We start from the raw sequence: 57,671 nt of genomic DNA, 5'->3' as shown, positions 1-57,671 counted from the left end.
ATAATTGAGCGAAGCCTTAGATTCTATCCCGAAAACCCAGTCTTGACAAGCAAAAAGACTGGAAATAACAAATTACTGCAACTTAATTTCGACGTCCACACCTGCTGGGAGGTCTAATTTCATCAAAGCATCTACAGTTTTCTCTGTAGGATCAACAATATCCATCAAACGGAGATGGGTACGGATCTCTAACTGATCACGTGATGTCTTATTCACGTGTGGTGAACGCAAGATATCAAAACGCTCAATACGGGTTGGCAAAGGTACTGGACCCTTAACAACTGCACCAGTGCGCTTAGCTGTATCAACGATTTCAGCTGCAGACTGGTCGATCAAACGGTAATCAAATGCTTTAAGGCGAATACGAATTTTTTGGTTTTGCATATTAATTCCAAAGAGCGGTGTGGTGCTGCCACGTTATACATCTAAAGAGCACGGTGACATCAGCAGCACTGATGTCACCGGTTAGCAAACCGCTAAATATTTTTTACTACTACTTAAGCCAAAATCTTTGCAACCACGCCGGCGCCAACAGTACGGCCACCTTCACGGATCGCAAAACGTAAACCTTCTTCCATCGCGATAGGAGCGATGAGTTTTACGGTAATTGTGACGTTATCACCAGGCATCACCATTTCTTTGTCTTTTGGCAACTCGATTGAACCAGTAACGTCCGTTGTACGGAAGTAGAACTGTGGACGATAGTTGTTAAAGAATGGAGTATGACGACCACCTTCATCTTTACCCAAGATATAAACCTCGGCTGTAAAGTGAGTATGTGGGGTGATTGAACCTGGCTTAGCCAATACTTGGCCGCGCTCAACTTCTTCACGTTTTGTACCGCGCAATAAGATACCAACGTTATCGCCTGCTTGACCTTGGTCGAGCAATTTGCGGAACATTTCAACGCCAGTACAAGTTGTCTTGAGGGTTGGCTTAATACCGATAATTTCGATCTCTTCGCCGACTTTAACGATGCCACGCTCGATACGACCGGTTACAACAGTACCGCGACCGGAGATAGAGAACACGTCTTCTACTGGCATCAAGAACGCGCCATCAATTGCACGCTCTGGAGTTGGGATGTATGTATCGAGTGCTTCAGCCAATTTCATGATGGCTTCTTTACCCAATGGGCCTTCGTCGCCTTCAAGCGCTAACTTAGCAGAACCTTGAACGATTGGTGTGTCATCGCCTGGGAAGTCATATTTAGACAGAAGCTCACGAACTTCCATTTCAACTAACTCGAGCAATTCAGCGTCATCAACCATGTCGCACTTGTTCAAGAAAACAACGATGTAAGGAACGCCCACTTGGCGTGCCAAGAGGATGTGCTCACGAGTTTGTGGCATTGGGCCGTCAGCTGCAGAGCAAACTAAAATTGCGCCGTCCATCTGCGCAGCACCAGTAATCATGTTCTTAACGTAGTCAGCATGTCCTGGGCAATCCACGTGTGCGTAGTGACGATTTGCAGTCTCGTACTCAACGTGTGCAGTATTAATCGTAATACCACGTGCTTTTTCTTCTGGAGCAGCATCGATCTGATCGTATGCTTTTGCTTCGCCACCGAATGCTTTTGAGAGCACAGTTGCGATTGCTGCTGTCAATGTGGTTTTACCGTGGTCAACGTGACCGATGGTGCCTACGTTTACGTGCGGTTTTGTCCGCTCGAACTTTTCTTTTGCCATTTTTGTCTGCCTTCTTTAGCTAGTCAATATTCAAAATTAATGTGGATAAATTACTTCGCTTTAGCAGCCATAACTGCTTCAGCAACGTTCTTAGGTGCTTCGGAATAATGCTTAAATTCCATGGTGTAGGTAGCGCGACCTTGGGTCAACGAGCGCAAGCCAGTTGAGTAACCAAACATCTCTGCCAATGGCACTTCAGCGCGAACGATCTTACCGCCCCCTGGAATGTCATCCATACCTTGCAAAATACCGCGACGGGATGAGAGATCACCCATAACGTTACCCATGAAATCTTCTGGTGTTTCTACTTCAACAGCCATCATCGGCTCAAGCAACACAGGGGATGCTTTACGCATACCGTCTTTGAATGCCATAGAACCCGCCATCTTAAATGCGTTTTCGTTGGAGTCAACGTCATGGTATGAACCGAAGAACAATGTTGCTTTGATATCTACAACTGGATAGCCAGCCAAAATACCGGAGTTCAAAGTTTCGATAATGCCTTTTTCTACTGCAGGGATATATTCACGTGGAACTACACCGCCCTTAATAGCGTCGACGAATTCAAAACCTTTACCAGGTGCTTGTGGCTCTAATTTCAATACTACGTGACCATATTGACCACGACCACCAGATTGCTTAACGAATTTACCTTCGATTTCTTCGCAAACCTTACGAATGGTTTCGCGATAGGCAACTTGTGGCTTACCAACAGTTGCTTCAACGCTGAACTCACGCTTCATACGGTCAACTAAAATTTCTAAGTGAAGCTCGCCCATACCAGAAATAATGGTTTGGCCTGATTCTTCATCAGTCTTCACACGGAAAGAAGGATCTTCTTGTGCCAAGCGATTTAAAGCAAGGCCCATTTTTTCCTGGTCAGCTTTAGTCTTTGGCTCAACAGCTTGTGAGATCACTGGCTCTGGGAATACCATGCGCTCCAAAATCACGATGCTATCTGGATCACACAATGTCTCACCAGTAGTTGCGTCTTTTAGACCAACCGCTGCAGCGATATCGCCTGCGTAAACTTCTTTAATTTCTTCACGTTGGTTTGCATGCATCTGCAACAAACGGCCAACACGCTCTTTCTTACCCTTGATTGGGTTGTAGATTGTGTCACCCGACTTCATCACACCTGAGTAAACGCGGAAGAAAATGAGCTGGCCAACGAATGGGTCAGTCATGATCTTGAATGCTAATGCAGAAAACTTCGCATTATCAGATGCCTCACGAGTTGCAGGCGTGCCATCTTCTAATTCACAAGGAACCGGTGGAACATCCAATGGGGATGGCAACAACTCAACTACTGCGTCCAACATTGCTTGAACGCCTTTGTTTTTGAAGGCAGTTCCGCACAACATTGGAACGATTTCGTTAGCGATAGTACGTTGACGTAATGCTGCTTTAATTTCTTCTTCGGTCAAGCCTTCGCCGCCGAGATACTTTTCCATCAACTCTTCTGAGCTCTCTGCAGCAGCTTCGAGCATTTTCTCGCGCCACTCTTCAGCAGAAGCTTGTAACTCAGCAGGGATGTCTTCGTAGGTGAACTTAGTGCCTTGTGAAGCTTCATCCCAATAGATGGCCTTCATCTTTACCAAGTCCACAACGCCTTTGAAGTTTTCTTCGGCACCGATAGGAATTTGAATCAAGATTGGATTTGCTTTTAGGCGCATCTTCATTTGGTCATAGACCTTGAAGAAGTTCGCGCCAGTACGGTCCATCTTGTTTACGAATGCTAAACGGGGAACCTGATACTTGTTAGCTTGACGCCAAACAGTTTCGGATTGTGGCTGCACGCCACCTACCGCACAGTAAACCATGCAAGCGCCGTCCAAAACACGCATAGAGCGCTCAACTTCAATAGTGAAGTCTACGTGTCCTGGGGTATCAATAATGTTGATACGGTGCTCAGGCATATTGCCTGCCATACCCTTCCAGAAAGTGGTGGTAGCAGCAGAAGTAATCGTGATACCACGCTCTTGCTCTTGCTCCATCCAGTCCATGGTAGCTGCGCCATCATGCACTTCACCGATTTTGTGATTAACACCGGTGTAGAACAAAACGCGTTCTGTAGTTGTTGTCTTACCTGCGTCAATGTGCGCAGAAATACCGATATTGCGGTATTTGTCGATGGGGGTTTTACGTGCCACTGTTGGTGCCTTTTCTTTACTATTTGATTAGAAGCGGAAATGTGAGAAAGCTTTGTTAGCTTCTGCCATACGGTGAACTTCTTCACGCTTCTTCATTGCGCCGCCACGACCTTCAGCAGCTTCTAATAATTCGTTGGCCAAACGTTGAGCCATAGATTTCTCACCACGCTTTTTAGCGGCTTCACGCACCCAGCGCATTGCCAAAGCAGAGCGGCGTGATGGGCGAACCTCAACAGGAACCTGGTAGTTAGCACCGCCAACACGACGGCTCTTGACCTCAACCATTGGCTTAACGTTGCCCATGGCTGTTGAGAAAACTTCGAGTGGTTCTTTATTTGCTTTTTTCTCGATGTGATCAAAGGCACCGTAAACGATACGCTCTGCAACCGATTTCTTGCCGTCCAACATCAGGACGTTCATGAATTTAGCTACTTCTACATTGCCGAATTTTGGATCCGGCAAAATTTCCCGTTTGGGAACTTCACGACGACGTGGCATAACTACTCCTTCAGTTCAGTTAGGGATGATTCACATGAATCATCCGCTCCGGTTGCCCTACTATTTAAGAAATTTCTTAAACGGAACAACCACTTACTTGTCTTTTAAGTCTGACAAACGAAGACTTACTGCAAATACTTTAAGTTGCTATTAAGCAGCTTTCTTGGCGCGCTTAGCACCGTACTTGGAACGTGACTGCTTACGGTCTTTAACACCTTGCAAGTCAAGTGAGCCACGAACGATGTGGTAACGAACACCTGGCAAATCCTTTACACGACCGCCACGAATTAACACTACTGAGTGTTCCTGGAGGTTATGGCCTTCACCACCAATGTATGAAATCACTTCAAAACCATTGGTTAGGCGAACTTTGGCTACTTTACGAAGCGCAGAGTTAGGCTTTTTAGGAGTGGTTGTGTACACACGTGTACATACACCACGGCGCTGCGGACTGTTTTCCAGTGCAGGGCTCTTGCTTTTAACGATAAGCCTGGATCTTGGCTTGCGTATTAATTGATTAATTGTTGGCATAAAATAGCTCGGTTAGTACTTCTTTGTTGCTTTCTTCAAGAAAATCAATGACTTAGAGAATTTCTAGGTCAAAAAGACCCTCTTCTGAATCAGTAGAACTCAGCATTCTAGCTTGGCCAGCTCTTTCCGTCAACCTAATGGGGAAAAAACTGGCCATTTCTGGCCAGAATTACCAAATTAGCTCGGATCAGCCTCCCCAGCAGGAGCAACCACTTCAGCCTCTATTTCTACAGGGGCGTTAGCCATTGCTTCCTCTTCAGCGGCAATCATTTGAGCGCGATCACGCTCGAATTGCTCTCTGACCTTGCGTGCACGGCGGTATGACAAGCCGGTACCTGCAGGAATCAAGCGACCAATAATGACGTTTTCCTTGAGACCACGGAGTGTATCGGTCTTGCCCATAATCGCGGCTTCGGTCAATACACGGGTAGTTTCTTGGAAAGAAGCCGCTGAAATAAAGCTGTCGGTCGACAAGGATGCCTTAGTAATACCAAGCAATACGTTGTCAAACTGAGCTGGGTGCTTACCTTGGGCAATCACCGCATCGTTCGCGTCATATAACTTAGAACGCTCAACCTGCTCACCAGTGATGAAGGATGTATCGCCCGGATCAGTTACCTGAACACGACGCAACATCTGACGTACGATTACTTCGATGTGCTTGTCATTGATCTTCACACCCTGGAGACGATAAACGTCTTGCACTTCGTCAACGATGTAGATTGCCAACTCTTCGATACCTTTTAGAGTCAAGATGTCGTGTGGATCAGCAGGGCCTTCCACAATCATCTCGCCCTTATTCACAACTTGACCGTCATGAACGAGAACTTGCTTCTCTTTAGGAATCAAGAATTCATTAGCTTCGCCATCCATATCGGTAATGACCAAACGTTGTTTACCTTTGGTTTCTTTACCGAAGGAAACGGTTCCAGTAACTTTCGCCAATACAGCTGCATCTTTTGGTGAACGTGCCTCGAACAATTCTGCAACGCGTGGCAAACCACCAGTAATGTCGCGAGTCTTCTGTGATTCGATTGGAATACGTGCCAATACTTCACCAACTTCGACCTTCTGACCATCTTTAACAGTAATCAAGGCACCCACTTGGAGGCCAATGTTTACTGGATGATCAGTACCAGCGATCATGACTTCGTTACCCTTTTCATCAACTAAGTTGATCATTGGGCGAACGCCTTTGCTTGCTGCAGAACGACGCTTACCGTCAATTACCACCAAAGTAGAAAGACCAGTAACTTCGTCAACCTGTTTAGCAACGGTTACACCTTCTTCAACGTTGTCGAAGCGAGCGATACCAGCGTACTCAGAAATAATCGGACGTGTTAATGGATCCCATGTCGCCAAGCTTGCGCCAGCCTTCACTGCTGCATCTTCTTTTAACAAGAGAGTTGCACCGTAAGGCACTTTATGACGCTCACGCTCACGACCATTCTCGTCAACGATCAAGGCTTCGCCAGAACGTGAAATCACGATCTGCTCACCCTTTGCGTTCTTCACAACACGCATCGTGCCGGAGAACTTCAATGCACCGTTAGACTTGGCTTCAATATTGCTTGCAACCAATGCACGTGACGCTGCACCACCGATATGGAAGGTACGCATAGTCAACTGTGTGCCTGGCTCACCGATGGACTGAGCAGCGATAACGCCAACTGCTTCACCAACGTTGACCAAACCACCGCGACCTAAATCACGTCCGTAGCACTTAGCGCACAAGCCAAAGCGAGTTAAGCATGACAATACTGTGCGAACTTTAACTTCGTCGATGCCCAAGGCAACGATTTGATCAACATGATCTTCGTCGAGCAATGTGTCGTTAGGAACAATGACTTCTTGTGTGTCAGGATGAACGATGTCACCGATACATACGCGACCCAAAATACGATCACGCAATGCTTCGATAATTTCGCCGCCCTCTACAAGCGCTTTCATTGTTACGCCTGAAGTTGCACCGCAATCATCTTCAATCACTACGAGGTCTTGTGTTACGTCGCACAAACGACGTGTCAAGTAACCAGAGTTCGCTGTCTTCAACGCTGTATCAGCCAAACCTTTGCGAGCACCGTGTGTAGAGATGAAGTACTGCAGCACGTTCAAACCTTCACGGAAGTTCGCAGTAATTGGGGTCTCAATGATCGATCCATCAGGCTTGGCCATCAAACCACGCATACCAGCCAACTGGCGAATCTGCGCTGCAGATCCACGCGCACCAGAGTCCGCCATCATGTAGATGGAATTGAAGGATTCTTGACGCACAGTTTTACCGTTACGGTCGAGTACGTCAACGTGCGACAACTCGTCCATCATCGCCTTACCAACCTGATCACCTGCAGCACCCCAAATATCAACCACGTTGTTGTAACGCTCTTGATTGGTTACGAGACCTGACATGAACTGCTTGTCATACTCCTTAACCTTGGCAGAAGCCTCAGTGATGATGCGCTCTTTAGATGTTGGGATCAGCATATCGTCGATCGCAACAGAGATGCCTGCATTGGTTGCCAAGCGGAAACCAGACTGCAAGAGGCGGTCAGCAAAAATCACTGTTTCACGCAAACCGCACTTACGGAATGAAGTGTTGATCAAACGTGAGATTTCTTTTTTCTTCAAAGGCTTGTTGATTTCCTCGAAAGACATGCCTTTAGGCAAAATCTCAGACAAGATAGCGCGGCCAACTGATGTGTGATAAATCTTGGTCTTCTCAGCAAAACGGGCATCGCCCTCTGCCTTCTTGTCCACGATCTCATACTCAGTAATACGCACAGCAACACGAGAAGCCAATTCAACTTGACCTGCTTCATATGCACGCACTACTTCAGTAATGTTAGCGAAGACCATGCCCTCGCCTTTACCGTTGATCTTGTCACGTGTAGCGTAGTACAGACCCAACACCACGTCCTGTGAAGGAACGATTGATGGCTCGCCGTTAGCTGGGAACAATACGTTGTTCGAAGCCAACATCAATGTACGCGCTTCCATTTGCGCTTCTAGTGACAAAGGAACGTGAACCGCCATTTGGTCACCGTCAAAGTCCGCGTTAAATGCCGCGCAGACTAATGGGTGCAATTGGATTGCTTTACCTTCAATCAGCATTGGCTCGAAAGCCTGAATACCGAGACGGTGCAATGTAGGCGCACGGTTCAACATGATTGGATGTTCGCGAATCACTTCTTCGAGAATGTCCCAAACGATTGGAGTCTGGCTCTCAACTTCTTTCTTCGCAGCCTTAATGGTGGTTGCAATTCCTAAAGTCTCAAGCTTGTTGAAAATAAATGGCTTGAATAATTCCAATGCCATCAATTTTGGTAAGCCGCACTGATGTAATTTCAGTGTAGGGCCAACCACGATGACTGAACGACCTGAGTAGTCAACACGTTTACCCAACAAGTTTTGACGGAAACGACCGCTCTTACCTTTAATCATCTCAGCCAAGGACTTGAGAGGACGCTTATTAGCGCCAGTCATAGCCTTACCGCGACGACCGTTGTCGAGCAATGAGTCAACCGCTTCTTGCAACATACGCTTTTCGTTGCGAACGATGATCTCTGGAGCGCGCAACTCTAACAAACGCTTAAGACGATTGTTTCGGTTAATAACGCGACGGTAGAGGTCGTTCAAATCAGAAGTAGCAAAGCGACCGCCATCCAATGGCACCAATGGGCGCAACTCTGGTGGCAATACTGGCAGCACTTCCATGATCATCCAGTCAGGCTTGATACCTGAAGTCTGGAACGCCTCGAGTACTTTTAAGCGCTTGGCGTATTTCTTGATCTTGGCATCGCTACCAGTTGCTTTTAAATCTGCACGGATCGTCTCTACTTCACGATCGATATCAATCGAACGCAAGAGATCACGAATACCTTCCGCGCCCATGATGGCAGTAAATGCACCGTCACCATACTCTTCAGTCTTGGCAATGTACTCGTCTTCAGACATGATCTGACCGCGCTTCATTGCGCCTTCAGGAGTCATGCCAGGATCAACAACTACATATGCTTCAAAGTAGAGAACGCGCTCGATATCACGCAATGTCATATCGAGAACCATGCCCAAACGGGATGGCAGTGATTTCAAGAACCAAATGTGCGCTACAGGGGCTGCCAACTCAATGTGGCCCATGCGCTCACGACGTACCTTAGCGAGGGTAACCTCAACGCCGCACTTCTCGCAGATAACACCACGGAACTTTAAACGCTTGTACTTGCCGCATAAGCACTCGTAGTCTTTGGTTGGTCCAAAAATCTTGGCGCAGAACAGACCATCACGCTCGGGCTTAAAAGTCCGGTAGTTGATGGTTTCTGGTTTGCGTACTTCACCAAAAGACCATGAGCGAATTTTCTCAGGAGATGCGAGACCAATTTTGATGACATCAAACTGCTCTTCGCCCTGCGTTTGCTTAAATAAATCGAGCAATGCTTTCATATCAGTTGCGCTCCATGTCAATGTCAATACCCAACGAACGGATTTCTTTTACCAGCACGTTGAAGGATTCGGGCATGCCAGCATCAATCGTGTGCTCGCCCTTGACGATGTTTTCATAAACCTTGGTACGGCCTGCGACGTCATCGGACTTCACTGTCAGCATTTCCTGCAAGACATATGAAGCACCGTATGCTTCGAGGGCCCAGACTTCCATCTCACCAAAGCGCTGACCACCGAACTGAGCTTTACCGCCCAATGGCTGTTGCGTTACTAAAGAGTAAGGTCCGGTTGAACGTGCGTGCATCTTGTCGTCGACCAAATGGTGGAGTTTCAAGACGTGCATTACGCCAACAGTGACTGGACGCTCGAATTGATCGCCAGTACGGCCGTCACACAAAATCATTTGCTGACGTGAAGGAGTCATCTTCAAAGATTTAGCAACATCTTCTGGATACGCCAACTCGAGCATGCGGCCGATTTCTGCTTCTGTAGCACCGTCAAACACTGGGGTTGCAAATGGCAAGCCTTGGCGGAGATTCTCAGCCAAAACATTAATCTGCTCATCAGTGAAGTTGTCGATGTCTTCAACACGACCTGTTTCGTTATAGAGCTGCTTGAAGAACTTACGTAATTCAGTTTGTTTAGCATGCTCACGAACCATCTCATCGATACGCTTACCAATACCTTGAGCTGCCCAACCTAAGTGGGTTTCCAAAATCTGGCCAACGTTCATACGGGAAGGAACGCCCAATGGGTTCAAGACAATGTCTACAGGGCGTCCGTCAGCCATAAATGGCATGTCTTCCGCTGGAGCGATTTTAGAAACCACACCCTTATTACCGTGACGACCGGCCATCTTGTCACCAGGCTGTAAGCGACGCTTAACAGCCAAGTACACCTTAACCATTTTCGTTACACCAGGTTGCAAATCATCGCCCTGGGTAAGCTTGGTGCGCTTCTCTTCAAAAGCTTCGTCAAACTGTTTACGTTTCGCTTCGATAGAAGATTTAATCGCCTCAACTTGCGAAGCAACCTCGTCATCTGCAGGACGAACGTCGAACCAATGATATTTGTCCAGGCCAGCAAGGTATTCCTTGTCGATCTTAGTGCCTTTAGCCAATTTCTGAGGACCGCCGTTGGCAACTTTGCCAATCAACAGTTTTTCTAAACGCATGAAGGCATCGCCTTCAACAATACGCAACTGGTCGTTTAAGTCCAAACGATAGCGTTGCAATTCCTCTTGAATGATTGACTGTGCACGTGCATCGCGCTCAATGCCTTCACGGGTGAAGACCTGAACATCGATAACGGTACCAATCATTCCTGAAGGAACGCGCAAAGAAGTATCTTTAACGTCAGATGCTTTTTCACCGAAGATCGCACGGAGGAGCTTCTCTTCTGGAGTGAGAGTAGTCTCACCCTTTGGAGTTACCTTGCCAACCAATACGTCGCCAGCTTCAACTTCAGCACCGATGTACACAATACCGCTCTCATCCAAACGGGAGAGTTGTGACTCTGCCAAATTGGAGATATCGCGAGTAATTTCTTCTGAACCAAGTTTGGTATCACGCGCAACCACTGACAACTCTTCAATATGAATAGAGGTGTAACGGTCGTCAGCAACAACCTTCTCAGAGATCAAGATTGAATCTTCGAAGTTGTAGCCGTTCCATGGCATAAATGCCACAGTCATGTTTTGACCCAAAGCCAATTCACCCAAATCGGTAGATGCGCCGTCAGCAACTACATCGCCGCGGACAACACGATCACCAGCTTGAACGATTGGACGTTGGTTGATGTTGGTATTTTGGTTTGAACGGGTGTACTTGATGAGGTTATAAATATCCACACCAACTTCACCAGCTGCTGTCTCGTCATCGTTTACACGAATAACTACACGGTTTGCGTCAACATAGTCAACGATACCGCCGCGGGAAGCCAAAATAACCGTACCTGAGTCAACCGCAACAATGCGCTCTAAACCGGTACCAACTAATGGCTTATCTGGACGCAAGCAAGGAACCGCTTGACGCTGCATGTTCGCACCCATCAACGCACGGTTCGCATCATCGTGCTCAAGGAATGGAACGAGTGAAGCAGCAGCAGATACGATCTGACTAGGAGCAACGTCGATGAAATCGATGCGCTCTGGGCTAACCATCATGGTCTCACCAGCTTGACGAGCAGAAACCAATTCGTCAGCCAACTTGCCGCTCTTATCGATGGTTGCATTTGCCTGAGCAATCACATACTTGGCTTCTTCAATCGCAGAGAGGTAAACCACTTCATCGCTTACCTTGCTATTGGAAACCTTACGGTATGGAGTTTCTAAGAAACCGTGCTCATTCAAACGCGCAAACAACGCGAGTGAGTTGATCAAACCAATGTTTGGCCCTTCTGGAGTTTCAATTGGGCAAACACGTCCGTAGTGGGTTGGATGCACGTCGCGCACTTCGAAGCCTGCGCGCTCGCGGGTCAAACCACCAGGTCCCAATGCAGAAATACGACGCTTGTGCGTGATCTCTGAAAGTGGGTTGGTTTGGTCCATAAACTGGGACAACTGTGAGGAACCGAAGAACTCACGAATCGCAGAAGAGATTGGCTTGCTGTTAATCAAGTCATGCGGCATGAGGTTTTCTGTTTCGGCCTGGCCGAGACGTTCTTTAACCGCACGCTCAACACGTGACAAACCAGCACGGAATTGGTTTTCAGCCAACTCACCAACGCAACGCACACGACGATTACCTAAGTGATCAATATCGTCTACTTCGCCTTTGCCGTTACGCAAATCTACGAGGGACTTAATCGTGTCAAGAATATCTTCATTCGACAGAACCATTGGCCCTTCCATTTCTGGACGGTTCAAACGGCTATTGACTTTCATACGGCCAACACGAGATAAATCGTAGGTATCTTCGCTATAGAACAAGCGCTGGAACAAGGCTTCAACAGCATCTTCTGTTGGAGGCTCGCCAGGACGCATCATGCGATAGATGGCAATACGGGCAGCCATTTGATCGGCGGTTTCATCAGTACGCAATGTCTGTGAAATGTAGGCGCCAGAATCCAAATCATTCGTGTAGATGGTTTCTAATTGCTTGATGCCAGCATCGCGCAATGTAGCTAACAACTCTTCAGTGATTTCATCATTAGCGTATGCCAAGATTTCACCAGAATCTGGATCAACAATGTTGCGCGCAACCACACGACCAATTAGATAGTCATCTGGTACAGCGATAGTTTTTGTCTTAGCAGCTTCAAGTTCGCGGATGTGCTTTGCATTGATACGCTTGTCTTTTTGAATGACTACAACGCCATTCTTATCAAGCACATCAAAGCTAGCCAATTGACCACGGAGGCGCTCTGGCACAAATTCCATTGAACCGCCGTTAGCAGTCAATGAGAAATGGTCAAAGTTAAAGAAGTTAGCAAGAATCTGTTCGTTGTTTAGACCAATTGCTTTGAGCAAAATGGTGACAGGCATCTTACGACGACGGTCAACGCGGAAATAAAGGATATCTTTTGGATCAAACTCGAAATCGAGCCATGAACCACGGTAAGGAATGATGCGTGCTGAGAACAGCAACTTACCTGAGCTGTGTGTCTTGCCCTTATCGTGTTCGAAGAACACGCCTGGGGAACGGTGCAACTGAGAAACGATCACGCGCTCAGTGCCGTTGATCACAAAAGAGCCGTTTTCTGTCATGAGCGGAATTTCACCCATGTAGACTTCGCTCTCTTTTACCTCTTTCACCTTAGTAGGCGCTTCGCGATCATAAATAATCAAGCGAACTTTTGCGCGTAAGGCTGAGTGGTATGTGTATCCACGTTGTTGACATTCTTTTACGTCAAACGGTGGTTGTGACAACTGGTAAGACACGTATTCCATACGTGCATAGCCGTTGTTAGACACAATTGGGAATGCTGAAGTAAAGGCAGCTTGAAGTCCCTCAGTAAGACGAGACATTGCTGGCTTTTCAGCCTGTAAAAATTTAGCGTAGGATTCCAGCTGCGTTGCGATCAGGTACGGAACCTGGTGGTTGTTTACTCGCTTAGCAAAGCTTTTACGGACTCGCTTGCGTTCGGTGAAGCTGTAGTTCATTTCATCTCCGAATTCAGCGACTGTACAAAGATTTGGCGATTGGCCACTACCAATCACTGGCGGACAACACTAAATCAATAGATCTAGTGTCCGACCAAACTTGCATTCTGCAGTCGTATCAGAAGGCAAACCCGATTTCAATCAGAAATGAAATCGGGTTTGACCACTAATGGTCAAACCCAACAGGACTAACGCTTCTTTTTGAGAAGCGCTAGCTGAGTTTGTATTACTTGAGTTCTGCTTTAGCGCCGGCTTCTTCAAGCTTCTTCTTAGCTTCTTCAGCTGTCTTCTTATCAACAGCTTCTTTGATTGGCTTCGGTGCACCGTCAACCAAGTCCTTAGCTTCTTTCAAGCCAAGACCAGTAATTTCGCGAACTGCCTTAATTACTGAAACCTTGTTTGCGCCAGCTTCGAGCAAGTTAACAGTGAATTCTGTTTGCTCTTCAGCAGCAGCGCCACCAGCGGCACCAGCAGGACCAGCAACAGCCATCGCTGCAGCGGAAACACCAAACTTCTCTTCGAACGCTTTAACCAAGTCGTTCAAATCCATAACGGACATGCTACCTACTGCATCAATAATTTCTTCTTTAGTAATCGCCATTTTTAGCTCCTAATACTTAAATAGTTAATCTGTCGCTTATTCAGCGGCAGGGGTTTCTTTTGCTTCTGTTCCAGCTTCTGGGGCTGCGGCTGCAGGCTCAGCGCTTGCTTCTGGAGCGGCGGCTTCAGCAACTACTTCTGCTGGGGCTGCTGCTTCAACTGCAGGTGCTGCAACAGGAGCGGGTGCTCCCTCTGCCTTTTGTGCTGCTACTGCGCCCAATACGCGAGCCATCGCAGAAACTGGGGCCAACATCACACCCAACAACTGAGATAACAACTCGTCGCGGCTTGGAATTGTTGCAAGGGCTTTAACGCCTGCAACGTCTAACAACTTGCCGTTATATAAGCCAGCTTTAATGACTAGCAAATCTTGAGTCTTAGCAAATGCCTGCAATACTTTTGCCGAAGCAATCGGATCAGCAGAGATGCCGTAAATCAAGGGGCCAACCATCGAATCAGCAAGAGGCTCAAACTGTGTGCCTTGGGCAGCACGGCGTGCCAATGTGTTCTTCAAAACGCGAAGATATACACCTTGGTCACGTGCGCTTGCACGTAGCTTTGTCAACTGCTCTACTGGAATACCACGGTATTCAGCGAGCACGACAGTTTGGGCTCCAGCCAATTGAGCGCCGACATCAGCAACAATCGCTTTTTTGTCTTGTACATTCAAAGGCACGGTTTAACTCCATAAAAACCAACTGTTTCCAGTTGGGGTTACACACCAGCGTCTGATCGTTTCATCACAAGAGATCTTGTGAATATCTTTTCAGGGTCGCCATCTGCGCTGGCTATTACTTTCGTAACGATTAAGAATTAACTCTGTACTAGCAACCAATCCACCAACGGTCTTTGATGTTCGACTCTCACTCAAAGAGCAGGAGCCGACCCAAAGTTCTTTTTTGTTACAGGCTGATTAAGCCGCTGCCTGTAACGATGCTTGGTCAATACGTACGCCTGCACCCATGGTGCTGCTTACGGCAACCTTCTTTAAATAAATACCTTTTGATGCAGGAGGCTTGGCTTTATTCAAAGCCTCAAGCAATGCGAGCAAGTTTGATTTCAATGCAGCTGGCTCGAATGAACGACGGCCAATGCTTGCATGCACGATACCGGCTTTGTCCACACGAAACTGAACTTGACCTGCTTTTGCATTCTTAACTGCAGTAGCTACATCAGGAGTCACTGTTCCTACTTTTGGATTTGGCATCAAACCACGTGGGCCCAATACTTGACCTAAAGTACCAACGATTTTCATTGTGTCTGGAGATGCGATCAAAATATCGAAATCAATTTTGCCGCCTTTAATTTGCTCAGCAAGTTCTTCCATGCCTACAATTTCTGCACCAGCAGCTTTAGCTTGTTCAGCCTTCTCGCCTTGTGCAAAAACAGCAACACGAACATGCTTGCCTGTGCCAGCTGGGAGCACTACTGCGCCACGCACAACTTGGTCAGATTTCTTTGCATCAATACCCAATTGAACAGCAACATCAATAGACTCATCAAATTTCGCAGTTGCGCACTCTTTAACGAGGTTCAATGCATCTTCTAATGGGTAGAACTTGTTGGCATCAACCTTAGATTGAATTGCCTTAACGCGTTTAGATAACTTAGTCATGATTACAGACCTTCCACAGTGATGCCCATGGAACGGGCGCTACCAGCGATTGTTCTAACAGCTGCATCCATATCGGCCGCTGTCAAATCTGGCATTTTTGCTTTAGCGATTTCTTCCGCTTGGGCACGAGTAATTTTTCCTACCTTGTCCGTATGTGGACGTGGTGATCCTTTTTCAATCTTCGCAGCTTTCTTAATCATGATGGTTGCTGGAGGAGTCTTCATAATGAATGTGAAGCTCTTATCAGCAAACGCTGTAATCACGACTGGAATTGGCAGGCCAGGTTCCATGCTCTGAGTTTGAGCATTGAACGCCTTACAGAATTCCATAATGTTAAGACCGCGTTGACCCAATGCTGGACCTACGGGTGGTGATGGATTTGCTTTACCTGCAGGGATCTGCAGCTTAATAAAGCCAATAATCTTCTTTGCCATGTGTGCTCCTTAAAGCGCGCCTTACCTCATTAGGAAAGACCGCTGTTGAGTAAACGCTTCACTAGTTTTTGGCTTTCTAGCTCCGCTCCTCGGTTATTGCTAACCACTTAAAACTATTTACTACTAACTACTGCAAAACAGGACTAAGTCCTTGTTTTTACATCTTTTCTACTTGGCCGAACTCCAGCTCAACTGGGGTACCGCGGCCAAAAATTGTAACAGAAACACGCAATCTTGACTTCTCGTAGTTCACTTCTTCGACATTTCCGTTGAAGTCTGTAAATGGCCCTTCTTTAACACGAACCATCTCACCCACCTCAAACAGGGTCTTAGGCTTCGGCTTATCTACACCAGCCTGCATTTGATCCATGATTTTGGTAACTTCTGCGGTAGAAATCGGACTTGGGCGATTACGGACACCGCCTACGAAACCAGTTACTTTTGGTGTATTTTTGACCAAATGCCAGCTTTCGTCAGTCATTTCCATCTCGATTAGGACATAACCTGGGAAGAAACGACGCTCAGTTACTGATTTAGTACCAGATTTGATCTCCACAACCTCTTCGGAAGGGACCAAAATACGGCCAAATTTCTCAGGCATACCAGAACGTGCAATACGCTCTTCGAGGCCTTTTTTAACGCTTTTTTCCATACCAGAATAGGCATGGATCACGTACCAGCGCATATTACCGGTTGCTTGTGGATTTGCAGCTACTTCAGAATCAATCATTTTTTACTCACTTCCAGCCCAAAAAGACTGAAAAAACTAGCCATTCAATCAATTTGTCTGCAATCCATAGAAACAAGGACATGATCAGAACAAAGCCAAATACGACTAGAGTCATTTGGGTAGTCTCTTTACGAGTTGGCCAAACAACCTTTTTTACTTCATACCAAGAGTCTTTTGCATAGGCAATAAAACGACGCCCATCAGGTGAAATCGCCACAATCGTCACTGCTGCTGCAATGCCGCCAAACAAAACTGCTAAACGCACCAATAAAGATTGGTCGATGAGCGTGTAGTAAAGAACTAACGCAACAACGACGATTAAAGCAGCGAGTCCTGAGACCCAGCTGCTCTTTTCTTCAGAGTGACTTGCAGTGTGTTGAGACATATAACTTTCAGTTCAAATCGTGGCAGGGGCGGAGGGCATCGAACCCCCAACCTTTGGTTTTGGAGACCAACGCTCTGCCAATTGAGCTACACCCCTTTATAAAAAACTACTACTTAAGCCAAAATCTTTGCAACCACGCCGGCGCCAACAGTACGGCCACCTTCACGGATCGCAAAACGTAAACCTTCTTCCATCGCGATAGGAGCGATGAGTTTTACGGTAATTGTGACGTTATCACCAGGCATCACCATTTCTTTGTCTTTTGGCAACTCGATTGAACCAGTAACGTCCGTTGTACGGAAGTAGAACTGTGGACGATAGTTGTTAAAGAATGGAGTATGACGACCACCTTCATCTTTACCCAAGATATAAACCTCGGCTGTAAAGTGAGTATGTGGGGTGATTGAACCTGGCTTAGCCAATACTTGGCCGCGCTCAACTTCTTCACGTTTTGTACCGCGCAATAAGATACCAACGTTATCGCCTGCTTGACCTTGGTCGAGCAATTTGCGGAACATTTCAACGCCAGTACAAGTTGTCTTGAGGGTTGGCTTAATACCGATAATTTCGATCTCTTCGCCGACTTTAACGATGCCACGCTCGATACGACCGGTTACAACAGTACCGCGACCGGAGATAGAGAACACGTCTTCTACTGGCATCAAGAACGCGCCATCAATTGCACGCTCTGGAGTTGGGATGTATGTATCGAGTGCTTCAGCCAATTTCATGATGGCTTCTTTACCCAATGGGCCTTCGTCGCCTTCAAGCGCTAACTTAGCAGAACCTTGAACGATTGGTGTGTCATCGCCTGGGAAGTCATATTTAGACAGAAGCTCACGAACTTCCATTTCAACTAACTCGAGCAATTCAGCGTCATCAACCATGTCGCACTTGTTCAAGAAAACAACGATGTAAGGAACGCCCACTTGGCGTGCCAAGAGGATGTGCTCACGAGTTTGTGGCATTGGGCCGTCAGCTGCAGAGCAAACTAAAATTGCGCCGTCCATCTGCGCAGCACCAGTAATCATGTTCTTAACGTAGTCAGCATGTCCTGGGCAATCCACGTGTGCGTAGTGACGATTTGCAGTCTCGTACTCAACGTGTGCAGTATTAATCGTAATACCACGTGCTTTTTCTTCTGGAGCAGCATCGATCTGATCGTATGCTTTTGCTTCGCCACCGAATGCTTTTGAGAGCACAGTTGCGATTGCTGCTGTCAATGTGGTTTTACCGTGGTCAACGTGACCGATGGTGCCTACGTTTACGTGCGGTTTTGTCCGCTCGAACTTTTCTTTTGCCATTTTTAATCTGCCTTTAGTTAACTCTTAAACCAAACACGAAATACACAATTAATAAATCAAACATGGTGCCCATGGGCAGGATCGAACTGCCGACCTCTCCCTTACCAAGGGAGTGCTCTACCACTGAGCCACATGGGCGAAATCTAATGCAACAAATTCTGGAGCGGGATAAGAGAATCGAACTCTTGACCGAAGATTGGAAATCTGCTGTTTTACCATTAAACTAATCCCGCACATCTGGTGGAGGGGGTAGGATTCGAACCTACGTAGGCATAGCCAACAGATTTACAGTCTGCCTCCTTTAGCCGCTCGGACACCCCTCCGCGAACCCAATATTCTGACTCCAAATGGAGTTTCTGTCAATCTCTCTAAACGCTTTGCACAAGTAAAAACGCCCAGACCTAAAAGGGTCTGGGCGTCGCATTGGTGCCCGGCAGTTACCTACTTTCACACGGGTAATCCGCACTATCATCGGCGTAAAGTCGTTTCACTGTCCTGTTCGGGATGGGAAGGAGTGGTTCCAACTTGCTATGGTCACCGGGCGTAGAGGGTCGAGTTGTTGAATTATCAACAACTCTATTTGAGTAAGCATGTAATAAGGATGCAGATTAAATCTGGCAAACATCCAACACAATAGTGCTGGTTATAGGATCAAGCCTAACGGGCAATTAGTATCGGTTAGCTTAATGCATTACTGCACTTCCACACCCGACCTATCAACGTTGTGGTCTTCAACGACCCTTTATGTAGGTTAAACCTACGGGAGATCTCATCTTCAGGCAAGTTTCCCGCTTAGATGCTTTCAGCGGTTATCTCTTCCATTCATAGCTACCCTGCGATGCTTCTGGCGAAACAACAGGTACACCAGCGGAATGTCCACTCCGGTCCTCTCGTACTAGGAGCAGCCCCCGTCAAATCTCCAACGCCCATGGCAGATAGGGACCAAACTGTCTCACGACGTTTTAAACCCAGCTCACGTACCTCTTTAAATGGCGAACAGCCATACCCTTGGGACCGGCTACAGCCCCAGGATGAGATGAGCCGACATCGAGGTGCCAAACACCGCCGTCGATATGAACTCTTGGGCGGTATCAGCCTGTTATCCCCAGAGTACCTTTTATCCGTTGAGCGATGGCCCTTCCATACAGAACCACCGGATCACTATGACCTGCTTTCGCACCTGCTCGACTTGTCGGTCTCGCAGTTAAGCACGCTTTTGCCATTGCACTTTAGGTACGATGTCCGACCGTACCAAGCGTACCTTCGTACTCCTCCGTTACACTTTGGGAGGAGACCGCCCCAGTCAAACTGCCTACCATGCACTGTTCCCGACCCGGATAACGGGCCAAGGTTAGAACCTCAAATAAATCAGGGTGGTATTTCAAGGTTGGCTCCAACAGAACTAGCATCCTGTTATCAACGCCTCCCACCTATCCTACACAGACCGATTCAAAGTCCAATGCAAAGCTACAGTAAAGGTTCATGGGGTCTTTCCGTCTAGCCACGGGTAGATTGCATCATCACAAACATTTCAACTTCGCTGAGTCTCAGGAGGAGACAGTGTGGCCATCGTTACGCCATTCGTGCAGGTCGGAACTTACCCGACAAGGAATTTCGCTACCTTAGGACCGTTATAGTTACGGCCGCCGTTTACTGGGACTTCAATCAAGAGCTTGCACCCCATCATTTAATCTTCCAGCACCGGGCAGGCGTCACACCCTATACGTCCACTTTCGTGTTTGCAGAGTGCTGTGTTTTTATTAAACAGTCGCAGCCACCTTTTTATTGCAACCCTTTCGTCCTCCCCTTGTACAGGGTCAAACTACCAGGGCGTACCTTATCCCGAAGTTACGGTACAAATTTGCCGAGTTCCTTCTCCTGAGTTCTCTCAAGCGCCTTAGAATACTCATCTCGCCCACCTGTGTCGGTTTGCGGTACGGTCTTGTTAGACTGAAGCTTAGAGGCTTTTCTTGGAACCACTTCCAATTGCTTCGCGAATAAATTCGCTCGTCTCACGCCCTTGAATTACGCTACCGGATTTACCTAATAGCCATCTCCAACGCAAGAACCGGGACTTCCAACACCCGGACAACTTTCCGCGATCCGTCCCCCCATCGCATCTAACAATGGTCAAGGAATATTAACCTTGTTCCCATCAGCTACGCATCTCTGCCTCGCCTTAGGGGCCGACTCACCCTGTTCCGATGAACGTTGAACAGGAAACCTTGGGCTTACGGCGAGGGGGCTTTTCACCCCCTTTATCGCTACTCATGTCAGCATTCGCACTTCTGATACCTCCAGCATCCTTTACAAGACACCTTCACAGGCTTACAGAACGCTCTCCTACCATCACATTGCTGTGATCCGCAGCTTCGGTTATATGCTTAGCCCCGTTACATCTTCCGCGCAGGACGACTCGATCAGTGAGCTATTACGCTTTCTTTAAAGGATGGCTGCTTCTAAGCCAACCTCCTGACTGTTTTAGCCTTCCCACTTCGTTTCCCACTTAGCATATATTAGGGACCTTAGCTGGCGGTCTGGGTTGTTTCCCTCTTGACACCGGACGTTAGCACCCGATGTCTGTCTCCCGTGCTTGCACTTGTAGGTATTCGGAGTTTGCTATGGCGCAGTAATCCGCAATGGACCCCACTACCATGACAGTGCTCTACCCCCTACAGTGATACACGAGGCACTACCTAAATAGTTTTCGGAGAGAACCAGCTATTTCCAGTTTTGTTTAGCCTTTCACCCCTATCCACAGCTCATCCCCTAACTTTTCAACGTTAGTGGGTTCGGTCCTCCAGTACGTGTTACCGCACCTTCAACCTGGCCATGGATAGATCAACTGGTTTCGGGTCTACACCCAGCAACTAGCGCCCTATTCGGACTCGCTTTCGCTACGCCTTCCCTATTCGGTTAAGCTTGCTACTGAATGTAAGTCGCTGACCCATTATACAAAAGGTACGCAGTCACCCCTTACGAGGCTCCTACTGTTTGTATGCACACAATTTCAGGATCTATTTCACTCCCCTCCCGGGGTTCTTTTCGCCTTTCCCTCACGGTACTTGTTCACTATCGGTCGATTACGAGTATTTAGCCTTGGAGGATGGTCCCCCCATATTCAGACAGGATTTCTCGTGTCCCGCCCTACTTGTCTCTAGCCTAGTACCACTCAATAATTTTCACATACGGGACTATCACCCTTTATTGTTGGACTTTCCATTCCATTCTGTTAATTACTGAGATATCACTAGAAGGCTCTTCCCATTTCGCTCGCCACTACTCTGGGAATCTCGGTTGATGTCTTTTCCTCTTGCTACTTAGATGTTTCAGTTCACAAGGTTCGCTTCTCATACCCTATGTATTCAGGTATGGATACCACAAAAGTGGTGGGTTTCCCCATTCAGAAATCCCCGGATCAAAGCTTATTTACCAGCTCCCCGGGGCTTATCGCAGGTTATAACGTCTTTCGTCGCCTGTAATCGCCAAGGCATCCATCATGTGCACTTATTCACTTGATCCTATAACGAGCACCATTGCTAGTAACCGTTATAGGTTTTACTTCTACTTCTGACATGTTTGCCGTAATCCAAACTGTAAGTACTTGTTAAAGAACTTGGTAAAACTCGTTTGTATTACTGATTGATGATTCAATCTTTACCCTTATTACATTGTCAAATGTCCTCTCAAAGAAACATTTGACACTTTGCTTACTCAAATTTTTAAAGAACAGCCATAAATGGCAAAACTAAACAATTTATTAATCGCTTAGTTTTGACATTTAGATGTTGGTGGAGGATGACGGGATCGAACCGACGACCCCCTGCTTGCAAAGCAGGTGCTCTCCCAGCTGAGCTAATCCCCCAACGTCCACTAAGTCCATATCAACGCTGATTGGTGGGTCTGGTAGGACTTGAACCTACGACCCCTGCGTTATCAACACAGTGCTCTAACCAGCTGAGCTACAGACCCGTGGCTTTTATTGTCAACCGATAAGTGTGGGCACTATAGCTCCAGCATCTTTTCTCTAGAAAGGAGGTGATCCAGCCGCACCTTCCGATACGGCTACCTTGTTACGACTTTACCCCAGTCATGAACCCTGCCGTGGCAGTCGCCCTCCTTGCGGTTAGGCTAACGGCTTCTGGCAAAACCCACTCCCATGGTATGACGGGCGGTGTGTACAAGACCCGGGAACGTATTCACCGCGACATTCTGATCCGCGATTACTAGCGATTCCAGCTTCACGTAGTCGAGTTGCAGACTACGATCCGGACTACGATGCATTTTCTGAGATTAGCTCCCCCTCGCGGGTTGGCAACCCTCTGTATGCACCATTGTATGACGTGTGAAGCCCTACCCATAAGGGCCATGAGGACTTGACGTCATCCCCACCTTCCTCCGGTTTGTCACCGGCAGTCTCTTTAGAGTGCTCTTGCGTAGCAACTAAAGACAAGGGTTGCGCTCGTTGCGGGACTTAACCCAACATCTCACGACACGAGCTGACGACAGCCATGCAGCACCTGTGTTCACTTTCTCTTACGAGCACCTAATGTATCTCTACTTCGTTAGTGACATGTCAAGGGTAGGTAAGGTTTTTCGCGTTGCATCGAATTAATCCACATCATCCACCGCTTGTGCGGGTCCCCGTCAATTCCTTTGAGTTTTAATCTTGCGACCGTACTCCCCAGGCGGCTGACTTCACGCGTTAGCTACGTTACTCAGGATGTAAATCCCGAACAACTAGTCAGCATCGTTTAGGGCGTGGACTACCAGGGTATCTAATCCTGTTTGCTCCCCACGCTTTCGTGCATGAGCGTCAGTGTTATCCCAGGGGGCTGCCTTCGCCATTGGTATTCCTCCACATATCTACGCATTTCACTGCTACACGTGGAATTCTACCCCCCTCTGACACACTCTAGCTATACAGTCACAGGCGCCATTCCCAGGTTAAGCCCGGGGATTTCACGCCTGTCTTGTATAACCGCCTGCGCACGCTTTACGCCCAGTAATTCCGATTAACGCTCGCACCCTACGTATTACCGCGGCTGCTGGCACGTAGTTAGCCGGTGCTTATTCTTCAGGTACCGTCATTCCCGGACTGTGTTAGAGCCGGTGTTTCTTCCCTGACAAAAGAGCTTTACAACCCGAAGGCCTTCTTCACTCACGCGGCATTGCTGGATCAGGGTTTCCCCCATTGTCCAAAATTCCCCACTGCTGCCTCCCGTAGGAGTCTGGGCCGTGTCTCAGTCCCAGTGTGGCTGATCGTCCTCTCAGACCAGCTACTGATCGTCGCCTTGGTGGGCTTTTACCCCACCAACAAGCTAATCAGGCATCGGCCGCTCTAATCGCGCGAGGTCTTTCGATCCCCCGCTTTCCCCCTCAGGGCGTATGCGGTATTAGCACAGCTTTCGCTGCGTTATCCCCCACGATAAGGTACGTTCCGATGTATTACTCACCCGTTCGCCACTCGCCACCAGGTGCAAGCACCCGTGCTGCCGTTCGACTTGCATGTGTAAGGCATGCCGCCAGCGTTCAATCTGAGCCAGGATCAAACTCTTCAGTTCAATTCCTGTGATCCTTGCGGATCGTCGCACTCATTCAAGAAATTGACTTGGTAATAAAACCAAATCTTTTTACTGTCTATGAGTACTATTTATTTACATCTGTCCCGAAGGACTGGATGCTTTCACTTAGTACCCACAATTATCGGTTGACTAATTTTTAAAGAGGGCTGACTTGTTTTGTATTTCAAATAACATTCAGCAGAGAGGTGAGACTATAGCGCACTTATTTTGGGTCGTCAACACCTTTCGTAGTCTATTTCCTAAAAAAAGCGAAAATATTTCTGATTTAAAAAAATTATTCAATTAAATCAAGGGGATAAAATTTGAAAATATTTTTAACTTTTTTTCAAATTTCTTGCTTTTTAGAGTCCTTTTCACAAAAAACCAGAACAGAACCTGCATTTGGGTGGTTTATTTGCATATAAGCCACATACTAGGGAAAACCCTGTAATTTTCCTTAATCCCTGCTAAAATATTGCTATGCACAATAAATTAGCGAACAGCCACTCACCCAGCAAGCCATATATAGCAAGGCTAGTAGTTCCTGTTCGAGAGCTTCATGCAGGACATCGCCTGGAGATACTGAACCATCTATTGCAGTTGGGCGAAGAAGATCGCCGCCTTCGCTTTGGCACCCAAACCCCTGATGAAGTCATTAACCACTACGTAGAACGTCTAGATTTCAATAGAGATGCCATTTTTGGCGTCTTTGATGCAGATTTAAAGCTCGTTGGCATGGCACACCTCGCCTATTTACCAACAATTAATGGTCAGGCCCGCTCTGCCGAGTTCGGAGTCTCTGTATTGCCAGAGGGAAGAGGGCAAGGGCTTGGCACTGCGCTACTTCAACGCTCTGCGGTGCACTCACGTAATAGCAACATTCAAACCCTATATGTGCATTGCCTTGCAAACAATAAAGCCATGATGCATTTGGCACAAAAAGCCGGCATGAAAGTGGAATACGCCTACGGTGATGCAGATGCTTATCTCAAATTACCGCCAGCAAATCCCGCAACCATTGTGGAAGAGGCTGCAAATGAACAGTGGGCTGATTTTGATTACGCGATAAAAGAAAATTTCAAGCTTGCTCATCAAGCCTGGTGGTGGTTCTTGGGCAAACCAGCACTAGCACGTTGATCGCTTGAGTATTTTTCTCAATACACTCAATTCGGTGCACCACGCAGTATCCAGCTAGTTAACAAAGACAAATCCGCATCACTTAACTTTGCGTTCGCGGGCATAGGCACAACCCCCCACGAGCCCGCCCCCCCTTTAGCAATTTTCTTTTTCAGAAATACTTGCGCATTCGGATCGCTCTTGTATTTTTGGGCAATTGATTGATAGCTAGGGCCGACAATTTTTTTATCAAGCGCGTGACAACCTAAGCATGCATTTTGTTTGGCGATTGCAAACGCTTTCTGATCCTCTTCATTTGCTTGTGCAGCAGGAATGAAATAAGCGAGTGCTGCAAATAAAAAAACTATTTTTACAATCGCTCGCTTCATGTAAATCACAAACTTACAGAAAGTTTATTGGAATTTTGGAGGTGAGCTTGGCTGCGTTTGATCAGCCTTGCCTTGTTTTTCTAAACGATTTTTTTCTTCTTCAGAAATGATGTCAAAGTAAACATAGACATCTTTCACACCATTAGTATTGCTGGCCACTTTCTTAGCCAGGTCAGCCTCATTCTGGGTCAGGATGCCCATTAGATAAACGCTTGAGCCCTCAGCAACAATAGACATAGAGTTCGATGGCAGCTTATCTGTAAAAATCATTTGCGCCTTAAGCTTCGACTCTAAATAAGAGTCGTTCGCGCGTGCAGTGTAAGTGCTATTAGGTCCAACAACAAGCTCATTAAATACAGTGCGAGCATTCTTCATCGCCTTCACATAGGCGCCTGCCTCACCCTTTATGTCAGCATCTTTTACTTCACCAGTCAGCAATACTTTTTGATTGAATGAAGTTACGTTGATGTGAGCGTTATCACCAAAGCGCTTTGATAAGGCCGCGTTAGCCTCAAGCTCGATCCCATTATCAATTGCTTGCACACCTGGAGTGCGTCTATCAGCCATGATGCTTGCGCCTGCTGCAACCCCACCTACTGCGAGAACTCCACAAGCAGAGAGCTGAGATGCAAGGACTAATGCAATAAAGAATTTACTGAAAGATTGAATTTGCATTTAGGTGTCTTTGCTTTTGTATAAAAGTTAATCGAGCAGTATGTGATCAACGCCATCACACAAACCATGAAGTAAAACTAGATGGGTTTCTTGAATACGTGCGGTCCGCGTGGAAGGGGCGCACAAATGAATATCGTCTTTATCTAATAGGCTTGCAATCTTCCCGCCACCATTACCAGTGAGCGCGATGATTTTGATACCTATTTTTTTAGCAGCTTCAATTGCTTTAACCACGTTCTTTGAGTTGCCTGAGGTAGAGATGCCTAAAAGGATGTCGCCTTTTTTTCCAAGACCGCGCACTTGCTTGCTGAATACTTCATCGTAGCTGTAATCATTACCAACCGCCGTCAAAATAGATGAGTCGGTTGTCAATGCAATGGCTGCTAACTCTTGGCGTTCGCGCTCGAAGCGCCCAATGAGTTCTGCTGCGAAATGTTGCGCATCTGCTGCAGAACCACCATTGCCGCATGCCATGACTTTGCCGCCAGACTTTAGACAATCAACCATTGCAAGCACTCCAAGGGCAACCGGTTCGGGCAGGATTTTTTCAGCTTCTTGCTTAACGGCAATGCTATCTAAAAAATGTTGGGATGCGCGTTTGCGCAAACGTTCGATAGTGTCTTTATCCATAGCAATATTATGCGCCAAAGAAGGTCTAAATTCCGATGCTTTCAGCTTAACTCAAAAGCAACGTATTCTCTTGCTTATTGATTAACCTTCAGCAGACAATATCCCCATGGAACTAGGCTCATTGGATTTTTTAAAGCAACAGGATTTACCAGCCGGTGCTTTATATATGGTAGCTACGCCCATTGGGAACTTGGGGGATATTACCTTGCGCGCACTACATGTTCTCAATGAAATGGACGGCATTGCATGCGAAGACACTCGGCATAGCGCTGCGCTGTTGCAACAATTCGGTATTCATAAAAAGTGTTTAGCCTTACATACGCACAATGAGCTCGGCGGAGCTCAAACAGTGATTCAGCACCTTTCTAACAAGGAGCGCTGGGCCTATATTTCTGATGCGGGTACGCCTGGCGTTTCTGATCCTGGTGCACGTCTTGTAGACGAAGTACAAAAAGCAGGCTTTCGAGTGATCCCCGTACCAGGAGCAAGCGCTATATCTTGTGCCATCTCGGCTTCTGGCTCGGTAATGCAGCATTCGGAAGGGCGCTTTCAATTTCTCGGCTTTTGGCCGCACAAAACGAAAGAGCGTGATGCTCTGTTACAAGATATAAGTAGCAGCAAAAAGACTAGTATCTTTTTTGAGTCGCCACATCACATTCGCGAAACACTTCTCTTGCTTAGTGATGCATTAGAAAAAGATCGACAGGTGTTGATTTGCCGAGAGCTCACTAAAAAGTTTGAGCAATTGGTTTCAATTCAGGCGCAAGAGATTGCATCCTGGCTAGAAAATGCTGACAGCCTTAAGGGGGAGTTCATTATTTTGATTGCAGGCCGCCAAGCCAGCGCTGACGAGGCCCCAGAGCATGCGTCTCTAATGCTATGGGCCAATATATTGAGCTCCTATTTGGGGAGCAAAGAAATAGCAGCCGTGTTATCTCAAGCCCTAGGACTTCCGAAAAAAGATGCTTACCAAATTGCCTTAGATGCGAAAGCAAATAATTCAGAGAAATAAAAAAGCTGGCATTTAGCCAGCTTTAATTGTCCGCTCTTCTACTAGAGGGGATTGAAGCTTACTTGCTCTCCTGAGCATCTTTTGGAGCGCTTGCATCTTGGAGATTCAATTGGGCTACCGGTTTGATAATTTGATCTGCGGAAGCTGATGAATCAACTCGCTTGCCATTATTCACAAACACCATCAACAACAAAATGATGATCAAGGGTACAAAAAAGCTTGCAAACACCATGGTGATGAGTTGTTTTGGGGTCTTGATTAGATTTCCGTGCTCGTTGCTCATAGGGATTTATAGTTTGACGGGTTTTAGGGTTGTTTTGCCAAGATTATAACTAGAGAGTAGGGGTTTAGGCACTTACAATAGCGGGGTATCCAGTTTTACACTGGCGCCCGTAGCTCAGTGGATAGAGTATTGGCCTCCGAAGCCAAGGGTCGCAGGTTCGATTCCTGCCGGGCGCGCCAAAACTGAAGGGGTTTTTGACCTACATCATGCGAGAAATCGTGAAAACCGCTATCATTTGCGTCTAACTTATTGATTCTTATCGTGTCTACACATCTAAATACCGCCCTTACAGAGCCTTCCCTGACCAATCCTTTGCCCCCTGAGGCGCCATTGCCTCACCGCAAAATTATTCGGAGCTGGTTAATCCCAATGGCACAAGGTGAAACTGGGCGTGCAATCATGCTTTTGCTCATTGATTCATTGCTGTGGCTTGGCTGTATTGCGGGCACAGTTTTAGTTGAAAGCATTCTCCTGAAAATTATTTTTGGGGTAGTTGCTGGTTTTGTCACTGGCCGTATTTTTATTTTGGGTCATGATGCTTGTCACCAGAGCTTCACACCAAATCGTGAGTTGAATAAAGTATTAGGACGCATCGCTTTCTTACCTTCGCTGACCCCATACAGTCTCTGGGATGTTGGTCACAACGTAGTGCACCACGGCCAAACCAACCTGAAAGGTTTCGATTTCGTTTGGGCTCCATTATCAAAATCGGAGTATGACGCGCTACCCCCATGGCGTAAGGCTCTAGAGCACCTTTACCGCAGCGGTTTGGGTCCTGTTTTTTACTACTTAATTGAAATCTGGTGGAGGCGCGAGTACTTTCCAAATGCAAAGAACAAGCCGGGTGATCGCCCAATCTTTCTAAAAGATAATTTACTTGTAACCGCCTTTGCTATCGTTTGGATTGCTTGCTTAATCGGCGGCGCTATTGCTACCGGCCAATCTGTTTGGGTTGGCTTACTAACTGGTTTTGCGGTGCCATTCTTGTTCTGGAACGGCATGATTGGATTTGTGGTCTATGTTCACCACACCCATCCATCGGTATCTTGGTATGACAAAAAGTCAGAGTGGCTGCGCGCCCAACCTTTTGTATCAACCACCGTACACCTAACATTTAACTGGATCTGGGGCTCTTTAATGCACCATATCATGGAGCATACAGCTCATCACGTTGATATGAGCGTACCACTGTATCGCCTCCCAGAGGCTCAGCAAACGCTGGAAACCATTCTCCCAGAGCGTATTTTTATTCAAAAATTCTCTTGGGGCTGGTATTTCGATACTGCTCGTAAATGCAAGCTCTATGACTTTGAAAATAAGGCTTGGCTGGACTTTGACGGCAATAAAACGGCCGATTCAGTCCGGGTTGTCTTAACCCCAATCCCAGCAGGACAAAACGGGTAAAATAGATCTCTGTATAAAGATTTGCCTTACCCGGATTGCCATGACTACATCGACTCCAGCTGCCACCCAAGATTCTTCTCAGAGCCTTAAATTTTGCTCTTCTTGCAGTCGCGAAAAACGACTCGAGGGCGGCACATGGATTCCGACAAGCAATCGCAAGCAACGCTGGATTTGCGCTAGCTGCTTATATAACCGTACTCATCGTACCGGTTCAGCAAAAACCTAATTTGTAGTTTTGTTTCTTAAGCGGCATAAGGCCGCTTATGCATCTTCTCCCACATAGGGATTGGTTCTCCGTTCTTTCCCAAATGTAGACATTGGACCGTGACCGGGCACAAACTGCACGTCGTCGCCGAGAGGCCATAACTTTGTTTTAATTGCGTTTATTAAATCGGCATGATTGCCGCGCGGGAAATCCGTTCTCCCAATCGATCCAGCAAATAAAACATCCCCCACGATTGCCAAGCGATCTTCTTTATCAAAAAAGATAACGTGGCCAGGTGTATGTCCTGGACAATGAAACACTTCAAGATCAACATTACCCACCTCTACATGATCACCATCGTTTAACCAACGATTAGGTTCAAATACTTTGGCATGACCAAAGCCAAAACGTACTGTTTGTTCGGGCAATTGATCAATCCAAAAACGCTCCTCTTCTTGAGGGCCCTCAATAGGGACGCCCAACTGATCAGCCAAGTCTTTGGCGGCAGCACAATGATCCAAATGCCCATGGGTTAACAAAATCTTTTTTACATTGCCACCCATCTGTTTTACGCCATCCAAAATTTTTTCAATATCGCCCCCGGGGTCAACTACCGCGGCATCTCCAGTTTCTTGGCAGACCAGAATAGAGCAGTTTTGCTCAAACGGAGTAACGGGAACAACCCCTAATTTAATTGGCATATATAAATTTAATAAAACACGGCGGGTAAACGAATCATTTGTTGAAAGCTAGTTTGTGAGACTGGGCATAAAATATTCCTAAAGGATAAAACAATGAATAGCCAAGAAACATTTAAATTTGCAGAAACCCATGAGTGGGCCGATCTAGAAGAGGATGGTCTGGTATGGGTTGGTATTAGCAATCATGCTCAAGAAGCACTCGGTGATGTCATGTTCTTTCAAGCGCCCAAGCTTGGTCAACAGGTTAAACAAGGTGAAACAATTGCAGTCATTGAGTCAGTAAAGGCTGCGAGTGATATTCATGCTCCTGTGAGCGGCGAGATAGTGGCACTGAATGAAGAAGTGGATGCCGCCCCTGAATCGCTGAATGAAAAGCCATATGCAGTTTGGTTATTCAAAATCAAACCGCTTTCTGATAACAGTCTTGCATCTGAACTTGAGCAACTCATGAGCCTAGAAAAATACAGCTCTACTTCTGGCGCTTAATTCATCCTTTAGATTGAAATTGGGTCTCGCTCAATCAACCAACGAATTTTCTCGTCCTTGCTAATGCGTCCCTGCGAGCTGTCTCGTAAAGCTCGATCAATTAGCTCTAAAACATCTTGTAATTGGCGACGGTCCTCTGACTCCACCACCAATTGGGCGCGCTCAACACCAGCGACCCGCACCATACTCTTTGGCACAGGATCATAGACTCTGAGCCCTTGCTTAATATGGCCCTGAGCCTTTAGGCGCCCCTTAAGCGCACCTAAAAAGCGAATGGCCTTATCCAAGCTTCTGGCTTCGGCATGAACCAAGGCCTGATATGAATAGGGGGGTAACTTAGCCTCATCACGCTCATTGGCGATATAGGACAAAAATCCATCGACATCATGTCTCAGCAAGAACTGAAAGACCGCGGCCTCGGGAAACTGAGTTTCGATATAAATATCGCCGCTGAGCTCACCATCTTTGCTAGCTCTACCAGCGCGACCCGCTACCTGAACAAGTTGTGCAAACAATCTTTCTGCGGCACGGAAGTCTTGCGAGAATAGGCGACTATCCACATCCAAGACAGCGACTAATCCAATGTTTTGGTAATCATGTCCCTTTGCAATCATTTGAGTGCCAACGACAATATCAACATTACCTTCATGAATTGATTGAAAAAGCTCTTCAGCGCCTTTACTTTTCCTGCTAGAGTCCGTATCCACGCGCAAGACACGTGCGCCCGGCCAAGCCTCCTCAATCGCATCCTCAAGCTTTTGCGTACCTTGTCCTAAAGTTTTAAGATCAGCATTGCCGCAGTCTGGACAGTGACTCGGGATAGGCTTGACTAGTCCACAGTGATGGCAGCTCAACAGGGGTTTTCGTCCAAGGGCTCCTGCCTTGTGCATCACCATATAAGAGCTGCATTGCTCACATTTAGATAGCCATGAGCAGGCACTGCAGCTCAGCACAGGGGCATAGCCTCTGCGATTAATTAAAACCAGGCTTTGCTTGTTACTTTGCAAGTTTTTATTAATCGCCCTTACCAACGGCTTACTCAGTGCGATTTTTGCTAAAGGCTTATCAATATCACCCGGACTAAATTGATTTTGCGGGTCACGGGTATTGATTAAATGCACTACTGGAAGGCCGGCGCCCTGTGCACGCTGATCCAAGCGTAAATATTGATAACGACCAGACTTGGCCGACATCCAGGTTTCTAAAGAGGGTGTAGCGGAAGATAGCAAGATTGGAATCTTCAAGTCATGCGCACGCCATACTGCAAGGTCCCTAGCAGAGTAGCGAATTCCATCTTGCTGCTTATAGGATGGATCATGCTCCTCATCGATAACAATAGCGCGTAGGTTGGGCAGGGGCGTTAATGCAGCTAATCTTGTACCCAAGACAATTTGTGCTTTTCCGGTAACGGCTTCATACCAAGCTACTCCCCGTTTTTTTTCACTAACGCCACTATGAAGCACAACCATTTTTTTATCGGGGAAATATGCGCGCACTCTACGCTCTAATTGTGGCGTTAAATTAATTTCAGGCACCAAGATAAGCGCTTGAGACTTTTCATCTGCAAGGATCGCACTTAGCCAATTTAAAAATACTGCTGTCTTGCCACTACCAGTTTGACCCTGCAAAAGGGTGGCCTTGAATTCTCCTGCATTGACGCAAGCACGCAATTTTTGCAATGCCTGATCTTGTACTTCATTTAACTGGGATTCGCTAATGAAGCCTTCGCTAAGTTCAGCCCCAGTTTGCTTCTTTGTTTTCCTATCTGCTGCAGCTAACTTCACAGGCATTTTTTCCCACTCTTTGGACTTTTTCCACATCTGTGGAATTGTGGGGATGATGGTTTCTCCAAGTCCATGGATGTAATACTGGCTAGCAAAATTCATGAGCCTTAGCGCTGCCGAATCCATTGGAGGGAGTGGTGCCACCTGAGTGACAGACCTTAACTTCTCAAACTCAAAATTAGAGTGAGTGCTCACTTTAATTACCAGGCCTACCAAAGTAGAGCGCCCGAAGGGGACCTCAACAATATGGCCAATCTCTGGATCAATACCAAGGATATTTTTATCCCACAAGTAATCAAAGCCCTGGGATAAAGGCTTATCAACAACTACTTGAACCACAATGGGTGGGGACATGTTTTACTTCGTTTTTTCTAATCTACTTGTGGATAAGTCTGTGGATATCATCCAAGAACTTTGATTTATAGGTTAATTTACCAGCAAACTGTTTAGGCGCTCTTTTTCAGCCTAATGACCAAAAATCTTTATAAATCAATAATTTACAGAGATGTCCGAAAGTTAAAGTTTATCTTTATTCGGGATCTTCATGAATTTTGAATTGTGACCAAAACTGTGCATAACTTTTATTCTAAAAAATCTTCGTAAGTTAGCAGTTACTCAGTTTTATTGCTTTGATCTAAGAGCCTTGGAGTGTTGGATCACTGTTTCTGCCAATGCCGTCACACTTTCTGGCGGGGTAAATTGAGAAATCCCATGACCTAGATTAAAGACATGACCATCGAGAGGGTGAAGTCCTGGTTTTAAAGCTGGGGCAGTCGCTAAGTCATCTAACAACATGCTTGCTTGCTTTGCGATTTGCGCTGGCTCTGAGAACAAAATAAGTGGGTCCAGGTTGCCTTGCAATGCTAATGGCTTATTTAAAGAAAGCAGTTGTTTGCGCGCTCTACTTAATGACATAGTCCAATCAATTGCAATTACATCTGCACCAACCTGCGCCATATCATTCAACCAAATAGCACCGCCTTTGGTGAACATGATGACAGGAATTTTTCTACCTTGATATTCGCGCGGCAATAAAGAAATCACTTTTTGCATTGAGGCTAAAGACATTCTTTGATACCAGCCGTCTGGGAGCATTCCACCCCAGGTATCGAAAATCATCAATGCTTGTGCACCTGCTTTTACTTGTTCAGTTAAATAATCTGCAACTGACTGCGCATTAATATCAAGTATGTGCTGAAGTAGATCGGGGCGACTAAACATCATTGTTTTAGCATGGCGAAAATCATCTGAGCTAGAGCCATCAATCATGTAACAAGCCAATGTCCAGGGGCTTCCAGAAAAACCAATCAGGGGCACGCGTTGCTTGCCGTCTTGAATCAGTGCTTTACGAATTTCAGAAACCGCATCGAATACGTATTTCAGCTCATTCATATCGGCCGCGCGCAATTTCTTTACTGCGGCTTCATCACGCAGTGGATGATCAAAGCTTGGACCTTCGCCTGTCGTAAATTTCAAGCCCAATCCCATTGCATCGGGGATGGTCAAAATATCAGAAAACAAAATCGCTGCATCCAATGGATAGCGATCTAGAGGCTGTAGTGTTACCTCAGTAGCATAAGCAGGATTTTTTGCGAGCCCAAGAAAGCTTCCAGCTCTAGCGCGTGTAGCGTTGTACTCAGGGAGGTATCGGCCAGCTTGACGCATGAGCCAAAGCGGTGTCTGATCAACCGCTTCGCCCAGGCAGGCCCTCAAAAACCGATCATTTAACAGCAAGGAGATGACCGGCGATTACTTTTTACGACGAAAACGAGCAATTGCGGCTAACTGCGCAGCTGCCATTGCAAATTCTGACTGGGCCAAGGCCATATCAAAGTCAGTGCCACGATTTTGCATTGCTTCTTCAGCACGTTTCTTAGCTTCAATTGCTTTCGCTTCATCAAGATCATGACCGCGAATAGCGGTGTCCGCCAATACGGTAACGTGATCAGGCTGAACTTCTAAATAGCCACCCGCCACGAATACAAACTCTTCATCACCATCAGCTTTTTCAATACGAACTGAACCTGGACGAATACGTGTAATCAAAGGAGTATGGCCGCGCAAAATGCCGAGCTCACCACTTTCGCCAGGGAGCGCAACAAACTTAGCTTCCCCGCTGAAAATAGACTGCTCAGCACTTACTACATCGACGCGAATGGTTGACATAATTTCCCTAGATTAAAGCTTCTTGGCCTTCTCGATGGCCTCATCAATTGAACCCACCATGTAGAACGCTTGCTCAGGCAAGTGATCCAATTCACCGCTGCAGATCATTTTGAAACCACGGATAGTTTCTTTCAAAGGAACGTATTTGCCTGGTGAACCAGTAAATACTTCAGCAACGTGGAAAGGCTGGGACAAGAAACGTTGAATCTTACGAGCACGTGATACAGACAGCTTATCTTCTGGTGACAATTCGTCCATACCTAAAATTGCAATAATGTCGCGCAACTCTTTGTAGCGCTGCAATGTCATCTGTACTTCGCGAGCTACTTCATAGTGCTCTTGACCAACCACTTGTGGATCAAGCTGACGGCTGGTTGAATCTAATGGATCAACTGCTGGGTAGATACCCAATGCAGCGATATCACGTGACAACACAACTGTGGAGTCTAAGTGCAAGAAGGTGGTAGCTGGTGATGGATCGGTCAAGTCATCTGCAGGAACGTAAACGGCCTGAATAGAAGTAACAGAACCAGTCTTGGTGGAGGTAATACGCTCTTGCAATTTACCCATCTCTTCAGCCAATGTAGGCTGGTAACCCACAGCGGAAGGCATACGACCGAGCAACGCAGAAACTTCAGTACCTGCCAATGTATAACGGTAGATGTTGTCAACGAAGAACAAGATATCACGGCCTTCGTCACGGAAAGCTTCAGCCATAGTCAAACCAGTCAACGCAACGCGCAAACGGTTGCCAGGAGGCTCATTCATCTGACCAAACACCATCGCTACTTTGTCGATAACGTTAGATTCTTTCATCTCGTGATAGAAGTCATTACCTTCACGAGTACGCTCACCAACACCGGCAAACACTGATAAACCTGAGTGTTGCTTAGCAATGTTGTTAATCAATTCCATCATGTTCACGGTCTTACCAACACCCGCACCACCGAAGAGACCAACCTTACCGCCTTTAGCAAATGGGCAAACTAAGTCAATAACCTTAATACCAGTTTCTAACAAGTCAACAGAAGGTGAAAGCTCGTCAAACTTAGGTGCCGGCTGGTGAATAGCACGACGCTCTTCAGTAGCAATTGGACCAGCGTCATCAATTGGGCGACCTAATACGTCCATAATGCGGCCTAGTGTTGCTGGGCCGACAGGCACAGAAATTGGACCACCAGTAGATTTCACTTCCATGCCGCGGCGTAAGCCATCGCTTGCACCCATGGCAATCGCGCGAACTACGCCGTCACCAATTTGTTGCTGAACTTCAAAGGTCAAACCTTTTTCAGCAAATGATTTTTCGCCGCTTTCAACTAATGTCAATGCATCATAAATGTTTGGCATTTTGTCGCGTGGGAACTGAATGTCCACCACTGGACCGATACACTGCACGATATTTCCGTTACTCATCGCATTTCTCCGCTTTTAATTCCTGAATTCTTTCGTATTCCTAAACGCCGACCGCTTAAACCGCAGCCGCTCCGCCAACAATTTCTGACAACTCTTTAGTAATAGCAGCCTGTCGTGTCTTGTTGTATTCCAATTGCAATTCGCCGATTACGTTCTTCGCATTATCTGAAGCGGCCTTCATGGAGACCATCCGCGCAGACTGCTCGGAAGCCATGTTTTCAGCAACCGCCTGATAAATCATTGCTTCAACGTAACGCTTAAGCAGGCCATTCAAAATGGACTCCGCGTCAGGTTCGTAGATGTAATCCCAAGAATGGTCTGTTTTCTCTTGTGGAGTCAAAGCCTCTGGCTCCAAAGGCAAGAGTTTTTCTAAAACAGGCTCTTGTTTCATTGCATTTACAAAGCGGGTGAATGCCAAATACACGGCATCAATCTCGCCACGCTCAAACGCCTCTAATTGAGCAACAATTGCGCCAATCAAAATATCCATATGTGGTGTGTCACCAATTTGGATTGCTTGAGAAATCAATTTTGCTTTTGAGCGATTCAAAAACTGCAGGCCTTTTGAACCAATTGCGGTGTACGCAATCTCTACGTTTTTTTCCTGCAAATCGCGCACTTGGTTAGCAATCAAACGCAAGACGTTGGTATTTAAACCGCCGCACAGGCCTTTGTCAGTTGTAACCAAAATCGTGCCAACTTTCTTCACTTCGCGAGTAGCCATGTAAGCAGGGCGGAACTCAGGATTTGCTTTAGAAAGGTTGGCAACGATCTCACGAATTTTTTCAGCGTATGGACGCGCATTACGCATGCGCTCTTGGGCGCGACGCATCTTGGATGCAGCGACCATCTCCATTGCCTTCGTGATCTTGCGCGTGTTTTGCACGCTCTTGATCTTAGACCGTATTTCTTTTGTGCTTGCCATGATTTATGCGAGCCCTCTTAGAAAGAGGCAGAACGCTTGTAATCCTCAATGGCGGCGCGCAAAGCAGCTTCGTCATCTTTGCTCAAATCTTTAGTCTCTTCAATACGCGCAACTAAGTCAGCATATTTAGATTTCAAATGATCTTGCAAGCCTTTTTCGAATGCCAATACGTTCTTCACTTCGAGGTCATCGAAGTAGCCGTTGTTAACAGCATAAAGTGAAGCAGCCATTTCCCAAACTTGGAGGGGCTTGTATTGAGCTTGCTTACACAATTCAGTAACGCGACGACCGCGCTCTAACTGCTTGCGGGTTGCTTCGTCAAGATCAGATGCGAACTGAGCAAACGCTGCTAATTCACGATATTGCGCTAAGTCGGTACGAATACCGCCAGACAATTTCTTAACTACTTTAGTTTGTGCGGCACCACCAACGCGGGAAACAGAAATACCGGCGTTAATCGCAGGACGTACGCCGGCGTTAAACAAGTCAGTTTCCAAGAAGATCTGGCCGTCAGTAATCGAAATTACGTTGGTTGGAACGAATGCAGAAACGTCGCCAGCTTGAGTTTCAATGATCGGCAATGCAGTCAATGAACCAGTCTTCCCTTTAACTGCACCGTTGGTGAACTTCTCAACGTACTCCGCACTTACGCGTGCTGCGCGCTCGAGTAAGCGTGAGTGGAGATAGAACACGTCGCCAGGATAAGCTTCGCGGCCTGGTGGGCGGCGGAGCAACAAGGAGATTTGACGATAAGCAACCGCTTGCTTAGTTAAGTCATCGTAAACAATCAATGCGTCTTCGCCGCGATCGCGGAAGTATTCACCCATGGTGCAGCCTGCGTATGCAGAGAGGTACTGCATCGCCGCAGACTCAGAAGCACTCGCTGCAACAACTACGGTGTACTCCATTGCGCCCAATTCTGTGAGCTTGCGAACAACGTTAGCAATAGTAGAAGCTTTTTGACCGATCGCAACGTAAACGCAATAAACGCCTTTACCTTTTTGGTTAATGATCGCGTCAACCGCAACAGCTGTCTTACCAGTTTGACGGTCGCCAATGATCAGCTCACGCTGACCACGACCAATTGGAACCATCGCATCAATCGCCTTCAAACCAGTCTGTACTGGCTGACTAACGGATTGACGTGCGATAACGCCTGGAGCAACTTTTTCAATGAAGTCAGTCAACTTAGTATTGATTGGGCCTTTGCCATCGATTGGTTGGCCAAGTGCGTTTACAACGCGACCGAGCAACTCTGGACCAACTGGAACTTCCAAAATGCGGCCAGTACATTTCACTGGGTCACCTTCTTTAATGTGGGTGTATTCACCCAACACTACGGCACCAACAGAATCACGCTCAAGGTTTAATGCAAGGCCGATAGTGTTGTTAGGAAACTCCAACATTTCGCCCTGCATAACGCCTGACAAGCCATGGACGCGGCAAATACCGTCGGTCACTGAAATTACAGTGCCTTCGTTGCGAACTTGGGAGTCAACGCCCAATTCGCTAATTCGGCTTTTGATCAGCTCGCTGATCTCGGAAGGGTTGAGTTGCATTACTTACTCCTGGGTCTTATTTCGTATGTTCTTAATAGGGATGACTTATGCGCCAAGACTTGCTTGCATTTGAGCTAACTGGGCCTTAACTGAACTATCCATTACTTCATCGCCAACCTGAATGCGAACTCCACCAATCAATGCTGGGTCAACCTGAATAGTTGGGCGCAATTCTTTACCCCCAAAGCGCTTCTTCAAACTTGACAACAAATCATTTAACGCAGAACCCTCTAATGGGAATGCGCTTGTAATATTTACTTCTGCAGCGCCTTCGCTTTTGTTCTTCATTGCCTCAAATTGATGGGCAATCTCAGGAACAGCTGCTAAACGGTGGTTTTGATTCACGAGATTTAAAAAGCTAGCAACCTTAGGGTCTAGCTTGGTTTTCACCATGCCAGAAAGCAGCTTGCTCAAATCATCCGCAGACACTTTGGGATTGTTTGATAAAGCAGCAACCTCTGGCAAAGCAGCAAGCTGTGCCAATTCATTTAACTGCTCCAAACAACCCGCAAGCTCAGCAGGCTGAGCGCTTTGAAAAAGCGCCTCAGCATAAGGACGGGCAATAGTGGCTAATTCAGCCATATCAAAGTTCTGCCTTTAATTGGTCAAGTAATTGGCCATGTGCTTTTGCATCAACTTCGCGACGCAAAATTTGCTCGGCGCCTTTAACAGCAAGAACAGCCACTTCGGCGCGCAGAACTTCGCGGGCACGAGTTACTTGCTGTGCGGCATCTTGTTGCGCTTGAGAAATGATGCGAGCGGCTTCAGCTTGTGCGTTAGCGCGAATTTCTTCGGCTGACATTTGTGCACGCTTTTCGGCTTCGGCTACACGTTGCACACCTTCTTGGCGTGCTTTAGTTAATTCTTGCTCAGCTTCATTGCTAGCCAATGCAAGCGCCTCTTTGCCACGCTCTGCAGCTGCCAAACCATCAGCAATTTTGCTTGAACGCTCATCTAACGCCTTAACCAGCGGTGGCCACACGAAGCGTGCAACAACCCACCATAAGACGAAGAAAACGATCATTTGCGCGAATAGGGTCGCGTTCAGATTCACGATATTCCTTTCAGTATTGTTGAGAACAATTGGATGACCCTTTGGTCATCCACGCCAAAACAATTACTTGATAACTGCGAGCAGTGGGTTTGCGAAAGCAAACAACATTGCAACACCAACGCCGATCAAGAACGCAGCGTCGATCAAACCAGCCAAAAGGAACATCTTAGTTTGGAGTGGCTCCATCAATTCTGGTTGACGTGCACAAGCTTCGATGTACTTGCCGCCCATCAATGCGATACCCAAACAAGCACCGATCGCGCCGAGGCCGATGATGATGCCGATACAGATAGCTGTTGAACCTTGAATAGTTGCTAAAAATGCTTGCATGTTGCTGACTCCTGAAGTTAAAAGAGGTAGGTTAAAAATAAAATCTTAGTGATGGCTATGCGCTTGCCCGATGTAGACCAAGGTCAACATCATGAAAATAAAGGCTTGCAACAAAATAACCAAAATGTGGAAGATGGCCCAAGCTGATCCAGCAATAACATGGCCCACCAATCCGAACAGGGTTAAATCTAAATTAAACGTCCATACGCTACCAAGCAAGGCGATCAACAAGAAGACCAGTTCGCCGGCATACATATTTCCGAAAAGTCGCATTCCCAAAGAAACGCCTTTTGCTAAATACTCAATGATGTTTAAAGCAAGGTTGAATGGGGCCAAATACCACTTAGCGCCAAACGGAGCAGAAATCAGCTCGTGCAGGAACCCGCCAAAGCCTTTTACCTTGAAGCTATAGAAGAACACTAAAACGAGAACCGATAAGGACATGCCCATCGTAGCGTTTAAGTCAGTTGTTGGAACCATGCGGTTATGGGGAACGTGACCGCCGAAGTTGCCAATGAAATGATTTACCCCAAGAACCCAATCCACAGGAATTAAGTCGAGGGTATTTAACAGGATGATCCAAAAGAATACGAAGAGGGCGAGAGGGGCAATAAAGGTACGGTCGCCGTGAACAATACTTTTAGCTTGTGTATCGACCATCTCCACAATCATTTCCACTAAAGACTGGAAGCGACCTGGAACACCTGGGGTTGCGCGACGTGCAGCAATCAGCAGAATAAAGACTGCTACAAAGCCCATTAGCGAAGCCCAAAAAATGGTGTCTAAATTAATGACACTGAAATCAATAATAGAAGACTGATGTTCACCAGTGCTGGTGAGATTTTGTAAATGCTCAGAAATGTACGCGGTTGGCGTCATTTGCTCGGCTGCCTCGTGGGCTTGGTGTACTTCGCTAGACATCTCTTAACTGGTCCTTTGTTTCAATCTCAATTGTCACTACTTAGCGCCACAACCACGCCAACCAAACACACTTCAAGGCAAGCAGGTAAGTCACCAACAAGGGGACCCACAGCACACCAGGGACGAGGTACGCAATCCCTATAAACAACATCAATGTCACAGCAATTTTTATAAATTCGCCGGAAATTAATGCCGCTAAAAATCTTCCTGGATTCAATCTTTGCGATTTCTTTGCTAACTCGAGCCTTGTTAAAAACAGGGCTGAAGGCAAGACGCTAATTAAACCACCTAAAAACGCCGACTGAGTATAAAGGCTTACCCCTACCGGCTCCCCAAAAATTGACCAAAACATCATGCTGACCACTGTAATCAGCACTTGTGCCAAAACTAATTTCCAAGGCGATAGGGTTCGATACTTTATTGCATCCCTTTGCTGCAACGCAATAATTTCTTCCTTACTGTAAACCCGAATGACTTCTTCTGGCTCATCCCACTCATCTGCGTCAGAAAATTGATTTTTTTGAGGAATCAATTTAGCCCCGAAAGTTTAATGTGTGCACTGCAATATGTCAAAGGGTTTACGGACATTTTTCTTCTTAATTTAAGCCTCGATACCCAACTTTTTTAATAAAGAATCAAGCTCATCAAACTGGCTAAAGTGAATTCTGAGTTCTCCGCCCTTGCCTTTAAACCTAAATTCAGCACTTAACCCTATTAAATCAGCGATTTCTTGGGTCAAGCGGCGCATATCCGGATCACTACTTGGGACTACAGAGCCTGACTTGGTTTTTGTCTTTTTGTCCCCAATCTGCCCTCCTGCAATTGCCAAGGCGGTTGACATTTTCTCGGCCTCACGAACTGACAGGCCTTGCGCAGCAATTCTTTGGGCTAATGCGACTTGGCTTGCACCCGGCAAAGGCAAGAGCGCTCGGGCATGGCCCATATCAATATCGCCAGCTAAAAGCATGGCTTGTACTGGTTTGGCCAAGTGGGCTAAGCGTAATAAATTGCTAATCGCACTACGTGACTTGCCCACCGCTTTTGCAGCTTGCTCATGAGTAAAGCCAAACTCCTCAATGAGTCGTGCCAAGCCTTGGGACTCTTCGAGAGGATTCAAATCCTCTCGCTGCATATTTTCAACCAAGGCCATTGCTGCTGCCGCTTGGTCATCTGCACCAGAAACTAAAACCGGCACCTCTTTCAAGCCAGCGATTGTTGCCGCACGGAAACGACGTTCGCCCGCAATAATTTCATACTTACCAAGACTAACCAAGCGAACCAGTAATGGCTGCATAACACCTTGTTCACGGATGCTGTCAGCCAGCTCCTGAAGGGCGCCTGCTTCCATTTTTTGACGGGGTTGATACTTGCCCGCCTGCAATGCAGTTAGTGGCAAACGATTGATTTCTGTTGATGCGCTAGCTTGTGAAGCTTTCTCTCCAAGCAAAGCTTCTAGACCTCTGCCCAAACCTTTTTTCTTAATTGCAACCATGGTTTTATCTTCTTAAAAAATTACATATGTTTGATGCGCTCAACCATCTCCGCACCAAACTCTAAATACGCTTTTGCACCACGCGATGATTTATCAAATGCAACTCCTGGAAGCCCGTAAGATGGAGCTTCAGCGAGCCTTACATTGCGCGGAATAATCGTCTTGAATACCTTGTCGCCAAAGTGCTCAAGTAACTGTTCTGATACTTGCTGTTGCAAGGTCATACGTGCATCAAACATCACGCGCAACAATCCAATAATCACTAAATCAGGATTTAAATTTGCATGCACTTGTTTGATTGTGTTTACCAAATCAGACAAGCCCTCTAACGCAAAATATTCACACTGCATTGGAACAATCACGCCGTTTGCTGCGCATAGTCCATTAAGCGTCAATAAAGACAGAGCTGGAGGGCAATCAATCAAAATGAAATCGTAATCATTAGCCACCTGTGAAAGCGCATCCTTCAAGCGAGATTCGCGCGCATCCAAATCTACCAATTCAATTTCAGCGCCCGCTAAATCACGATTAGCTGGAAGTACGTCATAGCCAGAACTTTCGCAAGGCTTTGCACATTCTCTTACTGATGTCAGGCCAATTAAGACTTGATAGACGCTAGTATCCAACTCAGCCTTTTCAACACCGGAACCCATAGTGGCATTGCCCTGAGGGTCTAGATCAACCAGCAATACGCGCTGCTTGAGCCCGGCCAATCCTGCCGCCAAATTCACAGCCGTTGTGGTCTTGCCAACACCACCTTTTTGATTTGCGATACAGAATATTTTTGCCATAAGTGCTTTAGATTTTGCTTAAGTGGTGAGGGTCGATTTTCTCATGGGGGTCAACACCAAAAGACGGCGTTCAACCGATAAATTCGGAATAAGTAGTGCTTCGTCGGCTAGCAATTGCCAGTCTTCACTACACACATCAGCCATTTCTTCATCCGCGCGCTTTGCTTTCATTGCAAACACCAGGCCACCTGGCTTCAGAAGGGGCAATGAAAGGTCTAAAAAACGTGCGAGATTTGTAAATGCACGGGAAATTACAGCATCAAATTGGGCAGGTTGCTGCAACGCAACATTTTCAACTCGCTCGCTCAGCACTTCTATGTTCTTTAGTTTTAATTTTCCCCGCACATGCTGCAAAAAAGCAGTCTTCTTCCGAATTGCCTCAATCAATGTCAGCCGCCACTCTGGCTGCACAATGGCAATTGGAATTGCGGGCAGGCCACCACCAGAGCCAAGGTCAGCAATTTTAGGGTTTGGGGCTTTTAAAAACCGCCTTAATACCGGCAAAACAGCAATGGAATCAATGAGGTGTAGGCGAATAGAGTCTTGCTCGCTTTCGATGGCAGTGAGATTGTGCACCTGATTCCAGCGGCCCATTTCTTGTAAAAAAAGCTCCAAATCAGCAATATTGGCATTGCTTAAATTGAGGCCCAACCCTTCAATTCCGAGAGCTAGCAAGTCCTCTGTCATGCAGTTTCTTGGGGGCGGCCCAAACCTTTTTTGAGGTGGACTAATAACAAAGAAAGTGCTGCCGGAGTGACGCCAGAAATTCTTCCAGCCTGACCCAGCGTCGCCGGCTTATGCAAATTCAGTTTTTGCTGAACCTCTTTAGACAGGCCAAGTACCAGCGAATAATCAAGCCCCTCTGGGAGGGGGAAGCTCTCGTTATGCTCCTGGCGGGCAATTTCAACAGCCTGACGATCAATATAACCCTGGTATTTAACCGAAATCTCCACTTGGTCGCTGATTTGAGCTGCCAAGCCAAGATCGGCATCCAAAACGTCTGGCGCCCACAGACCACCGCCTAGGGCAGTAATCGCCTCATAAGTCACGCCTGGGCGCCTCAAAAGCTCGGTTAAGTTGCACTCATGGGACAAGTCTTGACCCAACAACTGAGCAACTAGTGGAGCCGCCTCATGTTTGGGACCAACCCAAATATCTTGCAAACGAGATGTTTCACGTGAAACAGCTTCTTGTTTTCTACAAAACACTTCCCAGCGATAGTCATCTACCAGCCCCAAATCGCGTCCAATAGTGGTTAAGCGCATATCTGCGTTGTCCTCACGCAAACTAAGGCGGTATTCAGCACGACTCGTAAACATGCGATAGGGCTCTTGAACCCCGCGAGTAATCAAATCGTCAACAAGAACCCCAATATAGGACTCGCTTCGCTTTGGCAGCCACGGTTCTTTGCCTTTTGCGGCCAGCCCAGCATTAATCCCGGCCAACATCCCTTGGGCAGCAGCCTCTTCATAGCCCGTTGTACCGTTGATTTGGCCAGCAAAATACAAGCCGCCAATCACTTTTGTCTCTAGGCTATGGCGTAGCTGACGGGGATCAAAGAAATCATATTCAATGGCGTAGCCAGGGCGGACAATCACCGCAGACTCTAGGCCCCGAATACTTCGAACCAAGTCCCACTGAATATCAAAAGGCAGACTTGTGGAGATGCCATTAGGATAAAACTCATTGGTCGTTAAGCCTTCAGGCTCCAGAAAGATTTGATGACTGTTTCTAGAGGCAAAGCGATGTATTTTGTCTTCGATGGAAGGGCAGTAGCGTGGACCAACCCCTTCAATAACCCCTGTATACATTGGCGAACGGTCTAAGCCACCGCGAATAATGTCATGGGTCTTCTCATTTGTATGTGAAATCCAGCAAGGAACTTGCTTTGGGTGCTGCTCTGGACGACCTAAGTAAGAGAAAACGGGGACGGGATCTAGGTCACCGGGTTGCTCGAGCATGACAGAGAAATCAATTGTTCTACCATCAATTCGAGGGGGGGTGCCCGTCTTTAGCCTTCCCTGGGGCAGTTTTAATTCTTTCAGGCGTGCGGACAAGGAAACCGATGCAGGGTCGCCTGCGCGACCACCAGCATAATTATTGAGGCCGACATGGATCTTGCCGTCTAAAAAGGTGCCGGCAGTCAGAACTACCTTTTTGGCCATAAACTCTAGGCCCATTTGTGTCATAACGCCCTGAACCTCGTCGCCATTGACCAGAAGGTCGTCAACGGCGGCCTGAAAAAGGGTTAAATTCGGCTGATTTTCTAGGCGCCGGCGAATGGCCGCCTTATATAAGATGCGGTCGCCTTGAGCTCGGGTTGCTCGGACAGCGGGCCCTTTACTCGAATTAAGAATACGAAACTGAATTCCTGCCTCATCGGTAGCGGCTGCCATAGCGCCGCCCATGGCATCAATTTCTTTAACCAAGTGGCCCTTGCCAATGCCACCAATCGATGGGTTACAACTCATTGCGCCCAGATTTTCAATGCTGTGGGTTATTAGTAGCGTGTCGCAACCCATGCGTGCCGATGCAAGGGCAGCCTCAGTCCCAGCATGACCGCCGCCCACAACAATGACATCGAAACTTTTGGAATAACGCATGATTTGCCTCAGGTAGGGCGATGATCATAGCATTTTGTTTGTTTCACGTGAAACAAAACATTAAGAATTCTTATAAAAATAAAAGGCTATTTTGTAAGTAATTGATTTAATTAATAAAATACGCATTCCATGCTGACTTGAGGATCAACACACTAACAATAAGCAAGAAAGCCTTCCTCACAAAGGCGCTGCCGTGCTTAATTGCTAAGCGACTACCAAATTGACTGCCTGCAATATTGGCAATCATCATGGCAAATCCAAGCGGCCAGTTTATTTGCCCAAGACTCGCCAACATGAGAATGGCAGCCAAATTAGTGGCGACATTAACTAATTTAGTTGCGGTGGAAGCATGCAAAAAATCAAAGCCAAAGAAGCGGACAAAACCAAAGAGCAAAAAGCTACCAGTACCGGGCCCAAAAAATCCATCATAAAAACCAATAATTAAACCCATCAAAACTGCTTTGGCTTGGTGAATACGACCAAGCCCTTGAGGCGCATGTGACTCGCCAAGCTTAGGCTGAAACCAGGTATACAACAATAAAAATAAAAGGACAAAAGGCAGCGCTTTGCGCAAAGGCTCTGCAGGGAAATTGCTCACTGCGTGAGCACCCATTAAAGACCCAATAAATCCTGCGACAACAGCCGGCAAAACCAGCGGCCAAGGCAAAGAGACGTGTTGTAGAAATTTGCGTGCAGCATTAAAGGTGCCACCAACCGCAGCGATCTTGTTTGTTGAAAGCAAAGTAGCTGGTGGAACATTTGGATAGGCGGCAAACAAAGCGGGGACTTGAATTAAGCCGCCACCACCCGCAACTGCATCAACTAGACCAGCAAAAAATGCCATCGCCAAGAGCAATGGCCAGATGTAAATTGAAAATTCGATGAGAGTCTCTTTTATTTAAGTGCATGCGGCGCAATTAAGAATTAGCGCCGCACTAAAACCAAATAATAAAAGGAAAAAAATTTAGTTTTTGTTTTTGTAGAAAGCAGCAATCTCTCCAACGACGCCACGACGGAATGCTAAAACACAAATAACAAAAATAAACCCGGTTGCAATCGTGCTCCATGAGCCAATGTTTGCAAGATAGTTTTGTAGGCCGACAACAATGCCTGCTCCAACAACTGGACCAAGAATGGTTCCCATGCCACCAAGCAAAGTCATTAAAACAACCTCGCCCGACATATGCCAATGAACATCAGTCAATGTCGCCAACTGGAATACGAGTGATTTCATAGACCCCGCCAAACCAGATAGGGCCGCAGAAATAACAAATGACATTAGCTTAAAACGGTCAACGTCATAACCTAAAGAAATGGCACGGGGTTCATTCTCACGAATCGCCTTCAAAACTTGACCGAATGGGGAATGTACGGCACGCATGATGAGCGCAAAACCAAATAAGAAAACAGCCAAGACAAAGTAGTACATAGCAACGTCATCTTTGAGGTCAACTAAACCAAATAACATTCCGCGTGGGACACCCTGAATACCGTCTTCACCGCCGGTATAGGGAAGTTGCACTGCCAAGAAATACACCATTTGCGACAGGGCCAAAGTGACCATAGCAAAGTAGATGCCTTGCCTACGGATGGCCAAAGAGCCAATCAAATATCCCAAAATGCCAGAACCCACAACACCCAAAATAATTCCTAGCTCGGGTGAGAGACCAGCCTCTTTACAAAAGTAGGCAGTGATATAGGCGGCTGTTCCAAAAAAAGCTGCGTGACCGAATGACAGCAGGCCAGTAAAACCTAAGAGTAAGTTGAATGCGCAAGCGAAGAGGGCAAAACACAAAACCTTCATCGCAAAAACCAAATAAATGAAGTCTTGAAGCGGCAGCAACAAAGCAATCAACACCAGAATGCCGTAAAGAAGTTTTGTTTTTGAGTTCATGGTTATTTTTCCCGCCCAAAGAGTCCGGCAGGGCGAATCAATAAAACAATAGCCATGATCACAAAAATCACAACGCCTGAGGCTTGCGGATAAAACACTTTAGTAAGGCCCTCAATCAGACCCAAACCCAAGCCTGTCAGAATGGCGCCCATGATCGACCCCATACCACCAATCACCACCACCGCAAAGACAACGATGATGAGGTTCGAGCCCATCAATGGGTTTACTTGGAAAATGGGAGCAGCCAACACACCCGCAAAACCAGCCAAGCCAACGCCGTAAGCATAGGCCAATGAAATCATTAATGGAACATTGATGCCGAAGGCTTGCAACAATTTTGGGTTCTCAGTTCCTGCGCGCAAATAGGCGCCCAACTTAGTTCTCTCAATAACGTACCAGGTTGAGAAGCACACTGTCAGAGAAATCACCACTACCCATAAACGATAGATAGGCAAAATGATCCCGATAGAGTCCAAGGGAATAGCGCCTTGGAGTAATTCTGGGGCTGGATAGCTCTCACCAGAAATTCCATACCAATGGCGGAACATGCCTTCAATAATTAAAGCTAAGCCAAATGTTAGTAATAGGCCATATAGGTGGTCCAAGTGATACAAGCGGCGCAACATCGTGCGCTCGAGAATTAAGCCGAAACCTGCCAACACAAGCGGAACAACAATTAAGGCAAACCAGTAGTTAATAGACAGCTCGGGGAAGCCTAGCCACTGACTAATCTGAGTCAAACCAATCCAGGCAATAAATGCACCCATGGTGTACTGAGCACCATGCGCAAAATTAATGATGTTGAGAAGGCCAAAAATAATGGCCAATCCCAAACTCAATATGGCATAAAAAGAGCCATTAATAAGCCCCACCAAGAGCTGGGCTACCAGCCCTTGAGGGGTAATTCCGAGAAGTTCAAACATGCTTGATTTCTATTGACTTACTTATTTACTAATTTGCACTTCGATTGTGAAAGCGGCAAAGTAGCTTCTGCGGCTGGAATCGTCGCGCGCACATTGTAGTAATCCCATGGGCTCTTAGAATCAGCAGGCTTCTTCACCTCAAGAAGATACATATCATGCTCAAACTTTCCATCAGCGCGGATCTTGCCCTTAAATAGGCCATCATCGATGTTGGTTGATTTAAGCGCCTTCATCACAGCTTGGGTATCGTCGGTCCCCGCTTTTTGAACTGCGTTTAGATAAGCCAGAACAGATGAATAAACGCCAGCCTGAACCATGGTTGGCATACGCTTATGTTGCAAGATGAAGCGCTTGGAGAATGCGCGAGTCTTGTCGTCTTTATCCCAGTAGAAGCCCTCTGTCAGGTACATGCCTTGTGCAGCAGGCAGGCCTAAAGAGTGAACGTCTGAGATAAACATTAACAATGGCACAACAGTCTGCTTTTTGTTAATCCCAAACTCGGACGCTTGCTTAACAGTATTAATAGTGTCTTGGCCGGCGTTAGCCAAGGCCACTACATCGGCGCCACTAGCTTGTGCCTTTAGAAGATAAGAAGAGAAGTCGCTATTTGGAAACGGGTGCTTACTAGTTCCTAGCACCTTACCGCCATTAGCAGTTACAACAGCTGTCGCATCTTTCTCAAGAGCAGCACCAAAGGCATAATCAGCGGTGATGAAGTACCAGTTCTTTTTGCCCTGTTTAACAACTGCCTTACCAGTGCCATTTGAGAGCGCATAAGTGTCATAGGCCCAATGGACGTTATTGGCAGTACATTTTTCATTGGTAATTGCGAGTGAGCCTGCGCCAGATACCAAGGTGATCTTGTTTTTTTGCTCTGCAACTTCCATCACAGCTAATGCCACATTGGTTGAAACCAGCTCAACAATCACATCTACACCATCTTTGTCGTACCATTCGCGCGCTTTGTTGGCGGCAATATCTGCCTTGTTTTGATGGTCTGCACTAACGAGTTCAATCTTTTTACCGATAACAGTGCCGTCTTTAGAAAAGTCGGCAATTGCCATCTTGGCGGCTATGACTGCGCCAGGACCAGCCAGATCAGAGTAGGTTGAAGACAGGTCTGTTAATACGCCAATCTTAACAACGTCGCCACTCACCTTGGATCCTGCTTGTGCAAAAACTGGATTCGACGCAAACATCGTTGCGGCTACCAGTGATGCGGTTATTTGCTTTAACTTCATTCCTATCTCCTATAGAAAACCACTAAACACCCAGATACTCATTTAATAGAGTTGCTTTTTCAGCAAGCTCGCTTTGTTGCACCACCTCAACCACCTTGCCGTGCTCAACCACATAATGACGATCAGCTAAAGGCGCGGCAAATCGGAAGTTCTGTTCAACTAAAACAATTGTGAAACCCTTATTGCGCAGGCTGGTCACAACCTCGCCCAATTTTTGGACAATGACTGGTGCTAAACCTTCAGTAATCTCATCAAGCAAAAGGAGTTTGGCGCCGGTTCTTAAAATGCGGGCCATTGCCAGCATTTGCTGCTCACCGCCAGACAGTCTAGTACCTGGACTATTGCGCCTTTCATACAAATTTGGAAACATCTCATAGATTTCATCCAAACCCATGCCGCCCGGAGCAATTTCAGGCAACAGCATTAAATTCTCTTCTGTACTTAGGCTTGCAAAAATGCCGCGCTCTTCTGGACAGAAGCCAACCCCTAGGCGTGCAATTTTGTAAGTAGGGGTGGTGATGGTTTCAGCACCATAAATTTGGACTGAGCCAGTTCTTTTGCTAGTTAAGCCCAAGATGGTTTTCAGGATGGTGCTCCGGCCAGCGCCGTTTCTACCCAAAAGCGTAACCACCTCGCCATCACGAACAGCAAAATTTACGCCGTGCAAGATATGAGATTCGCCATACCAAGACTCTAGGTTTTTTACCTCTAGCGCCATAGTGCTCATAGGTTATCGCCCCCATGGCTTCCCATATAGGCCTCAACAACCAAGGGGTTATTGGAGACCTCCTTATATGAACCCTCTGCCAAAACCGACCCACGCTGCAAAACAGTAATTCGGTCAGCAATGGATGAAACCACCTTCATATTGTGTTCAACCATCAATATGGTTCTACCTTTAGCGACCCGATCAATTAGTTCTGTGACACGCTCCACATCTTCGTGACCCATGCCCTGTGTTGGCTCATCCAAAAGCATCAGTTCGGGTTCCATGGCCAGGGTTGTCGCAATTTCAAGGGCCCTTTTGCGGCCATAAGCCAAATTTAAGGTTTCTTCATTTGCAAAATCTTGTAAACCAACCTCGTGAAGAAGTTGCATGGCGCGCTCATTAAGAACGCTTAGAGAGTTACCAGATTTCCAAAAGTGAAACTCGGTGCCCAATCCTCGCTGCAGCGCAACACGGACATTCTCTAATACGGTTAGATGGGGAAATACTGCTGAGATCTGAAACGAGCGAATTACCCCACGGCGAGCAATTTGTGCCGGCGCCTCCTTGGTGATATCAAAACCATTAAACAAAATTTGACCGCTACTGGGCTCAAGGAACTTTGTCAGCAAATTAAAGCAGGTGGTTTTACCGGCGCCATTAGGCCCGATCAAAGCATGAATTGTGCCCCTAGTGATATCTAGGTTGACATCACTGACAGCTGAAAATCCTTTAAAAGATTTTCCAAGTCCGACTGTTTTTAAGATTGTTTCTTGCAAGCTCATACCCTCTACCCCCTCTTGGGGCAAGACATTGAGAATAACCCAAGATGGTGTTGCTATATATAGCGATAACCCTAGATTAAAAAGGTTTGTGGCTTATGCGCCCTGCGAGATCTTGATGAACTTCTGAATAGACTCTCTTGCAAGCCCATCAAGAACATCAAGCGGCATCCGCTGAGACCCCTGAACAATCATTAGGGCATAAGGCTTTGCAAGCGCAGAGGCCTCTGGGCACAAGCGCAGCTCATCGCCTTCGGCAGGAGACTGGCTACGCCAATAGTTAATAGCAGCCTCGAGCTCTTGAATTGTGACAAACAACATAATGGCTTGGGAGTTTTAGTCTTTAGATGCAAGCATCGTGCCGCGACATTTTTTGGCGCCACAACGACACTCGTAATCCTTTTTCATTTGCTTGGTAATGCGTCCCTCAATATCAAGCGAGTAGTCATAAAACAACTCTTCCCCAACCTTGAGATTGCGCTTCGCATAAATGAAGACGCGTGGCTTGCCACCAAAGGAGTCTTCGCGAGTTTCACAAATTGGTTTACAGGAGTGATTAATCCAACGGGCAGCATTACCCCCATATTTCGCATCGATGACGCGACCATCTTCCAATGAAAAATAGAAGGTATGGTTTGGATCTTTGGGGTCGTGTGGGTGACGTTTCTCAGCCAATTTCCAGCTGATGCGCTCGCCCTTGTACTCAATAATAGCCTGCCCCTTTTTAATGGGCTTTGCCACAAACACACCCTTACCGTGAATCGGCGAAGACTTAACCACAATAGAGGAGCGATCCACCTTTGGTGGTTTTAATTTCTTGGAGGCCATATTTAAACGTCTAAGTTTCGGGCTATAAGCGCGTTCTTTTCAATAAACGCACGACGAGGCTCAACCTCATCCCCCATTAATGTTGTAAAGACTTGGTCGGCAGCGATAGCATCTTCAATTTTCACCTGCAAGAGCGTACGTGAGCTGGCATCCATAGTGGTTTCCCACAACTGAGATGGGTTCATCTCGCCAAGACCCTTATATCGCTGGCGACTAAGCACGCGTTCAGCCTCAGATAGAAGCCAAGAGAACGCGCCCCTGAAGTCGCTAATAGTTTGTTCTTTTGGATTTTTTTCTGGATCACCGCGACGTACTTTTGTGCCAGGGAGCACTTTGCCAGATAAAACTGCCGCTGCATTAGCAAGACTCTGGTAATCATCACCATGAACAAAATCTGAGTTGATGGTTGAAAGCTTTAAGTTGCCATGAATGCGGCGTGACAATAACAAGCGGAAGCGCTCTGTGCGATCTTCTTTTTGCACAATAATTTCTGGCGGTAAGGCCAAAGGGTTTAGAGAATCGGCAAGCGCTTTTCTGAGTTGATCGGCAGATTCGTTTGCAGACTTCTCTGTATCTAAATTAAGCTGTGTACCTGATGCAATTGCACGCAAAGCATCTTCATCAATGGTGCGAGACAGGCGGTCCACAATGGATTGAATAACTTGGTAATGTTTAGCCAACTCATTTAGAGCCTCGCCCTCAATTAGCTCACCATTAGGTATCTGCAAAGAAGCGGTTTCTAGCGCAATCTTTAATAGCAATTGATTGAGCTCAGCATCGTCTTTGATGTATTGCTCGCTCTTACCAAACTTCACCTTATACAAAGGAGGTTGCGCAATATAAATATGGCCACGCTCAATCAACTCTGGCATCTGTCTATAAAAGAAAGTTAAAAGTAGCGTGCGAATATGGCTTCCGTCAACATCCGCGTCGGTCATGATGATAATGCGGTGGTAACGCAGCTTATCTGCCTTGTACTCTTCAATGCCTATTCCGGTACCTAGAACGGTAATTAAAGTGACCACCTCTTGACTGGCCAACATTTTGTCAAAGCGCGCTTTTTCAACGTTCAGAATTTTTCCTTTTAAGGGAAGAATTGCTTGAAAACGTCGATCACGTCCTTGCTTTGCAGAACCGCCCGCAGAGTCACCCTCCACAATAAACAATTCGGATTTTGTTGGGTCTTTTTCCTGGCAATCGGCCAATTTTCCCGGCAAACCCAAACCATCTAAGACGCCCTTGCGTCTTGTCATATCGCGCGCTTTACGAGCAGCTTCACGAGCGCGCGCAGCATCTACTATTTTTCCACAAAGGATTTTTGCGTCTGCTGGGCGTTCTTGCAAATACGCACTTAAAGCCTCTGCAACAATTTCTTCGACAGGTCCACGAACCTCGCTTGAAACCAGCTTGTCTTTTGTTTGGCTAGAAAACTTTGGTTCTGGAACTTTGACAGACAAAACACAGGCTAAGCCTTCGCGCATGTCATCGCCAGAAATCTCCACCTTTGCTTTTTTAGCAACCTCATTCTCATCAATGTATTTATTGATCACGCGAGTCATAGCTGCACGCAAACCGGTTAGGTGAGTACCACCATCTCGTTGTGGAATGTTATTAGTGAAACAAAGCACTTGTTCACTAAAGCTGTCATTCCATTGCATAGACACTTCAGCTGTAATCTGACCACCTAAATCTGAGGGGCGAACACCTTCGGCATAAAAAATGTTGGGATGTAAAACGTTTTTGGTTTGATTAATATATTCAACAAAACCTTTGACGCCACCCGAGAAGGCAAAATCTTCTTCTTGACCAGTGCGTTGATCAATTAATTTAATGTGGACGCCATTATTTAGGAAAGAAAGTTCACGAATGCGCTTTACAAGAATTTCGTAATGAAATTCGACATTACCGAAAATTTCCTCATCCGCCAAAAAGTGAACCTCTGTACCCGATAACTCAGTATCGCCAGTAACAGTAATGGGGGAGGTGATAACACCATTTTCTTCTTGAATATTTCTGTTTTGAATAACGCCACGCGCAAACTCCATGTAGTGCGCTTTACCATCTCGACGAATTGTTAGTTTTAGCCATTTTGAGAGGGCATTTACGCAGCTTACACCCACACCATGTAAACCACCAGAAACTTTATAACTGTTTTGGTCAAACTTACCACCGGCATGCAACTCGGTCATTACGATTTCAGCGGCACTTCTTTTTGGTTCATGCTTATCGTCGTATTTAATACCTGTTGGGACACCACGGCCGTTATCAACAATTGAAATAGAGTTATCGGTTTGAATAACTACTGTAATTTCAGAACAGTACCCTGCTAAGGCTTCATCAATAGAGTTATCTAAAACCTCAAAGACAAGGTGATGTAAACCTGTGCCATCGGATGTATCCCCGATATACATACCAGGTCTTTTACGAACAGCTTCAAGGCCTTCTAAAATTTGAATCGATGCAGCGCCGTACTGCTCTACTACTTTTTTTTCTTCAGTCATTTTTTTCTAAATTAAATGCGCATTGGCATTACAACGTACTTAAAGTTCTCTGATCCAGGTAATGTAATCACAGCACTACTATTTGCATCACCCAAACTAATTTGAATTTTTTCGTCCTTTAGGTTGGCCAATACGTCGAGTAGGTAACTAACATTGAAGCCAATCTCAACCGCATCACCACTGTATTCAGTTTCAATTTCCTCTTGAGCTTCTTCCTGCTCTGCATTGGTTGATTGAACAGTAATGCGATTAGGAGACAAGGAAAAACGAACACCCTTAAATTTATCGGTTGTGAGAATTGCAGCGCGTTGTAAGGCTGCTTGCAAGACATCTCTACCTACGATTAGTGAGTTTTTATGGCCCTTTGGAATTACTCTTTGGAAGTCTGGAAATTTACCCTCGACTAATTTGGAGATTAATTCAATATCACCAAAAGCAAATTTCACCTGATTAGCAGTTAGACTGATCTCCAACATTTCATCAGAGTCTTCCAATAGATGCTGGCACTCAAGAATAGTCTTACGAGGAATAATGATCTCTTGTCTTTGACCAGACCCTGTAGGGGCCTCTGCAAGCTCAACCTGAGAAAATGCTAGGCGGTGACCGTCGGTTGCTACAGCAACCACGTCTTTACCTTCAACAACCAGCAACATTCCATTTAAGTAATAGCGAATGTCTTGCTGCGCCATTGAAAAATGTACTTGACTAATGAGTTGACGAAGACTCTTTTGAGACATTTTCCATGCGGCAGTTACTTCCCCAACACTTTGCATTACCGGGAACTCGGTTGCGGATAATGTTTGTAGTGAGAAACGGCTCTTACCGCTCTGTACCACCATACGATTGTCTTTAAGGTTTAAGGAAACTGGGCCCTCAGGTAGCGCCCGCAGAATATCTAACAGTTTTCTTGCAGCAACAGTAGTTGTTACATCCTCCGAACCAACACCAAAGTTGGCATTGGTTGTAATTTGAATTTCGATATCAGTAGAAATAAAAGATACCTTTTCACCATTCTTTTTAAATAAGAGATTGGCCAAAATCGGTAGCGTGTGTCTACGTTCAACAATCCCACTAACCACCTGGAGTGGTTTTAATAAACTATCGCGCGAGGTGTTAACTAGTTGCATTGCTTTTAAATCCTTGTATATATCTTAGTAGTAATAGTAATAAGGCTTTGTTTTTCCGTGGATAACTCAAAAACCCCAAACAAAACAACACATTAAACACTTAAAAACCTGTGGAAAACTTCTGTATAAGGCTTGCATAAAAACTGGATAACTCTACTTCAACACCCTATTTTTGCATGAAGCGTGAACTTTCCACAATTTATCCACACTTAATCCCCAAACTTATCCCTAGGGTTAGTAACAGGGTTATCCACAGGCAAAAAATCAAGATTTCAACGTTTGCTCTATAACGTGAATTTCGTGGTTCAACTGACTGTCATGCGAACGCTCTTCAGTGATCTTGCGAACCGCATGTAAAACAGTGGTGTGGTCACGTCCACCAAATAGCTCCCCAATCTCAGGAAGGCTTTTTTGAGTCAACTCTTTTGCCATAAACATCGCAATTTGCCTTGGGCGAGCAATATTTGCAGGACGCTTTTTAGAATACATATCAGCAACTTTGATGCTGTAAAAATCGGCTACTGATTTCTGGATATTTTCTACAGAAATTTGGCGGTTTTGTATTGAAAGTAGGTCTTTAAGGGCTGTGCGAGCTACATCAATTGTGACTTCGCGACCATGAAACCGGACAAACGCCAGAATTTTGCGCAAAGCACCCTCAAGCTCTCGAACATTGGAGCGTAGATGTTTGGCGACAAAAAAAGCGACATCCTCGGTCATTGGGATGCCCTCGCTGGCAGCCTTTTTCATCAAAATAGCCACACGCATTTCAAGCTCTGGTGGCTCAATAGCAACCGTTAAACCTGAATCAAAGCGAGATATTAGGCGGTCATCTATCCCAGCCATCTCTTTGGGGTAGGTGTCACTAGTAATAATGACTTGTGATTTATTGCTTAAGAGGGCCTCGAAAGCATAAAAGAACTCTTCCTGTGTCCTCGATTTGCCGCTAAAAAATTGAATGTCATCAATTAACAGGAGGTCTAATGAGTGGTAGTAGCGCTTAAAGCGGTCAAAAGCCTTTTGTTGGTAGGCCCGCACAACATCTGAAACGTATTGTTCAGCATGGATATAGCGAATCCTGGCGTTGGGTTTTTCTTTTAGAAGATGATTGCCAATCGCATGAATTAAGTGGGTTTTACCTAAGCCAACCCCGCCATATAGAAACATTGGGTTGTAGGATGTTCCGGGGTTGTGTGCTACTTGAATGGATGCGGCGCGGGCCAACTGATTGGCTTTTCCAGTAACAAAGGTCTCAAAAGTAAGGTTTGGATTGAGTTTTGAATGGTCCTCAATCTCGAATGGCTGCTCTTCAACAGAAATACTGGGGGCGGCTTCAGTCGCCACATCGACCTCAAGGGCCACCTCTTTCGCAGTTGATGCTGGGCTTGGTGCCACACCCTCAACTGCGAGGACAAAATTGATATTAATTGGTGCGCCAAAGTATTGTGATGCAAGCTCTTGGAATCGATCAGCAAAAGTCTTTTTAATCCAATCAAGTTTGAAGCGGTTTGGAGCGCCAACTGTTAGTGAGTGATCACTCTCTTCAAAAGATACAAGGGTTAGGGGCTGTATCCATGTTTTAAATTGCTGGGGCGACAGCTCGCGGGATAGGGCGCCAATGGCGCCATCCCAAAAACCCAATGGACTGGTTGAATTCAAGGCGGGAGGATTTTGTAGGTTGCTCAT

At 46.4% G+C, this 57,671-nt stretch carries 49 protein-coding genes, 7 tRNA genes, 3 rRNA genes and 1 pseudogene; 6 read left to right on the top strand and 54 right to left on the bottom strand.

Annotated features, from left to right (window positions below):
* Positions 1-72 precede the first annotated feature (72 nt).
* From rpsJ to FD961_RS00190, 23 genes and pseudogenes are all read right to left on the bottom strand, one after another.
* On the bottom strand, positions 73-384 hold the full coding sequence (rpsJ, locus tag FD961_RS00300; RefSeq protein ID WP_011901899.1) for a 30S ribosomal protein S10: 312 nt from the start codon (positions 382-384) through the stop codon (positions 73-75).
* 113 nt (positions 385-497) lie between these two features.
* Positions 498-1,688, bottom strand: coding sequence for an elongation factor Tu (gene tuf, locus FD961_RS00295; RefSeq protein WP_071464438.1), 1,191 nt, complete (start codon positions 1,686-1,688; stop codon positions 498-500).
* 50 nt (positions 1,689-1,738) lie between these two features.
* Positions 1,739-3,841, bottom strand: a complete 2,103-nt coding sequence (gene fusA, locus FD961_RS00290; protein ID WP_215393648.1) for an elongation factor G — start codon at positions 3,839-3,841, stop codon at positions 1,739-1,741.
* 27 nt (positions 3,842-3,868) lie between these two features.
* Positions 3,869-4,339: a 30S ribosomal protein S7 gene (gene rpsG / locus FD961_RS00285; protein ID WP_015420229.1), complete on the bottom strand. Its 471-nt coding sequence runs from the start codon at positions 4,337-4,339 to the stop codon at positions 3,869-3,871.
* A 150-nt stretch (positions 4,340-4,489) separates the two neighbouring features.
* On the bottom strand, positions 4,490-4,870 hold the full coding sequence (gene rpsL / locus FD961_RS00280) for a 30S ribosomal protein S12 (protein ID WP_011901896.1): 381 nt from the start codon (positions 4,868-4,870) through the stop codon (positions 4,490-4,492).
* Positions 4,871-5,047: 177 nt separating this feature from the next.
* Positions 5,048-9,310 (bottom strand): DNA-directed RNA polymerase subunit beta', encoded by a 4,263-nt coding sequence (gene rpoC, locus FD961_RS00275; protein WP_215393647.1) that lies wholly within the window; start codon positions 9,308-9,310, stop codon positions 5,048-5,050.
* A 1-nt stretch (position 9,311) separates the two neighbouring features.
* Complete coding sequence (rpoB, locus tag FD961_RS00270; RefSeq protein WP_215393646.1) at positions 9,312-13,412, bottom strand: DNA-directed RNA polymerase subunit beta; 4,101 nt, start codon at positions 13,410-13,412, stop codon at positions 9,312-9,314.
* 226 nt (positions 13,413-13,638) lie between these two features.
* Positions 13,639-14,013: a 50S ribosomal protein L7/L12 gene (gene rplL / locus FD961_RS00265; RefSeq protein WP_011901893.1), complete on the bottom strand. Its 375-nt coding sequence runs from the start codon at positions 14,011-14,013 to the stop codon at positions 13,639-13,641.
* A 159-nt stretch (positions 14,014-14,172) separates the two neighbouring features.
* A pseudogene (gene rplJ, locus FD961_RS00260) lies at positions 14,173-14,688 on the bottom strand (50S ribosomal protein L10); the annotation flags it as partial.
* A gap of 237 nt (positions 14,689-14,925) precedes the next feature.
* Positions 14,926-15,627, bottom strand: coding sequence for a 50S ribosomal protein L1 (gene rplA, locus FD961_RS00255; RefSeq protein ID WP_215393644.1), 702 nt, complete (start codon positions 15,625-15,627; stop codon positions 14,926-14,928).
* 2 nt (positions 15,628-15,629) lie between these two features.
* The gene (rplK, locus tag FD961_RS00250) at positions 15,630-16,061 is read right to left on the bottom strand and encodes a 50S ribosomal protein L11 (protein WP_011901890.1); all 432 of its coding nucleotides are present in this window, start codon (positions 16,059-16,061) and stop codon (positions 15,630-15,632) included.
* A gap of 157 nt (positions 16,062-16,218) precedes the next feature.
* Positions 16,219-16,791, bottom strand: coding sequence for a transcription termination/antitermination protein NusG (gene nusG, locus FD961_RS00245; protein WP_087908791.1), 573 nt, complete (start codon positions 16,789-16,791; stop codon positions 16,219-16,221).
* Positions 16,792-16,798: 7 nt separating this feature from the next.
* On the bottom strand, positions 16,799-17,176 hold the full coding sequence (gene secE, locus FD961_RS00240) for a preprotein translocase subunit SecE (RefSeq protein WP_215393643.1): 378 nt from the start codon (positions 17,174-17,176) through the stop codon (positions 16,799-16,801).
* Positions 17,177-17,196: 20 nt separating this feature from the next.
* A tRNA-Trp gene (locus FD961_RS00235) sits at positions 17,197-17,272 on the bottom strand.
* 17 nt (positions 17,273-17,289) lie between these two features.
* Positions 17,290-18,480, bottom strand: a complete 1,191-nt coding sequence (tuf, locus tag FD961_RS00230; RefSeq protein ID WP_071464438.1) for an elongation factor Tu — start codon at positions 18,478-18,480, stop codon at positions 17,290-17,292.
* A 63-nt stretch (positions 18,481-18,543) separates the two neighbouring features.
* A tRNA-Thr gene (locus FD961_RS00225) sits at positions 18,544-18,618 on the bottom strand.
* Between the two features lie 21 nt (positions 18,619-18,639).
* Positions 18,640-18,713 (bottom strand) — tRNA-Gly (locus tag FD961_RS00220).
* Between the two features lie 5 nt (positions 18,714-18,718).
* Positions 18,719-18,803 (bottom strand) — tRNA-Tyr (locus tag FD961_RS00215).
* A 105-nt stretch (positions 18,804-18,908) separates the two neighbouring features.
* Positions 18,909-19,022, bottom strand: a 5S ribosomal RNA gene (gene rrf / locus FD961_RS00210).
* Positions 19,023-19,127: 105 nt separating this feature from the next.
* A 23S ribosomal RNA gene (locus FD961_RS00205) occupies positions 19,128-22,001 on the bottom strand.
* A gap of 268 nt (positions 22,002-22,269) precedes the next feature.
* Positions 22,270-22,345, bottom strand: a tRNA-Ala gene (locus FD961_RS00200).
* Between the two features lie 30 nt (positions 22,346-22,375).
* Positions 22,376-22,452 (bottom strand) — tRNA-Ile (locus FD961_RS00195).
* Between the two features lie 59 nt (positions 22,453-22,511).
* A 16S ribosomal RNA gene (locus FD961_RS00190) occupies positions 22,512-24,044 on the bottom strand.
* Together the 16S, 23S and 5S rRNA genes with 5 tRNA genes alongside form the textbook arrangement of a ribosomal RNA operon.
* Before the next feature lie 480 nt (positions 24,045-24,524).
* Here FD961_RS00190 and FD961_RS00185 point away from each other — a divergent pair.
* Entirely contained in the window at positions 24,525-25,181 is a 657-nt protein-coding gene (locus FD961_RS00185; RefSeq protein WP_215393642.1) for a GNAT family N-acetyltransferase, read from the top strand.
* Between the two features lie 26 nt (positions 25,182-25,207).
* On the opposite strand, the gene FD961_RS00180 is transcribed toward FD961_RS00185, so the two are convergent.
* From FD961_RS00180 to FD961_RS00170, 3 genes are read right to left on the bottom strand one after another with little or no spacing between them, the layout of a single operon-like run.
* The gene (locus FD961_RS00180; protein WP_251371280.1) at positions 25,208-25,549 is read right to left on the bottom strand and encodes a c-type cytochrome; all 342 of its coding nucleotides are present in this window, start codon (positions 25,547-25,549) and stop codon (positions 25,208-25,210) included.
* Between the two features lie 24 nt (positions 25,550-25,573).
* A complete protein-coding gene (locus tag FD961_RS00175; protein WP_215393641.1) occupies positions 25,574-26,224 on the bottom strand; it encodes a BON domain-containing protein in 651 nt (216 codons plus the stop codon).
* A gap of 27 nt (positions 26,225-26,251) precedes the next feature.
* Positions 26,252-26,854 carry a phosphoheptose isomerase gene (locus FD961_RS00170; RefSeq protein ID WP_215393640.1) on the bottom strand — a complete coding sequence of 201 codons (603 nt, stop codon included), beginning with the start codon at positions 26,852-26,854 and terminating at the stop codon, positions 26,252-26,254.
* Positions 26,855-26,960: 106 nt separating this feature from the next.
* On the opposite strand from FD961_RS00170, the gene rsmI reads away from it, so the two are divergent.
* Positions 26,961-27,866, top strand: a complete 906-nt coding sequence (gene rsmI, locus FD961_RS00165) for a 16S rRNA (cytidine(1402)-2'-O)-methyltransferase (RefSeq protein WP_215393639.1) — start codon at positions 26,961-26,963, stop codon at positions 27,864-27,866.
* A gap of 58 nt (positions 27,867-27,924) precedes the next feature.
* Here rsmI and FD961_RS00160 read toward each other — a convergent pair whose 3' ends face one another.
* Positions 27,925-28,149: a hypothetical protein gene (locus tag FD961_RS00160; RefSeq protein ID WP_251371279.1), complete on the bottom strand. Its 225-nt coding sequence runs from the start codon at positions 28,147-28,149 to the stop codon at positions 27,925-27,927.
* Between the two features lie 103 nt (positions 28,150-28,252).
* Here FD961_RS00160 and FD961_RS00155 point away from each other — a divergent pair.
* From FD961_RS00155 to FD961_RS00145, 3 genes are all read left to right on the top strand, one after another.
* Positions 28,253-28,328 (top strand) — tRNA-Arg (locus tag FD961_RS00155).
* Between the two features lie 190 nt (positions 28,329-28,518).
* Positions 28,519-29,553 (top strand): fatty acid desaturase, encoded by a 1,035-nt coding sequence (locus tag FD961_RS00150; protein WP_215394290.1) that lies wholly within the window; start codon positions 28,519-28,521, stop codon positions 29,551-29,553.
* 40 nt (positions 29,554-29,593) lie between these two features.
* Positions 29,594-29,779 (top strand): hypothetical protein, encoded by a 186-nt coding sequence (locus FD961_RS00145; RefSeq protein ID WP_143070006.1) that lies wholly within the window; start codon positions 29,594-29,596, stop codon positions 29,777-29,779.
* A gap of 35 nt (positions 29,780-29,814) precedes the next feature.
* Here the strand turns inward: FD961_RS00145 and FD961_RS00140 are convergent, their stop codons facing one another.
* A complete protein-coding gene (locus tag FD961_RS00140) occupies positions 29,815-30,459 on the bottom strand; it encodes an MBL fold metallo-hydrolase (protein WP_371817153.1) in 645 nt (214 codons plus the stop codon).
* A 93-nt stretch (positions 30,460-30,552) separates the two neighbouring features.
* Between FD961_RS00140 and gcvH the strand changes: the two genes are divergently transcribed.
* Positions 30,553-30,945 (top strand): glycine cleavage system protein GcvH, encoded by a 393-nt coding sequence (gene gcvH, locus FD961_RS00135; RefSeq protein WP_215393638.1) that lies wholly within the window; start codon positions 30,553-30,555, stop codon positions 30,943-30,945.
* Between the two features lie 8 nt (positions 30,946-30,953).
* On the opposite strand, the gene priA is transcribed toward gcvH, so the two are convergent.
* The 26 genes from priA to dnaA form a co-directional block, all read right to left on the bottom strand.
* A complete protein-coding gene (priA, locus tag FD961_RS00130) occupies positions 30,954-33,083 on the bottom strand; it encodes a primosomal protein N' (protein ID WP_215393637.1) in 2,130 nt (709 codons plus the stop codon).
* Between the two features lie 267 nt (positions 33,084-33,350).
* A complete protein-coding gene (gene hemE, locus FD961_RS00125; RefSeq protein ID WP_215394288.1) occupies positions 33,351-34,469 on the bottom strand; it encodes a uroporphyrinogen decarboxylase in 1,119 nt (372 codons plus the stop codon).
* A gap of 9 nt (positions 34,470-34,478) precedes the next feature.
* The gene (locus tag FD961_RS00120) at positions 34,479-34,895 is read right to left on the bottom strand and encodes a F0F1 ATP synthase subunit epsilon (RefSeq protein ID WP_215393636.1); all 417 of its coding nucleotides are present in this window, start codon (positions 34,893-34,895) and stop codon (positions 34,479-34,481) included.
* Between the two features lie 12 nt (positions 34,896-34,907).
* Positions 34,908-36,308 carry a F0F1 ATP synthase subunit beta gene (gene atpD / locus FD961_RS00115; protein ID WP_071464385.1) on the bottom strand — a complete coding sequence of 467 codons (1,401 nt, stop codon included), beginning with the start codon at positions 36,306-36,308 and terminating at the stop codon, positions 34,908-34,910.
* 55 nt (positions 36,309-36,363) lie between these two features.
* Positions 36,364-37,233: a F0F1 ATP synthase subunit gamma gene (gene atpG / locus FD961_RS00110; protein WP_215393635.1), complete on the bottom strand. Its 870-nt coding sequence runs from the start codon at positions 37,231-37,233 to the stop codon at positions 36,364-36,366.
* A gap of 17 nt (positions 37,234-37,250) precedes the next feature.
* Entirely contained in the window at positions 37,251-38,792 is a 1,542-nt protein-coding gene (gene atpA / locus FD961_RS00105; protein WP_215393634.1) for a F0F1 ATP synthase subunit alpha, read from the bottom strand.
* A 45-nt stretch (positions 38,793-38,837) separates the two neighbouring features.
* A complete protein-coding gene (locus FD961_RS00100) occupies positions 38,838-39,374 on the bottom strand; it encodes a F0F1 ATP synthase subunit delta (protein WP_071464382.1) in 537 nt (178 codons plus the stop codon).
* 1 nt (position 39,375) lies between these two features.
* A complete protein-coding gene (locus tag FD961_RS00095) occupies positions 39,376-39,846 on the bottom strand; it encodes a F0F1 ATP synthase subunit B (protein ID WP_072582048.1) in 471 nt (156 codons plus the stop codon).
* 63 nt (positions 39,847-39,909) lie between these two features.
* Positions 39,910-40,176 (bottom strand): F0F1 ATP synthase subunit C, encoded by a 267-nt coding sequence (atpE, locus tag FD961_RS00090; protein ID WP_011901869.1) that lies wholly within the window; start codon positions 40,174-40,176, stop codon positions 39,910-39,912.
* A 45-nt stretch (positions 40,177-40,221) separates the two neighbouring features.
* Entirely contained in the window at positions 40,222-41,097 is an 876-nt protein-coding gene (gene atpB, locus FD961_RS00085) for a F0F1 ATP synthase subunit A (RefSeq protein WP_215393633.1), read from the bottom strand.
* Positions 41,098-41,137: 40 nt separating this feature from the next.
* On the bottom strand, positions 41,138-41,629 hold the full coding sequence (locus tag FD961_RS00080; protein ID WP_215393632.1) for an ATP synthase subunit I: 492 nt from the start codon (positions 41,627-41,629) through the stop codon (positions 41,138-41,140).
* Positions 41,630-41,698: 69 nt separating this feature from the next.
* Positions 41,699-42,589, bottom strand: coding sequence for a ParB/RepB/Spo0J family partition protein (locus FD961_RS00075; RefSeq protein WP_215393631.1), 891 nt, complete (start codon positions 42,587-42,589; stop codon positions 41,699-41,701).
* A gap of 20 nt (positions 42,590-42,609) precedes the next feature.
* A complete protein-coding gene (locus tag FD961_RS00070) occupies positions 42,610-43,380 on the bottom strand; it encodes a ParA family protein (protein ID WP_215393630.1) in 771 nt (256 codons plus the stop codon).
* An 18-nt stretch (positions 43,381-43,398) separates the two neighbouring features.
* Positions 43,399-44,067 carry a 16S rRNA (guanine(527)-N(7))-methyltransferase RsmG gene (rsmG, locus tag FD961_RS00065; RefSeq protein WP_215393629.1) on the bottom strand — a complete coding sequence of 223 codons (669 nt, stop codon included), beginning with the start codon at positions 44,065-44,067 and terminating at the stop codon, positions 43,399-43,401.
* The gene (gene mnmG, locus FD961_RS00060; RefSeq protein ID WP_215393628.1) at positions 44,064-45,983 is read right to left on the bottom strand and encodes a tRNA uridine-5-carboxymethylaminomethyl(34) synthesis enzyme MnmG; all 1,920 of its coding nucleotides are present in this window, start codon (positions 45,981-45,983) and stop codon (positions 44,064-44,066) included. Before mnmG ends, rsmG begins: the two co-directional genes overlap by 4 nt.
* Positions 45,984-46,089: 106 nt before the next feature.
* Positions 46,090-46,827 (bottom strand): TSUP family transporter, encoded by a 738-nt coding sequence (locus FD961_RS00055; protein WP_215393627.1) that lies wholly within the window; start codon positions 46,825-46,827, stop codon positions 46,090-46,092.
* 120 nt (positions 46,828-46,947) lie between these two features.
* Complete coding sequence (locus FD961_RS00050; RefSeq protein ID WP_215393626.1) at positions 46,948-47,877, bottom strand: branched-chain amino acid ABC transporter permease; 930 nt, start codon at positions 47,875-47,877, stop codon at positions 46,948-46,950.
* 2 nt (positions 47,878-47,879) lie between these two features.
* Positions 47,880-48,800, bottom strand: a complete 921-nt coding sequence (locus FD961_RS00045; RefSeq protein WP_215393625.1) for a branched-chain amino acid ABC transporter permease — start codon at positions 48,798-48,800, stop codon at positions 47,880-47,882.
* 17 nt (positions 48,801-48,817) lie between these two features.
* Positions 48,818-50,041 carry an ABC transporter substrate-binding protein gene (locus FD961_RS00040; protein ID WP_215393624.1) on the bottom strand — a complete coding sequence of 408 codons (1,224 nt, stop codon included), beginning with the start codon at positions 50,039-50,041 and terminating at the stop codon, positions 48,818-48,820.
* A 22-nt stretch (positions 50,042-50,063) separates the two neighbouring features.
* The gene (locus tag FD961_RS00035; protein WP_215393623.1) at positions 50,064-50,768 is read right to left on the bottom strand and encodes an ABC transporter ATP-binding protein; all 705 of its coding nucleotides are present in this window, start codon (positions 50,766-50,768) and stop codon (positions 50,064-50,066) included.
* Positions 50,765-51,532: an ABC transporter ATP-binding protein gene (locus FD961_RS00030; RefSeq protein ID WP_215393622.1), complete on the bottom strand. Its 768-nt coding sequence runs from the start codon at positions 51,530-51,532 to the stop codon at positions 50,765-50,767. Before FD961_RS00030 ends, FD961_RS00035 begins: the two co-directional genes overlap by 4 nt.
* Before the next feature lie 93 nt (positions 51,533-51,625).
* Positions 51,626-51,850, bottom strand: a complete 225-nt coding sequence (locus FD961_RS00025; protein WP_215393621.1) for a DUF3717 domain-containing protein — start codon at positions 51,848-51,850, stop codon at positions 51,626-51,628.
* A 15-nt stretch (positions 51,851-51,865) separates the two neighbouring features.
* A complete protein-coding gene (locus FD961_RS00020) occupies positions 51,866-52,357 on the bottom strand; it encodes an SET domain-containing protein (RefSeq protein WP_071464368.1) in 492 nt (163 codons plus the stop codon).
* A gap of 2 nt (positions 52,358-52,359) precedes the next feature.
* A complete protein-coding gene (gene gyrB, locus FD961_RS00015) occupies positions 52,360-54,858 on the bottom strand; it encodes a DNA topoisomerase (ATP-hydrolyzing) subunit B (RefSeq protein ID WP_071464367.1) in 2,499 nt (832 codons plus the stop codon).
* A gap of 11 nt (positions 54,859-54,869) precedes the next feature.
* The gene (gene dnaN / locus FD961_RS00010) at positions 54,870-55,985 is read right to left on the bottom strand and encodes a DNA polymerase III subunit beta (RefSeq protein ID WP_215393620.1); all 1,116 of its coding nucleotides are present in this window, start codon (positions 55,983-55,985) and stop codon (positions 54,870-54,872) included.
* Positions 55,986-56,249: 264 nt separating this feature from the next.
* A complete protein-coding gene (dnaA, locus tag FD961_RS00005; protein WP_251371276.1) occupies positions 56,250-57,671 on the bottom strand; it encodes a chromosomal replication initiator protein DnaA in 1,422 nt (473 codons plus the stop codon).

The sequence above is a fragment of the Polynucleobacter sp. TSB-Sco08W16 genome (assembly GCF_018687455.1).
Lineage (GTDB): Bacteria > Pseudomonadota > Gammaproteobacteria > Burkholderiales > Burkholderiaceae > Polynucleobacter.
The sequence above is the reverse complement of the archived record's forward strand: the minus strand, read 5'-3'. Positions and strand labels throughout refer to the sequence as shown.

What these genes read in the sequence shown, in the direction of transcription:
- rpsJ (WP_011901899.1), bottom strand. Translation starts at nt 384, where the DNA reads ATGCAAAACCAAAAAATTCGTATTCGCCTTAAAGCATTTGATTACCGT.
- tuf (WP_071464438.1), bottom strand. Translation starts at nt 1,688, where the DNA reads ATGGCAAAAGAAAAGTTCGAGCGGACAAAACCGCACGTAAACGTAGGC.
- rpsG (WP_015420229.1), bottom strand. Translation starts at nt 4,339, where the DNA reads ATGCCACGTCGTCGTGAAGTTCCCAAACGGGAAATTTTGCCGGATCCA.
- rpsL (WP_011901896.1), bottom strand. Translation starts at nt 4,870, where the DNA reads ATGCCAACAATTAATCAATTAATACGCAAGCCAAGATCCAGGCTTATC.
- rpoC (WP_215393647.1), bottom strand. Translation starts at nt 9,310, where the DNA reads ATGAAAGCATTGCTCGATTTATTTAAGCAAACGCAGGGCGAAGAGCAG.
- rpoB (WP_215393646.1), bottom strand. Translation starts at nt 13,412, where the DNA reads ATGAACTACAGCTTCACCGAACGCAAGCGAGTCCGTAAAAGCTTTGCT.
- rplL (WP_011901893.1), bottom strand. Translation starts at nt 14,013, where the DNA reads ATGGCGATTACTAAAGAAGAAATTATTGATGCAGTAGGTAGCATGTCC.
- rplA (WP_215393644.1), bottom strand. Translation starts at nt 15,627, where the DNA reads ATGACTAAGTTATCTAAACGCGTTAAGGCAATTCAATCTAAGGTTGAT.
- rplK (WP_011901890.1), bottom strand. Translation starts at nt 16,061, where the DNA reads ATGGCAAAGAAGATTATTGGCTTTATTAAGCTGCAGATCCCTGCAGGT.
- nusG (WP_087908791.1), bottom strand. Translation starts at nt 16,791, where the DNA reads ATGATTGATTCTGAAGTAGCTGCAAATCCACAAGCAACCGGTAATATG.
- secE (WP_215393643.1), bottom strand. Translation starts at nt 17,176, where the DNA reads ATGTCTCAACACACTGCAAGTCACTCTGAAGAAAAGAGCAGCTGGGTC.
- tuf (WP_071464438.1), bottom strand. Translation starts at nt 18,480, where the DNA reads ATGGCAAAAGAAAAGTTCGAGCGGACAAAACCGCACGTAAACGTAGGC.
- FD961_RS00185 (WP_215393642.1), top strand. Translation starts at nt 24,525, where the DNA reads ATGCACAATAAATTAGCGAACAGCCACTCACCCAGCAAGCCATATATA.
- FD961_RS00180 (WP_251371280.1), bottom strand. Translation starts at nt 25,549, where the DNA reads ATGAAGCGAGCGATTGTAAAAATAGTTTTTTTATTTGCAGCACTCGCT.
- FD961_RS00175 (WP_215393641.1), bottom strand. Translation starts at nt 26,224, where the DNA reads ATGCAAATTCAATCTTTCAGTAAATTCTTTATTGCATTAGTCCTTGCA.
- FD961_RS00170 (WP_215393640.1), bottom strand. Translation starts at nt 26,854, where the DNA reads ATGGATAAAGACACTATCGAACGTTTGCGCAAACGCGCATCCCAACAT.
- rsmI (WP_215393639.1), top strand. Translation starts at nt 26,961, where the DNA reads ATGGAACTAGGCTCATTGGATTTTTTAAAGCAACAGGATTTACCAGCC.
- FD961_RS00160 (WP_251371279.1), bottom strand. Translation starts at nt 28,149, where the DNA reads ATGAGCAACGAGCACGGAAATCTAATCAAGACCCCAAAACAACTCATC.
- FD961_RS00150 (WP_215394290.1), top strand. Translation starts at nt 28,519, where the DNA reads ATGGCACAAGGTGAAACTGGGCGTGCAATCATGCTTTTGCTCATTGAT.
- FD961_RS00145 (WP_143070006.1), top strand. Translation starts at nt 29,594, where the DNA reads ATGACTACATCGACTCCAGCTGCCACCCAAGATTCTTCTCAGAGCCTT.
- FD961_RS00140 (WP_371817153.1), bottom strand. Translation starts at nt 30,459, where the DNA reads ATGCCAATTAAATTAGGGGTTGTTCCCGTTACTCCGTTTGAGCAAAAC.
- gcvH (WP_215393638.1), top strand. Translation starts at nt 30,553, where the DNA reads ATGAATAGCCAAGAAACATTTAAATTTGCAGAAACCCATGAGTGGGCC.
- priA (WP_215393637.1), bottom strand. Translation starts at nt 33,083, where the DNA reads ATGTCCCCACCCATTGTGGTTCAAGTAGTTGTTGATAAGCCTTTATCC.
- FD961_RS00120 (WP_215393636.1), bottom strand. Translation starts at nt 34,895, where the DNA reads ATGTCAACCATTCGCGTCGATGTAGTAAGTGCTGAGCAGTCTATTTTC.
- atpD (WP_071464385.1), bottom strand. Translation starts at nt 36,308, where the DNA reads ATGAGTAACGGAAATATCGTGCAGTGTATCGGTCCAGTGGTGGACATT.
- atpG (WP_215393635.1), bottom strand. Translation starts at nt 37,233, where the DNA reads ATGGCAAGCACAAAAGAAATACGGTCTAAGATCAAGAGCGTGCAAAAC.
- atpA (WP_215393634.1), bottom strand. Translation starts at nt 38,792, where the DNA reads ATGCAACTCAACCCTTCCGAGATCAGCGAGCTGATCAAAAGCCGAATT.
- FD961_RS00100 (WP_071464382.1), bottom strand. Translation starts at nt 39,374, where the DNA reads ATGGCTGAATTAGCCACTATTGCCCGTCCTTATGCTGAGGCGCTTTTT.
- atpE (WP_011901869.1), bottom strand. Translation starts at nt 40,176, where the DNA reads ATGCAAGCATTTTTAGCAACTATTCAAGGTTCAACAGCTATCTGTATC.
- atpB (WP_215393633.1), bottom strand. Translation starts at nt 41,097, where the DNA reads ATGTCTAGCGAAGTACACCAAGCCCACGAGGCAGCCGAGCAAATGACG.
- FD961_RS00075 (WP_215393631.1), bottom strand. Translation starts at nt 42,589, where the DNA reads ATGGTTGCAATTAAGAAAAAAGGTTTGGGCAGAGGTCTAGAAGCTTTG.
- FD961_RS00070 (WP_215393630.1), bottom strand. Translation starts at nt 43,380, where the DNA reads ATGGCAAAAATATTCTGTATCGCAAATCAAAAAGGTGGTGTTGGCAAG.
- rsmG (WP_215393629.1), bottom strand. Translation starts at nt 44,067, where the DNA reads ATGACAGAGGACTTGCTAGCTCTCGGAATTGAAGGGTTGGGCCTCAAT.
- mnmG (WP_215393628.1), bottom strand. Translation starts at nt 45,983, where the DNA reads ATGCGTTATTCCAAAAGTTTCGATGTCATTGTTGTGGGCGGCGGTCAT.
- FD961_RS00055 (WP_215393627.1), bottom strand. Translation starts at nt 46,827, where the DNA reads ATGGCATTTTTTGCTGGTCTAGTTGATGCAGTTGCGGGTGGTGGCGGC.
- FD961_RS00050 (WP_215393626.1), bottom strand. Translation starts at nt 47,877, where the DNA reads ATGAACTCAAAAACAAAACTTCTTTACGGCATTCTGGTGTTGATTGCT.
- FD961_RS00045 (WP_215393625.1), bottom strand. Translation starts at nt 48,800, where the DNA reads ATGTTTGAACTTCTCGGAATTACCCCTCAAGGGCTGGTAGCCCAGCTC.
- FD961_RS00040 (WP_215393624.1), bottom strand. Translation starts at nt 50,041, where the DNA reads ATGAAGTTAAAGCAAATAACCGCATCACTGGTAGCCGCAACGATGTTT.
- FD961_RS00035 (WP_215393623.1), bottom strand. Translation starts at nt 50,768, where the DNA reads ATGAGCACTATGGCGCTAGAGGTAAAAAACCTAGAGTCTTGGTATGGC.
- FD961_RS00030 (WP_215393622.1), bottom strand. Translation starts at nt 51,532, where the DNA reads ATGAGCTTGCAAGAAACAATCTTAAAAACAGTCGGACTTGGAAAATCT.
- FD961_RS00025 (WP_215393621.1), bottom strand. Translation starts at nt 51,850, where the DNA reads ATGTTGTTTGTCACAATTCAAGAGCTCGAGGCTGCTATTAACTATTGG.
- FD961_RS00020 (WP_071464368.1), bottom strand. Translation starts at nt 52,357, where the DNA reads ATGGCCTCCAAGAAATTAAAACCACCAAAGGTGGATCGCTCCTCTATT.
- gyrB (WP_071464367.1), bottom strand. Translation starts at nt 54,858, where the DNA reads ATGACTGAAGAAAAAAAAGTAGTAGAGCAGTACGGCGCTGCATCGATT.
- dnaN (WP_215393620.1), bottom strand. Translation starts at nt 55,985, where the DNA reads ATGCAACTAGTTAACACCTCGCGCGATAGTTTATTAAAACCACTCCAG.
- dnaA (WP_251371276.1), bottom strand. Translation starts at nt 57,671, where the DNA reads ATGAGCAACCTACAAAATCCTCCCGCCTTGAATTCAACCAGTCCATTG.